The 57671-nt window shown below is 32.8% G+C and carries 44 protein-coding genes and 1 CRISPR repeat array (2 of these 45 cut by a window edge); of the genes, 26 read left to right on the top strand and 18 right to left on the bottom strand.

Annotated elements, in window-relative coordinates:
* From FLACHUCJ7_RS13655 to cas9, 8 genes are all read left to right on the top strand, one after another.
* On the top strand, nucleotides 1-1329 hold the final stretch of the coding sequence (locus FLACHUCJ7_RS13655; RefSeq protein ID WP_180909249.1) for a glycoside hydrolase family 3 N-terminal domain-containing protein. The gene continues 1329 nt to the left of window position 1, outside the view; 1329 of the gene's 2658 nt are visible here — the last part of the coding sequence; its start codon lies beyond the left edge, outside the window; its stop codon occupies nucleotides 1327-1329.
* 261 nt (nucleotides 1330-1590) lie between these two features.
* Nucleotides 1591-4920: a SusC/RagA family TonB-linked outer membrane protein gene (locus FLACHUCJ7_RS13650; protein ID WP_180909248.1), complete on the top strand. Its 3330-nt coding sequence runs from the start codon at nucleotides 1591-1593 to the stop codon at nucleotides 4918-4920.
* A gap of 30 nt (nucleotides 4921-4950) precedes the next feature.
* Nucleotides 4951-6540, top strand: coding sequence for a SusD/RagB family nutrient-binding outer membrane lipoprotein (locus FLACHUCJ7_RS13645; protein ID WP_180909247.1), 1590 nt, complete (start codon nucleotides 4951-4953; stop codon nucleotides 6538-6540).
* Between the two features lie 125 nt (nucleotides 6541-6665).
* The gene (locus FLACHUCJ7_RS13640) at nucleotides 6666-8357 is read left to right on the top strand and encodes a PNGase F N-terminal domain-containing protein (protein WP_180909246.1); all 1692 of its coding nucleotides are present in this window, start codon (nucleotides 6666-6668) and stop codon (nucleotides 8355-8357) included.
* A gap of 7 nt (nucleotides 8358-8364) precedes the next feature.
* Complete coding sequence (locus tag FLACHUCJ7_RS13635) at nucleotides 8365-9420, top strand: sialidase family protein (protein ID WP_078226681.1); 1056 nt, start codon at nucleotides 8365-8367, stop codon at nucleotides 9418-9420.
* A gap of 6 nt (nucleotides 9421-9426) precedes the next feature.
* Complete coding sequence (locus tag FLACHUCJ7_RS13630; protein ID WP_078226682.1) at nucleotides 9427-9759, top strand: L-rhamnose mutarotase; 333 nt, start codon at nucleotides 9427-9429, stop codon at nucleotides 9757-9759.
* Between the two features lie 12 nt (nucleotides 9760-9771).
* A complete protein-coding gene (locus FLACHUCJ7_RS13625; protein WP_180909245.1) occupies nucleotides 9772-10752 on the top strand; it encodes a M20/M25/M40 family metallo-hydrolase in 981 nt (326 codons plus the stop codon).
* 273 nt (nucleotides 10753-11025) lie between these two features.
* Nucleotides 11026-15603 carry a type II CRISPR RNA-guided endonuclease Cas9 gene (gene cas9, locus FLACHUCJ7_RS13620; protein ID WP_180909244.1) on the top strand — a complete coding sequence of 1526 codons (4578 nt, stop codon included), beginning with the start codon at nucleotides 11026-11028 and terminating at the stop codon, nucleotides 15601-15603.
* Nucleotides 15604-15697: 94 nt separating this feature from the next.
* Nucleotides 15698-19159: direct repeats of the CRISPR family, unit length 36 nt; unit sequence GTTGTGGTTTGATTAAAGATTAGAAAACACGATATT.
* 133 nt (nucleotides 19160-19292) lie between these two features.
* Here cas9 and cas2 read toward each other — a convergent pair.
* From cas2 to FLACHUCJ7_RS13590, 6 genes are all read right to left on the bottom strand, one after another.
* A complete protein-coding gene (cas2, locus tag FLACHUCJ7_RS13615) occupies nucleotides 19293-19622 on the bottom strand; it encodes a CRISPR-associated endonuclease Cas2 (RefSeq protein WP_031455830.1) in 330 nt (109 codons plus the stop codon).
* Nucleotides 19598-20512, bottom strand: a complete 915-nt coding sequence (gene cas1 / locus FLACHUCJ7_RS13610) for a type II CRISPR-associated endonuclease Cas1 (RefSeq protein ID WP_180909243.1) — start codon at nucleotides 20510-20512, stop codon at nucleotides 19598-19600. The genes cas2 and cas1 overlap by 25 nt, the downstream gene beginning before the upstream one ends.
* A 176-nt stretch (nucleotides 20513-20688) precedes the next feature.
* On the bottom strand, nucleotides 20689-22119 hold the full coding sequence (locus tag FLACHUCJ7_RS13605; RefSeq protein WP_180909337.1) for an FAD-dependent oxidoreductase: 1431 nt from the start codon (nucleotides 22117-22119) through the stop codon (nucleotides 20689-20691).
* Nucleotides 22120-22583: 464 nt separating this feature from the next.
* The gene (locus FLACHUCJ7_RS13600) at nucleotides 22584-23228 is read right to left on the bottom strand and encodes a response regulator transcription factor (protein WP_180909242.1); all 645 of its coding nucleotides are present in this window, start codon (nucleotides 23226-23228) and stop codon (nucleotides 22584-22586) included.
* Nucleotides 23218-24003 carry a sensor histidine kinase gene (locus FLACHUCJ7_RS13595; protein ID WP_031455834.1) on the bottom strand — a complete coding sequence of 262 codons (786 nt, stop codon included), beginning with the start codon at nucleotides 24001-24003 and terminating at the stop codon, nucleotides 23218-23220. Before FLACHUCJ7_RS13595 ends, FLACHUCJ7_RS13600 begins: the two co-directional genes overlap by 11 nt.
* Nucleotides 24004-24629: 626 nt before the next feature.
* Complete coding sequence (locus FLACHUCJ7_RS13590) at nucleotides 24630-25064, bottom strand: hypothetical protein (protein ID WP_031455836.1); 435 nt, start codon at nucleotides 25062-25064, stop codon at nucleotides 24630-24632.
* Nucleotides 25065-25334: 270 nt separating this feature from the next.
* On the opposite strand from FLACHUCJ7_RS13590, the gene FLACHUCJ7_RS13585 reads away from it, so the two are divergent.
* The 12 genes from FLACHUCJ7_RS13585 (at nucleotide 25335) to FLACHUCJ7_RS13530 (ending at nucleotide 36762) form a co-directional block, all read left to right on the top strand.
* Nucleotides 25335-26195: a hypothetical protein gene (locus FLACHUCJ7_RS13585; RefSeq protein WP_031455837.1), complete on the top strand. Its 861-nt coding sequence runs from the start codon at nucleotides 25335-25337 to the stop codon at nucleotides 26193-26195.
* Nucleotides 26196-26213: 18 nt separating this feature from the next.
* Nucleotides 26214-26618, top strand: coding sequence for a hypothetical protein (locus FLACHUCJ7_RS13580; protein ID WP_078226687.1), 405 nt, complete (start codon nucleotides 26214-26216; stop codon nucleotides 26616-26618).
* An 18-nt stretch (nucleotides 26619-26636) separates the two neighbouring features.
* A complete protein-coding gene (locus tag FLACHUCJ7_RS13575; RefSeq protein WP_078226688.1) occupies nucleotides 26637-27365 on the top strand; it encodes a hypothetical protein in 729 nt (242 codons plus the stop codon).
* 63 nt (nucleotides 27366-27428) lie between these two features.
* Nucleotides 27429-28061, top strand: a complete 633-nt coding sequence (locus FLACHUCJ7_RS13570; protein ID WP_180909241.1) for a hypothetical protein — start codon at nucleotides 27429-27431, stop codon at nucleotides 28059-28061.
* Entirely contained in the window at nucleotides 28058-28519 is a 462-nt protein-coding gene (locus FLACHUCJ7_RS13565) for a hypothetical protein (RefSeq protein ID WP_180909240.1), read from the top strand. The genes FLACHUCJ7_RS13570 and FLACHUCJ7_RS13565 overlap by 4 nt, the downstream gene beginning before the upstream one ends.
* 10 nt (nucleotides 28520-28529) lie before the next feature.
* Nucleotides 28530-30203: a S8 family serine peptidase gene (locus tag FLACHUCJ7_RS13560; RefSeq protein WP_180909239.1), complete on the top strand. Its 1674-nt coding sequence runs from the start codon at nucleotides 28530-28532 to the stop codon at nucleotides 30201-30203.
* A gap of 12 nt (nucleotides 30204-30215) precedes the next feature.
* Nucleotides 30216-31457 (top strand): peptidoglycan-binding domain-containing protein, encoded by a 1242-nt coding sequence (locus FLACHUCJ7_RS13555; protein WP_180909238.1) that lies wholly within the window; start codon nucleotides 30216-30218, stop codon nucleotides 31455-31457.
* A 112-nt stretch (nucleotides 31458-31569) separates the two neighbouring features.
* Nucleotides 31570-32088 (top strand): RNA polymerase sigma factor, encoded by a 519-nt coding sequence (locus tag FLACHUCJ7_RS13550; protein ID WP_078226693.1) that lies wholly within the window; start codon nucleotides 31570-31572, stop codon nucleotides 32086-32088.
* Between the two features lie 45 nt (nucleotides 32089-32133).
* Nucleotides 32134-32349, top strand: a complete 216-nt coding sequence (locus FLACHUCJ7_RS13545) for a hypothetical protein (RefSeq protein WP_031455845.1) — start codon at nucleotides 32134-32136, stop codon at nucleotides 32347-32349.
* A 6-nt stretch (nucleotides 32350-32355) separates the two neighbouring features.
* Nucleotides 32356-33198 carry a FecR family protein gene (locus tag FLACHUCJ7_RS13540; RefSeq protein ID WP_180909237.1) on the top strand — a complete coding sequence of 281 codons (843 nt, stop codon included), beginning with the start codon at nucleotides 32356-32358 and terminating at the stop codon, nucleotides 33196-33198.
* A gap of 101 nt (nucleotides 33199-33299) precedes the next feature.
* On the top strand, nucleotides 33300-35918 hold the full coding sequence (locus FLACHUCJ7_RS13535; RefSeq protein ID WP_180909236.1) for a TonB-dependent receptor: 2619 nt from the start codon (nucleotides 33300-33302) through the stop codon (nucleotides 35916-35918).
* A 4-nt stretch (nucleotides 35919-35922) separates the two neighbouring features.
* Nucleotides 35923-36762 (top strand): DUF4249 domain-containing protein, encoded by an 840-nt coding sequence (locus FLACHUCJ7_RS13530; RefSeq protein ID WP_180909235.1) that lies wholly within the window; start codon nucleotides 35923-35925, stop codon nucleotides 36760-36762.
* Between the two features lie 198 nt (nucleotides 36763-36960).
* Here FLACHUCJ7_RS13530 and FLACHUCJ7_RS13525 read toward each other — a convergent pair whose 3' ends face one another.
* From FLACHUCJ7_RS13525 to FLACHUCJ7_RS13510, 4 genes are all read right to left on the bottom strand, one after another.
* On the bottom strand, nucleotides 36961-37644 hold the full coding sequence (locus FLACHUCJ7_RS13525) for a DUF4397 domain-containing protein (protein WP_180909234.1): 684 nt from the start codon (nucleotides 37642-37644) through the stop codon (nucleotides 36961-36963).
* 457 nt (nucleotides 37645-38101) lie between these two features.
* Nucleotides 38102-38863, bottom strand: a complete 762-nt coding sequence (locus FLACHUCJ7_RS13520; RefSeq protein WP_180909233.1) for a LytR/AlgR family response regulator transcription factor — start codon at nucleotides 38861-38863, stop codon at nucleotides 38102-38104.
* Complete coding sequence (locus FLACHUCJ7_RS13515) at nucleotides 38844-39761, bottom strand: sensor histidine kinase (protein WP_219634095.1); 918 nt, start codon at nucleotides 39759-39761, stop codon at nucleotides 38844-38846. Before FLACHUCJ7_RS13515 ends, FLACHUCJ7_RS13520 begins: the two co-directional genes overlap by 20 nt.
* Nucleotides 39762-40059: 298 nt before the next feature.
* Complete coding sequence (locus tag FLACHUCJ7_RS13510; RefSeq protein ID WP_078226700.1) at nucleotides 40060-40635, bottom strand: porin family protein; 576 nt, start codon at nucleotides 40633-40635, stop codon at nucleotides 40060-40062.
* Nucleotides 40636-41073: 438 nt separating this feature from the next.
* On the opposite strand from FLACHUCJ7_RS13510, the gene FLACHUCJ7_RS13505 reads away from it, so the two are divergent.
* Together FLACHUCJ7_RS13505 and FLACHUCJ7_RS13500 are read left to right on the top strand one after the other, a co-directional pair.
* The gene (locus tag FLACHUCJ7_RS13505) at nucleotides 41074-41895 is read left to right on the top strand and encodes a phospholipase A (protein WP_180909231.1); all 822 of its coding nucleotides are present in this window, start codon (nucleotides 41074-41076) and stop codon (nucleotides 41893-41895) included.
* A 38-nt stretch (nucleotides 41896-41933) separates the two neighbouring features.
* Nucleotides 41934-42599, top strand: coding sequence for a M15 family metallopeptidase (locus FLACHUCJ7_RS13500; protein ID WP_078226702.1), 666 nt, complete (start codon nucleotides 41934-41936; stop codon nucleotides 42597-42599).
* On the opposite strand, the gene FLACHUCJ7_RS13495 is transcribed toward FLACHUCJ7_RS13500, so the two are convergent.
* The 8 genes from FLACHUCJ7_RS13495 to tsaD all read right to left on the bottom strand — a co-directional run bounded on the left by FLACHUCJ7_RS13495 (nucleotide 42600) and on the right by tsaD (nucleotide 49681).
* On the bottom strand, nucleotides 42600-43163 hold the full coding sequence (locus FLACHUCJ7_RS13495) for a hypothetical protein (RefSeq protein ID WP_180909230.1): 564 nt from the start codon (nucleotides 43161-43163) through the stop codon (nucleotides 42600-42602).
* A gap of 2 nt (nucleotides 43164-43165) precedes the next feature.
* A complete protein-coding gene (locus FLACHUCJ7_RS13490; RefSeq protein ID WP_180909229.1) occupies nucleotides 43166-44350 on the bottom strand; it encodes a THUMP-like domain-containing protein in 1185 nt (394 codons plus the stop codon).
* Between the two features lie 2 nt (nucleotides 44351-44352).
* On the bottom strand, nucleotides 44353-45444 hold the full coding sequence (locus FLACHUCJ7_RS13485) for an AI-2E family transporter (RefSeq protein ID WP_180909228.1): 1092 nt from the start codon (nucleotides 45442-45444) through the stop codon (nucleotides 44353-44355).
* 109 nt (nucleotides 45445-45553) lie between these two features.
* Nucleotides 45554-46516 carry a zinc metalloprotease gene (locus FLACHUCJ7_RS13480; RefSeq protein ID WP_180909227.1) on the bottom strand — a complete coding sequence of 321 codons (963 nt, stop codon included), beginning with the start codon at nucleotides 46514-46516 and terminating at the stop codon, nucleotides 45554-45556.
* 153 nt (nucleotides 46517-46669) lie between these two features.
* Nucleotides 46670-47167, bottom strand: coding sequence for a TrmH family RNA methyltransferase (locus FLACHUCJ7_RS13475; protein WP_180909226.1), 498 nt, complete (start codon nucleotides 47165-47167; stop codon nucleotides 46670-46672).
* Between the two features lie 10 nt (nucleotides 47168-47177).
* Nucleotides 47178-47816 (bottom strand): DUF4159 domain-containing protein, encoded by a 639-nt coding sequence (locus FLACHUCJ7_RS13470; protein ID WP_180909225.1) that lies wholly within the window; start codon nucleotides 47814-47816, stop codon nucleotides 47178-47180.
* A 126-nt stretch (nucleotides 47817-47942) separates the two neighbouring features.
* Nucleotides 47943-48656 (bottom strand): 16S rRNA (uracil(1498)-N(3))-methyltransferase, encoded by a 714-nt coding sequence (locus FLACHUCJ7_RS13465; RefSeq protein ID WP_180909224.1) that lies wholly within the window; start codon nucleotides 48654-48656, stop codon nucleotides 47943-47945.
* A 2-nt stretch (nucleotides 48657-48658) separates the two neighbouring features.
* The gene (tsaD, locus tag FLACHUCJ7_RS13460; protein ID WP_078226708.1) at nucleotides 48659-49681 is read right to left on the bottom strand and encodes a tRNA (adenosine(37)-N6)-threonylcarbamoyltransferase complex transferase subunit TsaD; all 1023 of its coding nucleotides are present in this window, start codon (nucleotides 49679-49681) and stop codon (nucleotides 48659-48661) included.
* Nucleotides 49682-49871: 190 nt separating this feature from the next.
* On the opposite strand from tsaD, the gene FLACHUCJ7_RS13455 reads away from it, so the two are divergent.
* From FLACHUCJ7_RS13455 to FLACHUCJ7_RS13440, 4 genes are all read left to right on the top strand, one after another.
* Nucleotides 49872-54377 carry a translocation/assembly module TamB domain-containing protein gene (locus FLACHUCJ7_RS13455; RefSeq protein ID WP_230408827.1) on the top strand — a complete coding sequence of 1502 codons (4506 nt, stop codon included), beginning with the start codon at nucleotides 49872-49874 and terminating at the stop codon, nucleotides 54375-54377.
* Between the two features lie 435 nt (nucleotides 54378-54812).
* A complete protein-coding gene (pfkA, locus tag FLACHUCJ7_RS13450; RefSeq protein WP_031455864.1) occupies nucleotides 54813-55799 on the top strand; it encodes a 6-phosphofructokinase in 987 nt (328 codons plus the stop codon).
* Nucleotides 55800-55872: 73 nt separating this feature from the next.
* Nucleotides 55873-56877, top strand: a complete 1005-nt coding sequence (gene gap, locus FLACHUCJ7_RS13445) for a type I glyceraldehyde-3-phosphate dehydrogenase (RefSeq protein ID WP_031455865.1) — start codon at nucleotides 55873-55875, stop codon at nucleotides 56875-56877.
* 128 nt (nucleotides 56878-57005) lie between these two features.
* Nucleotides 57006-57671, top strand: partial view of an N-acetylglucosamine kinase gene (locus FLACHUCJ7_RS13440; RefSeq protein WP_031455866.1) — the 5' portion only. It continues 186 nt past the right edge of the window; 666 of the gene's 852 nt are visible here — the first part of the coding sequence; its start codon is at nucleotides 57006-57008; its stop codon lies beyond the right edge, outside the window.

Raw genomic sequence — 57671 nt, 5'->3', positions numbered from 1 at the left:
TATGCTCCTAAAAACAGTGTTGGAATGACAGTTTTCGAAGGTGTGCAGCAATTGGTTGGAAAAACGGCTAATGTTGTTTATGAAGAAGGTGTACCGCTGATTGTAAAAGGACAAATCATTCCGTCTAAATATTTATTTACTCCGGATGAATCTCAAAACGGATTAAAAGGAGAATATTTCAATAACAGAAATGTAGAAGGAGCTCCAGTATTGACTCGTATTGACAATCAGTTAGAATTTGACTGGCCCTGGTCTCCGGGAACAGGTGTTACAGATGACGATTTCTCTATTCGTTGGACAGGTTACATTAAATCGGACAAATCATTTGATGGATGGTTAGGCTTAAGTTCTGATGACGGAATCAGAATGTGGATTGATGATCAATTGGTTATTGATAACTGGACAAAAGGAGCTACCAGTATCGTTACAACTCCAAAAAATATAGAAGCAGGAAAAAAATACAAAGTCCGCATTGAAATGTGGGAAGGCGGCTGGGGAGCCAGAGCGCACTTACGTTGGAATTTAGAAAAAGTAAACTTACAGCCGGCCATTGATGCTGCTAAAAAAGCTGATGTTGCGATTGTAGTTTTAGGAGAATCTAACGAATTGGTTGAAGAAAACAGAGATGTTGCAACTTTAGACTTACACGGAATGCAGCAGGAATTGATTGAAGCGATTCAAAAAACCGGAACTCCGGTTGTTTGTGTATTATTAAACGGACGTCCACTTTCTGTAAACTGGATTGCCGAAAATATTCCGGCAGTTTTAGAAGGATGGTTCCCGGGGGAATTAGGAGGAAGAGCTGTAGCAGATGTTTTATTTGGAGATTACAACCCAGGTGGAAGATTACCAATTACAGTTCCAAAATCAGTAGGGCAGTTACCTATATATTATAACCAAAAACCATCTGCAATACACAGATATGTTTCTGAAAGTGAAAATCCATTATACACATTCGGTTACGGTTTAAGTTATACCAAGTTTGAATATTCAAATTTTGCCATCAATACCAAAGAAATTAAAGCAGATGGAGAATTGAAAGTTAGCGTAAATGTTAAAAATATTGGGAATTATGATGGAGATGAAGTGGTGCAATTGTACATCAATGATGTTTACAGTAGCGTAACCACTCCAAGAAAAACATTAAAAGGTTTTAAAAGGTTATTCATCGAAAAAGGAGAAACAAAAAAGGTTGAGTTTACATTGACGGCTGATGAACTATCACTCTGGAACAGAGATATGAAGCGAGTGGTTGAGCCTGGCGATTTTGAGGTTATGATTGGAGGGAATTCTGTAGATTTACAAAAGTTAAGTTTTAAAGTTCTGTAGTAACCCATTGTTTGGTGTAGAATCGAAAAATATTTAGTGTTTTGGATGTTTTGGTTAGAATTCTTTTATCAATTTAACAAATAGCCAATTTTAATAATGTTTAATGCTGGAAAATGTAAGGATTTTGAAAGGAAATACGTTGTTTTTAGTTAAATTTTAACCAACACCTTTTGAAAGCTGTCATTTGTCGAAATAATGATTTAGTTAACAAAACAGATTCATAAATTTAACATCATATTAACTCAAAAAACAATTTAAACTATGAATCAAAACGTACTAAAATTACTGTTCTTGTTTTTCCTGTTCGGGTTTCAGAACCTTCAGGCTCAAACAGCGACAGTAACAGGAACAATCACTGATACTAATGGAATGCCAATTCCGGGAGTAAATGTGAATGTTAAAGGAACTAAAACCAATACATCGTCAGACTTTGATGGTAAATACAGCATCTCTGTTCCCAATCAATCAGCAATTTTGATATTTTCTTATGTAGGTTCTGCTACAAAAGAAGTTCCTGTTTCAGGACAGACGACTGTTAATGTAGCTTTAAGTGCAGACAGTCAGCAATTAGGAGAAGTTGTTGTAACTGCACTTGGCCAGTCAAAAGAGAAAAAGGCTTTAGGATACGCCACTAGTGTGATTAAGTCTGAGGCAATCGTTAAGACAGGTTCGCCTACTGTGGCTAATGCTCTGTATGGTAAAGCACCAGGGGTTCGTATTACTTCTACTCCAGGTGGAGCTGGAAATATCAATATTAATATTCGTGGTATCAACTCTATTACACAGAAAAATCAGCCTCTTATCATTATGGATGGTGTGCCAATTCGAGATGGGGCGGCTACAAATAATGATTATTGGGGTGATCAGCGTATTAGAAGTAATGGTCTGGCAGATATCAATCCGGAAGATATTGAGAGTATCTCCATTCTTAAAGGAGCTTCGGCGGCTGCATTGTATGGTTCTGAAGCTGTAAACGGGGTGGTATTAATTACATCTAAATCCGGTAAAGGAAAAAAAGGATTAGGTGTAGATTTCAGTACCAGTTACTCACAAAACCAAATTGCATATTTACCAAGATTTCAATATGAAAGAGGTCCGGGCTGGACAAATGCAAATTATTCTACGGGATACTTAGCTCCTGATGGTTTTGCCTACTATGATACAGATGGAGATAATATTAATGAGACTAGAGGGGTTTCAGCAAGTACTAATAACTTTGGTCCGTGGTTCGATGGTAAGCCTATTATGTCATGGGACGGTGTTATTCGTCCATATTCAGCTCAAAAAGACGGCTATAAAAATATGTTCCAAAATTCATGGGATGGCGTAACAAACATTGCACTTTCTAATAATACGGATAATAGCAGTATTCGTTTTTCTTACACACACAATGAATCAAAAGGGTTGAGTATGGGTAACATGAATAAAAAAAATACCCTTAACCTGAATGCATCGTTCAAAACAAGTGAAAAATTAAAAACAGATGTCATCGTGAGTTATATGAACCAGAATGTTCACAATCGTGCTGTTGGTACAGATCGATTGATAAACAACTTTACGGGTATGATAAGCCCGTTTGATAATGGTGATTGGTATAAGGCTAAATATCAAACCAGTTTAGGATACAAATATGTTACTGGTGGAAATAATAGTTTGACTCCGGATGAAAATATTATCCGTAATGGTTTCAAGGCAGATGTAGGTGATTATTTCTGGAATACGAATGCAAATCAGCAGGACGAAATTACAAACCGTTTGATTGCCAGTGTTACTGAAACCTATACTATTTACCCAGATTTGAAGCTGCGTGGTCGTGCTTCTACAGATTTAACTTCGATAAATGTAGAAACTAAAAATCCGGTTGAAAGACCTCTGGTTTACGGATTTGGTACCGGTTCTTTTCAAATAGATTCTAAAGATTATAATATTCTTTATGGGGATTTAATGTTAATTTATAACAAAAAAATTAATGATAAGTTTGACATTGGAGCTACAGTTGGTTATACAGCATCAAAAGAAACTGGTTTGAGTTTGTCACAATTTACAGATGGAGGGTTGAGTGTTGAAGGTTGGTATGATTTAAATTCTTCAGTAAACAATCTAAAAGTTAACCATAAAAGAGAAAAAGTTGTAAAAGACGCAGTATTTGGAACTCTGACTGGAAACTATAAAAACTATTTGTTCCTCGAAGGAACAATAAGAAGGGATCGCACTTCAACTATGAATCCTGATAATAATGCATTTACGTATCCTTCAGTCAATTCCTCTTTCATAGTATCTGATGCGTTTACATTACCGCAAGTAATCAGTTATGCAAAACTTCGTGCTTCCTGGGGAATTGTGGGTAACTATGCAGAGATGTACAGAGGTAACGTAGCCTTCAACCCAACAACATTAGGAAATCAGGGAACAGCTACTCCTGTATTAATTACAACTTCTATGGATAAGTATGGTAATGAAAGTTTAAAACCTGAGATGAAAAACGAATATGAGCTTGGTTTTGAAACTAAATTCTTTGGAAATAGGCTAGGACTAGATGTCTCTTACTACAATGCAAAAGTTAAGGATCAAATTTTAGATTTGACATTGGCATCTACAACAGGAGCTTCAGTAATAATAGCGAATGTTGGAGAATTAAGTAACCAAGGAGTTGAAATCGCTTTGACTGCTACTCCTGTAAAAACGACATCTTTCTCGTGGGACCTTACTTTGAACTGGTCGAAAAATGCAAACAAAGTTGTGAAATTAGCAAATGGTGCAAAAGAATTATTACATTTTGACTATGATGGTTCTGCCGCTCAGTTGAAATCAGTAGTAGGTGATCCAATTGGAGGTATTTATGCACATCCTGTTAAGACAGATACCAATGGTAATAAAATGGTTGATTCTGATGGATTTTATATGATTGATGGCGATAAATGGGAAAAATACGGTACGGCTATACCTAAAGGTATTGGAGGTTTATTGAACACATTCACTTATAAAAATTTCACTTTAGATGTTAATATTGATTATTCTTATGGAGGGTATTTGATGCCAACTGGAATTAATTGGATGACTTCAAGAGGATTGACAGAAGAAAGTTTGAATTACAGTACTAACGAACGTGGTGGTCTTACATATTTTGTAGATGCTAATGGTAAGGGTGTTCAGGTTCCTAATAGTGCTACAAGTGGACCAGGTGGTCAAACATTATATCGTGATGGTATGTTGATGAATGGTGTGACAGCAGATGGCGCAACAAATACAAATGTAATATCTCAGGCAGGTTACTATAACATGACTTATAACTGGGGAGGCCCTCAATACAGCAGCTCACGTTATGAATTGTATATCAAGGAAAACAACTATGTAAAATTGAGAGAAGTCTCATTAACTTATAGTTTACCAACAAACTGGGCTGCTAAAATTGGTGCTTCAAAATTAAATTTTTCAGCTTACGGACGTAATTTGTTCTTCATCTACAGATCAATTAAGGATATGGACCCAGAAGCAACTACTGCAGGTTCTAAATGGTATCAAAACATAAATAATGCAGGAACGAATCCGGCTACCAGAAGTATTGGATGTATGTTAAGAGCCTCTTTTTAATTTGATATTTCATAATTTAAAAAATATAACATGAGAAAATTATTATATATATCGCTAACAACTGCAGCTGTTTTTTTTAGCTCTTGCTCAAAAGACGATTTTGCAGATGCGTACCCAAATCCGTCTACGGTTGAAATAACTACTGTGTCTAAACAGTTTGCCGGATTCATGAAAATTAACTTTGAGGATGTAATTCCTTCTTACTGGAATTATTATACCGTTCTAAAATCTACTTCTCTTAGCTACACGCAGGCACATGGATTTATGAACTCATCCGGGCGCTATGTTTCAGGAGCTGCACCAGTTAACAGATGGGATAGGTTTTATAAGTTTATGGCTCAATATAGAGAGTTAGAAAAAGTAATGGCTTCTTTGCCTGCTGCTATGCAGACTGAAAACAGAATCTATACCATTACTTCAACTATTTATTTATACGATCATACTCAAAAAATGATTGATAACTATGGAGATATTCCTTTTTCTCAGGCAGGTAAAATTAGTTTAACGGGAGGTAATTATGGTGCTGCATTAGCAAAGTATGATAACCAAACAGAACTATATACCCTTATGTTGGATCAATTGAAAGCTTTTTCTACTGAATTGAATTCGATTACTTTGTCTGCTGGTGTGGCAACAGAATTCAAAAATCAGGATTTGATCAACAAAGGAGACCTGGTAAGCTGGAAAAACTATTGTAATTCCTTGCGCTTAAAAATCTTGAACAGAGTTTCTGCTGTTCCTGTTTTTGCAACAAGAGCAAATACTGAAATGGCTGAAATCATTGCTGCTGGAGAAATTGTAGATGAAAATTCCGAAAATATTGCTTTCAGGGTTTATAATCAGGATGGTGATTTAGATACTTCAGGTTTTATTAATGCTTTAGAAGATGATTTAAATAATCTTGCTCCAAAAGCAATGATTGATCACATGAATGCAAATAATGATCCTCGTAAACCCTGGCTGTTTGAAAAGGGATCACGTGTAGTAAACAACGTGGTGATAGTGGCTCCTACTTATGAAGGACTAGATCCGGCATTGGCATCCGGGGCTCAGACACAATCAATAACAGAAGGTAAAATTGCTGTTTACAATCGTTCGGTTCTCAGTAGAAATAAATGGTTGCCGGGAACATTAATAAATGCTCCTGAAGTAAACCTGATTCTTGCCGAGTACTATTCAAGAAATGGAAATGCCGCAACAGCTAAAACACATTTCGAAAAAGCTATCAGACAATCTGTAGAGTATTATGTAAGATTAGGAGATAAAGCAGATGTTTTGACCTGGAAACCAACTACAGAACCAACAACTGCTGAAATTGACGCTTATATTACTGCTATAAACTTTGCAGGAGCTACAACACCTGCAGCTCAATTGGAATTAATTGCTTTTCAAAAGTACATTCATTACAATATCATGCAGGCTGATGAATCCTGGGCTGAGCAAAGAAGATTGAAACTTCCGGCTCTTACATTCCGTGAGGATGAAACAAGCAGTATTAGAAAAACACCGCCAACACGCTGGACATATCCAACGTCAGAGAGTGTTTATAATCCGGATAATTATAATGCAGTAAAAGCAAATGATAATTTAAGTACCAAAATATTCTGGGATATAAAGTAAAATTCCAATAATAATGTGCAATTAAAGCACCTATAAGTTTAAACAGAGGTAAGATGTAATTCTTACCTCTGTTTTTTCCAGTTTAATATTTGTCAAAAATTAGATAATAAATGATTTGTAAATACATGATAAAATTTTTCAATACCATATTGTTGTTGTTTTCTTTAGTACTCGTTGCTCAAACCAAATCAGAGGTATATAAAATTAAGTATGATAAATTTGAAAACGGAAAAAAAACAGGCGAGAATATCGAAATCTATCTATACAATCAAATGGTTTTTTTATCAAAACCAACAGATAAAATACAACAATACATCGATTTAAAAAACAATTATAACGTTACCACCATCAAGGATGGAAATACTGTTTTCAAAAAAATAATTCCATTTGACAGCTTGCCTGTTCCTAAAAAAGAAAATGATACCCGTGTCATACTTGGATATAATTGTCAGCATGTTTCTTTTTCTTATTTTTCAAATAGAATTGATATCTGGTATACTGAAAAGGCTGCCGTAAAAGGAACTCCTAACAGTAATTATTTACCTAGTAAAAATGCACTTGTACTGGAAATGGTTTATAATGGAAATCAGACTTTGACAGCCAATTCGATAACTAAAGTTAAAAATTATGAGCCATTTATTAATTATGATGAGAAGACAGTAGTAGTTGATAAATCAGAATTTGAAGAAATTCTCATTAACTCCAGATATACTAAATTGCATATTTTTGAGAATGAAAATATAAACTTCGATCCTAATTCAATAATTCCAAACGAAAAAGACCTTCTTACAGACAAGGTTTATCATTTTTCTAAAGGAAGTGTAGTTTTGAAAAAGATAAAAATTACTCCTGAATTAAAAAATAGTAATGCCATTTTTGCAAAACTAACCAGTAAGTCTACTGGTGATGCATATGACAGAACCGGTTCAGTATTCATTATCCCAGCAAAAAAAGAGGAAAACAGTACTACGTTATTAGATGCTTACTTACATGGATTAGATAAATTACCAATTTATACAGATAATAAAAAAAACAAATATCAGGGAATTAAAAAAGAAAAAGACTATTCGCCGGCAATAGAAATACTAAGGTTTTTTACGCCATTTGGAGTTAATTATTTTAATGATAAACGAAAAATAAATAATTATAACTGGGCAAAAGACGTTGTTTATAAAGAAGATGTCACTTCTCTTATTCCTATTGATGAAGATGAAATCTGGATTGGTGTTTTTATTGGCAATTATGATGCTGGTGGTCATACCATAAGTCTGGAACTCAATGTTTATCCATCAATGAAAAATAACGAAGAGAAACCAAATAAGAAAAAGTATGTAGCACCTTTATTTTCAACAGTAAATACGATGGAAATGTCAGGTCAGAATTACGGAGGTCTTTTTGCGAATGATACTTTAAAAGTAAATTTTGAAATTAAAGAAAATCTACAAAATTTACAGCTTTTGTATACCACAACTGGTCATGGAGGCTGGGGAAATGGAGATGAGTTTGTACCAAGAATGAATAAAGTGTTTGTTGATGGTCAGGAGGTTTTTAAAATTATTCCGTGGCGAACTGATTGTGCAACCTATCGATTATCTAATCCGGCTTCGGGGAATTTCTCTGATGGTCTATCTTCCAGTGATTTAAGTAGGTCAAATTGGTGTCCGGGAACATTAACTCCTCCTTATATTATTCCGCTGAACAAACTGTCAAAGGGCAATCATATAATAGAAGTTGTTATAGAACAAGGCCCCAATGAAGGTCCGAGTACAAACCATTGGAATGTTTCAGGAGTTTTGGTGGGCGAATTGAAAGATTAATTGTGAAATGAAAATAATTTTAAAATTTAATTCTGTAATCCTGCTATTAGTACTAACTGTTTTTTCCTGCAGTTCATTACAAACTAATCCGGAAGCAGTTAATATCACTCAAAATTATATTGCAGAAAATCCTGTTACAACAGCGAGCCATGCCTCAACATTGGTTGAAATAGAGCCTAACGTTCTTTTGGCTGCCTGGTTTGGCGGAAAACATGAAGGTGCAAAAGATGTGAGTATTTATATTTCTTCTTATAGAGAAAAAAAATGGTCAGCGCCTAAAAAAATTATTGAGCCACTAATTAAAGATGGCGATACGTTGCCTTGCTGGAATCCGGTTTTATTTAAAAGTAAGGCTCAAAATTTATATTTGTTTTATAAAGTCGGCAAGAACCCGAGAGAATGGTTTGGTGCTATGATAGTTTCTAAAGATAACGGAAACACCTGGAGTGAGGCAAAATATCTTCCAAAAGGAATATTAGGGCCAATTCGAAATAAACCAATTGAAACTACCCCAGGAGTTATTTTATGCGGAAGCAGCACCGAGAGTATCGATGATAATAAATGGAGAGTATTTATAGAAACTTATAGAGAATCTACAGACAGCTGGACAATAACGGATATTAATGACAGGAAAAATTTCGACATTATCCAGCCCACTTTTTTAGTTCATTCGGCTAAAGAGATTCAGATTTTATCACGAAGCAGACACAATAAATTAATTTCAAGCTGGTCTAAAGATAATGGTAAAACCTGGCAGAAAACAGACAGTATCAACGTTGTTAATTCGAATTCAGGAATTGATGCAGTGACCTTATCCAATAAAGCATTTTTATTGGTTAATAATCCTTTAAAAATGGGTAAAGACTGGTTTAACGGTAGAAATGTACTGGATGTAGAATATTCTAAAGATGGCTTGTCTTGGAGCAAATTATTTGATTTAGAAAACCAAAAAGAAGGCGAATTCAGTTACCCGGCCATTATCCGGACCTCAGATAAAAAAGTACATGTTTTATATACTTATAATCGTAAATTTATTAAACACACAATTTTTGATTTAAAATAAAAAAAGATGCAAAAATTTTGCCTGGCTCTGGACTTAAAAAATGATCCGGATTTAATTGCCGAATATATAGAATTTCATAAAAACGTCTGGCCCGAAATACAGCAGAGCATTTTAGATTCCGGAATTATCAGTCTTGAAATTTATAATGTTGCCGACCGTTTGTTTATGATTATTGAGGCCAATTCTGATTTTTCATTCCAAGAAAAAGCAAAACGGGATGCAGAAAATCCAAAAGTTCAGGAATGGGAAACTTTGATGTGGCAATTTCAAAAAGCACTTCCTCAGGCAAAAACCGGAGAAAAATGGCTTTTAATGGATAAAATTTTTGAACTTAAGTAATTTATATAAACGATGCTATTTTTAAGAAACTTAAAATATCAACTCTTTTTCATTAGTGTATTATTTTTTAACAGCACTATAAATGCCCAGAACGGTATCAATGCCAAAACATTTTACAAACATGATAAATATCTTTCTTCAGATAAGTTAGAAGGACGTTTTCCGGGAACCAAAGGCAATAATGACGCTACTGCCTATATCAAAAAGTATTTTAAAAAATACGGGTTGAAAAAATTTGATAACAATTATTACCAGCCTTTTACACTTTTTGTGAAAGAAGGAATAAACAAGATGAAATCAGATAGTGTTTCGACTCAAAATGTTGTGGGATATCTTGAAGGTTCTGATGAAAAACTTAAGAACGAATATATAGTAATAGGAGCTCATTATGATCATTGGGGATGGGGAGGACAAAACTCAGGCAGTAAAAAGAAAGAAGCTTTTGCCATTCATAACGGAGCAGATGACAATGCTTCCGGAGTTTCGGCTTTGCTGTGTATACTGAAGGAATTATCAAATGCTAAAGTCAAGCCAAAAAGAAGTATCATTTTTATCTCTTTTAGCGGAGAAGAGGAAGGACTTTTAGGTTCTAAATATTTTGTGTCCCATTTACCGGTTCAAAAAGAGGCTGTAAAAGTAATGTTGAATATGGATATGGTGGGAAGGCTAAATGAAGAGAAGCAAATTTACATGGGAGGCGCAGGAACGTTTCCAGATGGAGTAGAATTGATGAAGAAATTAGGCGAAGCCAGTACCCTTAATCCGGTTGTACATGCGGGTGAAGTGGGAGGCTCTGATCATGTCTCGTTTTATAAAGCTGGTATATCTGCTGTGGGATTTCATACAGGAGGCCACCCGCAATATCATACACCCGAAGACGATATTGATTTAATAAATATTGAGGGAGGCGCTTTGGTGTCTCAATATATTTATAATGCATTAGTAGCAATTGCAAATGACCCGCAACAACTGTATTTTATTAATCAGGATTAGGGAATCTATAAGTATCTATATCCAGATTTATATAAATAAAAAGTCCCACCGAAGCTGGGCTAAAGGTTTTCATTCTATATAAAAAGTAAATCCCACGGAGTACGCGGGATTTTAGATTTCTACGGCATATAGCCTTATTGTGATAAGATTAAAGATTAGAAATTTTAATCAGTAACAAATATATAGAAAAAATAAATTGTTTTGAATGATGAAAACCATAATTGAGTTAATTTTTTTTGTGGTAGATTTCGTGCGTATTAAATTTTAAAAATTATGGCAAAGATTTTAGGATTAGATTTAGGCACAAATAGCGTAGGATGGGCGATTGTGGATAAGGAAGGGAATAATTTTTCTCTTGTAGATAAAGGGGTTAGAATATTTTCAGAAGGTGTGAATATTGAAGCCAAAACCAATAGCGAAAGTTCAAGAGCAGCAAAAAGGACAGAGTACAGAAGTGCTAGAAAATTAAAATATAGACGAAAGATTAGAAAAATAGAATTACTTAAGGTTTTATCTGATAATAATTTGTGTCCAAAATTATCTGATGAAGAACTTAATGATTGGCGATATAAAAAGATTTATCCACAAAATGATGAATTCAGAATTTGGCTAAGTACAGATAATCAAGAAGATGAAGAAGAAAGGAAAAAGCAAAACAAAAACCCGTATTCATATCGATATAAGTCAGCCAAAGAAACACTTAACTTAAATGATAAGGAAGACAGATATATTTTAGGAAGGGCTTTTTATCATATTGCCCAAAGACGTGGTTTTTTGAGTAATAGACTAGATAGTTCCGATAATTCAATTATTGAAGAAAAGAAAAATGAAATAACAGCTGTAATAAATGATGCAACTTCAATTGCGGAATTTTTAGAGTTATTTTCAGAATTTGTGTCAAGTTTTGATAAAGACGAAACTAGTAATAAACCATTGTTTACACTTTCAAGAGCTTTCAATTCAATTTTCAAAGAAAATTCAGCATTGGTCTATAATGATTTAAAAGAAAAGTTGCTCGAACGTTTAAATAAAAAAGAATTTCTTGGACCTGTTAAGAGAGCAATAAGTGATTTGTCTGAGAAAATTGAACAAGAAAAATGTTCGACTTTAGGCCAGTATTTTTACACGTTATATCAAAAAGGTAAAAAAATAAGAGGTGAATATACTCATAGAATTGATCATTATTTAACAGAATTCAATTATATCTGTGACAAGCAAAATGTTTTAGCTGAAGCAAAAGAAAAAATTGAAAAAGCAATATTTTTTCAAAGGCCTTTAAAATCCCAAAAAGGTTTAGTTGCCAAATGTCCATTGGAAAATATTAAAACATGTGTGCCAATTTCTCATCCAGATTTTGAAGAATTCAGAATGTTGAGTTATTTGAATAACGTAAAAATTAAATTGCCTACTGATGAGAAATTAAGATTACTAAATGAAGATGAAAGAGAACAAATTGGAACTTTATTTTTCAGAAAGTCCAAAGCCAATTTTGATTTCTCTGAAATTGCAAAAAAACTTACACCAAAAAGCTTAAAATTTGGATATTACAAAGACAAAAACGTTGCTGAATATGATGTATTATTCAATTATAATTTAGGAAGCAATGTTTCAGGTTGCTTAACAATTGCAAATTTAATAGATGTTTTCGGTACGAAATGGAAGGAATATTTGTTTTCAAATTTTGTAAAAAACACTAAAACAGAAAACAATGTAAAAGTTAAAAAGTCAATAGATGATATTATCGATGATATTTGGCATGTATTATTTCGTTTTGATAATGAAGAACTTTTGAAGCAATTTGCTATTGATAATCTTAATTGTAATGATAAAACGGCAATAAAGTTTTCTAAAATAAAACTGAAACAGGACTATGGTTCTTTGAGTCTAAAGGCGATTAGAAATATTCTACCTTACTTGAGACAAAATCTTATTTATTCACACGCTGTTTTCTTGGCTAATATGAAAAATATTTTGCCAACAGAAATTTGGAATGATGAAGAAAACAGAAATGTTATCAACCAAGAAATTAAGTCAATTATTGAAAATTATAAAGTATATAGTAATAAAATTGAGATAGTTAATGGATTGATTAAAAATGCAAAAAAAGAAAATGGTACATGGAGTTCTGATAATAAATTTGTTGCAGAAGCTTATAGAAACGGATTAGAAAAACAAGTTAAAGACTTTTTTGGAACAAAAAAATGGAATGAAACACCAGAAAACTATCAAAATGAAATTTTGTCGGAATGTTTTGAACTTTTTTCAAATCAAATGAAACTTAACTCTGGTCGAGGAGAATTCGTTAAAAAACAAACTATTGATGAAATATTAAAAACATTCTTGAGTGATAATTTTAATATCGATGAAGATAGTTTAAAAAAATTATATCATCCGTCAGCCATTGAAGTATATAAAAAAGCAAAACGGAGTGAAGAAGATGGGAAGAAATATTTAGGAAGCCCATTAATTTCATCTATAAAAAATCCAATGGCAATGAGATCGTTGCATCAATTGAAAAGAGTAGTTAATCAATTAATTAAAGATGATATGATTGATGAAGATACTTTTATTCATATCGAAATGCCAAGGGAATTAAACTCTGCCAACGAACGAGTTGCAATAAGGCAATGGAATGAAAATTTAAAAACCAGAAGAGATAAATATACTGAGGAAATTAAGTCAATTTTTAGAGGTGAAACCAACATTGAAGGTTGCAATGATGCAAATGCAAGTTACAACGATTATGAACCAACGGAAACAGATATTTTAAAATATCAACTTTGGATAGAACAACAAAAAGTTTGTCTTTATACTGGAAAAACTATTTGTTTATCTGATTTTATTGGAAATAATCCAAAATTTGATATTGAGCATACCATTCCAAGAAGTAGAAGTTTAGATAATTCACAGCTTAATAAAACATTATGTTGTGCTATTTATAATCGTCAAACTAAAAAAGACAAAATACCTTTTGAATGTTCTAATCACGATGAGATCTTACCAAGAATAAAACATTGGTATGCAAAGTACAAATCCATAGAAGAGCAAATAAAAGATTTGTCCAAAAAAGTAAAAGCAGCTTCTACTAAAGAAAAAAGAGATAAATACATTATTGACAGAACAAAATTGCGTTTTGAATACTCTTATTATTTCAAAAAATATAAATCATTCATTATGGAAGAAGTTCCAGAAGGATTTAAAAATAGCCAATCTGTAGATATTGGAATTATTAGTAAGTATGGTAATTTATTTTTAAAAACAGCATTCAATAAAGTATATCCAATTAAAGGAAAAACGACTTCCAATTTGCGACAAATGTGGGGGTTAGATGAAAAATCAAGAGATAATCACGCACATCATGCAAAAGATGCCGTTGTGGTAGCTTGTTGTACTAGAGATATTAATGATGCTTTGGCAAATTATTATCACGAATTAGAACAGTTTGAATATTATGGAAAACCAAAACCATCATTTTCACATAGAATTCCGTGGGAAGGTTTTCATAAAGATGTTGATGATTTTGACAATAATACTTTAATAAGTCATCACACACCAGATAATCTACCTGTTCAAAGTAAAAAGGCAATTCGTAAAAGAGGAATTATTCAAAGAAATGGAAAAGGCGAAATCAAATACAAACAAGGGGATACTGTCAGAGGAGCCTTGCATAAAGAAAGTTTTTATGGTGCAATTTTAAGAGAAGAAGTTGATAAAAAAACAGGTAAAACCGAAGAAGTTGTAAAATACGTAAAACGTCAAGCTATTGATTTATTTAAAGATACAGATTTAAAAAATATTGTTGATGATAAAATCAAAGAGATTGTCTCAAGTGGAAGAGAACAAGAAAAGCAAATAAAGAAAGAAATTGAAGACTTAGAAAAACAATTAAAAAATCTAAAAGAAGAAGAGGAACAACCTATAAAAGAAGAAATTCAAGCTCTTAAAAATAGGATTAAAAATGAATTGTATGTTTTACCAAATAAAAGTGGAAAACCAGTTCCAATAAACAAAATTCGTTATTACACTAGTGATGTAACTAATCCTTTATTCATAAAAAAACATCGAGATGTTTCAAGACATGAGCATAAACAATTTTATCATGCTAAGAATGATGGTAATTATTGTTATGCTATTTATGAAGGAGTTGATAAAAAAGGGAAAAAAGAAAGAGCTTTTGAGTTAATTAATTTTCTTGATGCGGGAAACTATTATAAATTAAAAAACAAGGATGATAGAGAAAGCGAGAATATTTCTTTAATTCCTGAAAAACATTTGGAGACAGGGTTTAATTTACTGAAGTCTAACAATAAACCTATAGTGTTGAAAAAAGGATTAAACGTTATTTTATATAAAAATCAAAAAGAAGAATTAGATTTTTTAGTCCCTAATAGCTTGATAGGTAGATTATATAAAATTACGGGTTTAGATGAAGATGGTATTAAATTAATTTACAATCTTTCAGCCAAAAGCACTACTGCAAATATATCTTACATGAATGAGGTTGTTAATGAACAAAAGCTCTATGAAGTTAAAGAGGATTTAGAATCATTAGATTTGTGGGATAATGTTTTTTCTGATTTCAAAAAACAAACAACAAAAAGACCTGATTTTTTTAAGAATTTGAATAATGTCCTGAATAAATATTATTTAGAAAATGAAATTTTTGATGCAAGAGGGAAAATAAAAGAAGTTAAATTAAAAGAAAGTGGTTTGACAACACCAAAAGGAGGAGATGTTATTGATAACTTTAAAGAATTTCCATATATAAAATTTAAAGTAAATAATTTCAATGCTTTAGTTGAAGGAATTGATTTTAATATATCTTCTACAGGGAAAATTGTAAGAATATAAATCTTGAGATTTAAGAGTTAAGTTCTTTGATATAACGTTTCATAGTGTTAAACCACAACTGAAAATCTGTTGACAGAAAATAATATAGATTTCAGTTGTGGTTTGATTAAAGATTAGAAAACACGATATTTTATTTCAAATTCTTCTGATAAAGTATGTGGTTGTGGTTTGATTAAAGATTAGAAAACACGATATTCTTTTCTTCAAATGAAATCATATTCCAAAGGTTGTGGTTTGATTAAAGATTAGAAAACACGATATTTATTCATGTTCTGAACCGTTCAAACAATCTGTTGTGGTTTGATTAAAGATTAGAAAACACGATATTTGCCTTTTATTTCAGAAACCACCTGTTGTAGTTGTGGTTTGATTAAAGATTAGAAAACACGATATTTGGGAGCTACAAAAGACACAACTAACCAATGTTGTGGTTTGATTAAAGATTAGAAAACACGATATTCATCTTCCTGGCTTAATGCGTAAGTGTAATGTTGTGGTTTGATTAAAGATTAGAAAACACGATATTTCTTTTAATAATTTTATTTTCATAACTATGTTGTGGTTTGATTAAAGATTAGAAAACACGATATTAAACAAATCAAACGCTAAATCTTCATCATGTTGTGGTTTGATTAAAGATTAGAAAACACGATATTATTTAGGAAATATCAATAACTATACTAACTGTTGTGGTTTGATTAAAGATTAGAAAACACGATATTGCTAACGCCTGTTTTTTCGTTACCGTAGTTGTTGTGGTTTGATTAAAGATTAGAAAACACGATATTTAATGGTATTTCGTCAGTATGCTTTATCCTGTTGTGGTTTGATTAAAGATTAGAAAACACGATATTAAAAGTTAGCTGTCCATAATGCTTTGAAAGGTTGTGGTTTGATTAAAGATTAGAAAACACGATATTTCTTGGATTGCTTAGATGGATAAACAGATGGTTGTGGTTTGATTAAAGATTAGAAAACACGATATTGTCTGTTTGTTTATGATAGAAAATACAGTAGTTGTGGTTTGATTAAAGATTAGAAAACACGATATTATAATAAGTCAATGCTCCTGATCCTGAATGTTGTGGTTTGATTAAAGATTAGAAAACACGATATTAAGAATCATGCGTGTCATTTAATTCACACAGTTGTGGTTTGATTAAAGATTAGAAAACACGATATTTTCTGAAACAATGTTTAGGTTGCGTGTCAAGTTGTGGTTTGATTAAAGATTAGAAAACACGATATTGACGATTTATTTAACGAACTTGATAATGTTGTTGTGGTTTGATTAAAGATTAGAAAACACGATATTCTTTAGCTTTTAATTCGCTCTCAATTCCTTGTTGTGGTTTGATTAAAGATTAGAAAACACGATATTATTTGAATTATCTTTATTGTGGAAGTTATGGTTGTGGTTTGATTAAAGATTAGAAAACACGATATTCAAAAGATAAAATATTAAAACAAATAGTAGTTGTGGTTTGATTAAAGATTAGAAAACACGATATTAAATGTGCTGAGTTATGAAAACAACTAAATGTTGTGGTTTGATTAAAGATTAGAAAACACGATATTATCGATGTAATGCTCGTTTTTTAATATTTTGTTGTGGTTTGATTAAAGATTAGAAAACACGATATTGGTAATTAATTTATATATTTGTACGTAAATGTTGTGGTTTGATTAAAGATTAGAAAACACGATATTTAAATGTTTAGATCCTTGCAAAGGAGATGGGTTGTGGTTTGATTAAAGATTAGAAAACACGATATTACTTGTTCGATATATCTTGTTCCTAAACGGGTTGTGGTTTGATTAAAGATTAGAAAACACGATATTCTTTTGAGCAGTTAGGAATGATTAGTAGTTGTTGTGGTTTGATTAAAGATTAGAAAACACGATATTTCTGTCATAATTGTTACCTTTTTTCCTGTTGTTGTGGTTTGATTAAAGATTAGAAAACACGATATTGTATGGTAAGTACGGGACAAAATATAACTGGTTGTGGTTTGATTAAAGATTAGAAAACACGATATTTGGAACGAACATTTTTTACATCAAGTAGCTGTTGTGGTTTGATTAAAGATTAGAAAACACGATATTTGGTAATTATGTTGAAATTTACGATAGAGAGTTGTGGTTTGATTAAAGATTAGAAAACACGATATTGAGTTCATCCAGTAAAAAAAAGACCCGTAGGTTGTGGTTTGATTAAAGATTAGAAAACACGATATTATTTTCTGTGTCAGTTACCGTTTCTAATGGTTGTGGTTTGATTAAAGATTAGAAAACACGATATTATTGTTACTTTTCGCCCGTCTGAATAATAAGTTGTGGTTTGATTAAAGATTAGAAAACACGATATTGGATTACTCTGATGCTTTAATGATGCGTATGTTGTGGTTTGATTAAAGATTAGAAAACACGATATTATTGTTACTTTTCGCCCGTCTGAATAATAAGTTGTGGTTTGATTAAAGATTAGAAAACACGATATTAACTTTTTTTCTTCAATAAACGTATATCCTGTTGTGGTTTGATTAAAGATTAGAAAACACGATATTTCATTGTCTAAATAATAATCAAAGCAAATGGTTGTGGTTTGATTAAAGATTAGAAAACACGATATTATTTGAAAAATGCTCTTTAAAGTCCTTAGTGTTGTGGTTTGATTAAAGATTAGAAAACACGATATTCTACACGCAGGCGTTTATTTTCGTTGTCAAGTTGTGGTTTGATTAAAGATTAGAAAACACGATATTACCCGGAACCCACCTCTAAAACAGTAGTGTGTTGTGGTTTGATTAAAGATTAGAAAACACGATATTTATTTGTAATGATTTTTGTATGGTTATCAGGTTGTGGTTTGATTAAAGATTAGAAAACACGATATTTCGTTGGGCTATCGTCATAAGCATCACGAAGTTGTGGTTTGATTAAAGATTAGAAAACACGATATTTACTTTGGTTGTGGTTTTGTTCATTTCTGTGTTGTGGTTTGATTAAAGATTAGAAAACACGATATTATGTAGCAGAGTCTTGGTAAAGCTCTTGCTGTTGTGGTTTGATTAAAGATTAGAAAACACGATATTTCATTGACGAGGTTTCAATGATGCGCCCTGGTTGTGGTTTGATTAAAGATTAGAAAACACGATATTTCCAGCAAGAGCTTTACCAAGACTCTGCTGTTGTGGTTTGATTAAAGATTAGAAAACACGATATTATATATTGCTATTTCTTTTAATAATTCGTGGTTGTGGTTTGATTAAAGATTAGAAAACACGATATTTAGCTTCATTAGGTAAAATTCTAGTTATTAGTTGTGGTTTGATTAAAGATTAGAAAACACGATATTCTGATTGTTCTGATTTTGCAACTTCCAACGGTTGTGGTTTGATTAAAGATTAGAAAACACGATATTAAGGAAATGCACGCTTATGTAAGAGATATGGTTGTGGTTTGATTAAAGATTAGAAAACACGATATTGAAAAACCTTTATCAATGAAAGATAAAAGGGTTGTGGTTTGATTAAAGATTAGAAAACACGATATTAGTTGGCTTGTTACCTTCTAGTAATCAAAAGATTAAATTTAAATATCGTATAAAAAAATGCTTCTTTTTTGGATTGATAACCCACGATTGAAGCATTTTTTTGTTTCTAAACAATAATTTAGTTCAGTTTGGGCTAAAACAATTCCAGTTGTGTAGGCTGAGGAGCAGATGGCACGGCTGCTTTTCCCCAGAAATTCAAAATATTACCAAATTGTTTATCGGTTATTCGGAGCACGCTTACTTTGCCTAAAGGCGGAAGCAGTTTGTGAATTCTCTTTTCATGAACATCGGCGCTTTCACTACTTGCGCAGTGACGTACATAAACAGAATACTGCATCATCGAAAAGCCGTCCTTCAATAAATTAGTTCTAAATCCGGACGCATTTCGTCTGTCTTTTTTTGTTTCTGTGGGTAGATCAAAAAAAACAAACAGCCACATTATTCGATATCCGTTAAGCTCCATAGTACAGGATATTTAATTTTTTTTCGATTTCCCGTGAAGCATTGTTGGAGAGAACTTGACGTTTTTTGTAATGCGATCATCAAAGGACTTTTCTCATCTTTAAAATAAACTGTTCTCGTTAATATTTGTAATAATTCAGATTTGATAGCAGTGTTTAGTTCCTGTTCACTAAAACGCTGCATAATTTCAAAGACTTTTTCGTCTACAATAGGACGAAAAGGCTCCATAATATCATCGGCAAGTGCAAAAGCATTGTATTTACTTTTATGGTGGATTCCTAATGTATTCAATAATCCGCTTCCGGAAAGAGCTCTTGCAGTTGCAGCTCTTAAAATGGCATAACCATAATTCAGGAAATTATTAGGATAGTCGCCATATCGTTCCCGTTTTATTCCGTCAAATTCTAAATTAGGCTGAGGGAAATATTTCCAATATTGCTGTGCAGCAACTCCTTCCATATTTGTAGAATCTCCACTTAAGACTTTACTGGCCAGAAACGAAAAACTATTTTTGGATTCGGTTATTTTTTCAAGTAACTGCCCCTGATTTTTAATTTTTTCAATTATGGTTTGCTGCCATAACTGTTTTTTTAAAGGTATGGAAGCTTCAATTTGATTTTTGAATATTTCCTGCTGAATATGATGGCTGTTCAGGTTTAAGAACATTCCGTTGGGAAGATGGTTTTTTCCGCAGATAATGATAGAAGTGTTATTGTCAACCAGTAAATTCATGGCCGGTATGCTGAGGTAGATCTCATTATGATCAAGAACGAGAAAGCCTATATCTTCAATGGGAATAGCGCTTTCCTTCATTTCTGATTTTAATACAAGCTGATTGTTTTTAGCTGTTATAGAAAATTTGTTTTCAATTAAAATGGTTCTCTTTAGCATAAATTTAACTTGAAATTATACATCCCCGTTATTGTCGTCTTCAACAGGTATCTTTAATTATTGTTTTAAATTTAGGCTTTAAGGTGATGTTGTTTTTACGGTTTTCCTTAATTCACGTGTTTTTAATTTTGACCTTATCTAAAAAGAGATAAGCTAATCTATCAGGTAAATACTTTTTACTCGTTATTTTTCTTGAACCATCTTCTGGGCGCATCACTTTCATGAAGTACAATTTCGGAATGTAAGAACTCTGCGGCATCGGCTGAATCTTGCACTTTTGAGGCACTGCGTGTCAGCATTTCGGATTCAAATCCGGTTAATACACTTTCCCTCAAACCGGTTTTTTTCCAGTGAGATAAAGATTTACATCCTTTTGCAATTTCCCGTGCAAGCGCAAGGGCGTCCAGCAACGCCTGATTCGCACCCTGGCCTTTAAAAGGACTCATAGGATGAGCAGCATCTCCAATCAGAGTGACTTGTCCTGAGTTCTCTAATAATTCCGGGGTGAGTAATTCGCGGTCATACACAGGATATCCCGAAATATAAGCTTCCTGGGTGGCTAATAAAATTTGAGGAATCGGTTTGTGCCACTGCGTTCTTCGGCAGGCTTCTTCCTTGAGTGCCTGAGGACCTTTAGCACTTAACTTTTTTGCCTCATCTTCGGGCATTGGAAAGCTAAGCTGCCACATTACAGAATCGCCTGTGTAAGGCATGACATAGATTCGTTCATTGCCATTAGCAGTTTGGAATACAGTAGCGGAATCTAATAAAGCACTATTCAGATTTTGGACAGTACTCAAAGGGCAAATTCCTAATATTACGATACAGCCCAAATAAGATAGGGGAGTAATATCTTCTCCAATAAGTAATTTACGGACCGAACTACGAATACCATCGGCTCCAACTACAAGATCTGCTTTGGCACTCTTCATCTTTCCATCGACCTGAAAGTTGAGATGAACATTACCATCACTATGTTTAAAATCTATTAACTGATGTCCCCATTGTATGTTATCGTTTCCACCAAGTTGCTCCAATAGTGCGAATCGCAAAGATTGTCTTGCGATATGAATATTACTACGTTTTGGGGGCATTCTCTCTTCTGACTGAAGCCACTTTCTGACTCCCCATTCACCGATAACTTTTCCTTCGGGATTATGAACCAGATGTCTGGTTGAAAATACTCCTTCTTTTAAAGAAATAATACCTAAGCCCTGAATTGCTTTACTGGCTTGCTGTAATGTTAGTCCATAACCCTGAGATCGGGCATTAAAGTCTTTATCGCGCTCATAAAGAGTAAAAGGGATTCCACGGTGTAAACAAGCAACAGCCAGGGCGATTCCGCCTATACCGCCGCCAATAATTGCCACGTGAGGATAATTCTCTTTATTTGCAACAGGAGGCATGTGGGCAGGAAGCAGCCCGGTTCCGGAACAGTTTACGCATGAATATAAGTTGCCTTTAGGCTGAACAGGAGCTGTACCTTTACCATTAGTTTTTTCAAATTCATCTAATGCGATTTGGTAATGGAGTCTTACTTTTTTAGTTAGCCTTCGACTTTTTTTTCCGCGTCCCTGGCATTCCGGACAAATAGTCCAGCTTTCCATTTCATTTTGCACTTTTTTTACTTCCACTTTTTACCGGATCTTGATTTACATAAGAAAAGAAACACAGATACTATTGATGCTGAGTTCAAGAGTCTAAATAATTATAACTCTTATTTCTAATAGATACATCTGTAAGTTATATTTCCATGTTTTTGCTTTTACAGGTGCGCAAAGTTACTATAAAAGATAGGTCTCTGCCGAAGCAGGAGTAAAGATTTTCATCTATGGATATATTTGACATCAGATTAAGACTGAAAAATATCCTAATCGTTTAACAACATAAAGCAATTATATAAAAAGAATTAATTATTTGAAATCTTCATTGATTATAGGTTGTTTTCTCTAAGATTTCAATTCTTTTGTATGACGCAATCTATTGGATTCCGTCGCAAATAAGTCAGTGTAATTCATAGGTTTTGACTTATGTATTGTACTCAACGGGTTAAGTGAGTGTATTAGAATCTCTAAACCAATACAATTTTGTGTTTCACTGCATATAGAACCAATCCAATTCGGGTTTTTATTTCTAGTTTATCAAATAAACATTCCCGGTATCCGTCGATTGTTTTTGGACTTAAACACATTTCTGAGGCAATCTCTTTATACGTTTTTTCGGTACAGGCATGTTTTATAAAAACAATTTCTTTTTCTTTCAGATTGATTTTTTTAGAGTCATCATTGGCTTTTTTTACCAGCATCCCCGAAACTAATTCTGTTAAATAAAAGCCTTTTTCAATAACTGAAATCATGGCTTCCTTAAATATTTCCGGAGAAGTATCTTTTAGTAAGTAACCTTTGGCACCATTTGTAATCATTTTGATGATTATTTCTTCATCATCATTGACAGAAAGTGCGATTACCTTCAAATCAGGTCTGTTTTCTTTAATCCATTTCATGGTGCTAACGCCATCCAAAACCGGCATATTGACATCCAATAAAATTAAATCGACATCTGCATTTTCATTATCTTGCAGGTAGGAAACGAAGACTTTGCCATTTTCGAATCGGTTTATTACCTCAAAATCCTTAAAACTATTGATTAAAAGTTCCAGTGATTGTGAAAAAAGCTGATGATCATCTACAATAATAATTTTGTTTTTAGGTTTCATTGTTTTGGGTTAAAGGATATTCTAAAATTACGGTTGTTCCTGATGAATTTGATTCCATTATTAAGATTGCTCCAATTAACTTGGCTCTTAATTTCATGTTGTTTAAGCCTAATCCCGAATTTATCTGACTGGTATCGTAGCCAATTCCAAAATCTTTTATTTTTAATCGAAAAACAGTATCAGTTGTATTAATGGCTACTTCAAATAAATCACTGTGAGAATGTTTAAGGCTGTTGTGCAGGGCTTCCTGAAAAATACGATAAATAAACAAATCATGTTCCTGATCAATCTGGGGAATTTCTCCCGTAACGGTATAATTGTATGGAATGTTTTTTAGTTTTTTTATACGCTCAAGATCTTGTTTTATGGCTTCAATAAAATTGCTGTGCAGTAGATTATCTTTATTGATGATCCGGGATAAAATCCGAATCTCATCCAGTGATTTGGCTAGTATTTCTTTAAGATCATTAAGCTCATTTACCAGGACAGGTTTTCCATTGTTAAGATACATATTGAGCTGCATAATACCCACAGAAACTATCTGACCTATATTGTCATGGAGTTCTTTACTAATTTCGCTGAGAGTCTGATCTTTAATTTCAATCCTGGTTTTAATTAACTCGGATTGAAAATACAATTCTGATTCCATTTTCTCTACCAGATAATTGTTTTTCTTTTTTAAAAAATAAAAGAATATCACAAGCAAAGTAATCAGTAAAGTTAAAAAAACAATACTTAACGAAATGACTAATAATTGTATTTCTTTTCGCTCCATAAGAATCCAATAATATAGCAGCTGTGGGCCAGGACATTTAAAATAAACACTACTAAGCTAAAAATAGATTCGTCATGTTTGATCAGGAACCAGTTTAAAGCAAGCATAAAGGGCAGAAATGGTACATGAAAAACTAAAATTCCTAATATGTACCAAAAAAAGACTGATTTTTTAAAATTTAATATTTTGTTTGAATTAAAAATTTCGACTAAGTATAAGCAGGATAATATCATAATTAACAGTACACCAATGGCAAAACTATAGGTATATGATTGGTTAATATCTTCTTTAAAATATAAGATATTCAGAAAAAATGAAAGGATAAACAGTATTAAACTGAGAAGTCCTATTATTCGATAATTTGTTTTGGACAAAACACTCCTTAAAAGTAAGATAAAAGCACAAAAACTGACCAGCATATAAAAATTAAAAACATAATAATTTAATATGCCTGTCCATGCCGTAAAATAATAACCTACTCTTTCTATTGCGGCAGAAAACCAAATCAAAATTACTAAAAATTTAGCTTTATTCGTAGGAAGTTTGTGCCAGGAAATTAGGCCGATAATTCCGGAAAATAAAGCTAAATAGACAGTATAAAATCTTAAAAATTCAAACATAATCTTCTAGTATGTTTTGCTGGGAGGATTTCCGATACTTCCGTAATTCATTGGTTCAATTCCTGGTATTTCTTCGATACCTATTTGACGAACCAAAGCAAAAGGTTGTATATCATCAGGTGCAGTTTTTCTGATTTTTGTTCCTGTAGGTGTTAAAAAAATGGTCATCCGGCCTGCTTTTTCTTCATATTTTCTTTCATCAGGATATACACCATAGTAAAAACGGATTCCGTTTACATCATATCCTTTTTTCTTGCCTTTAGCCTTAATATAATGAATATAATTTTCAAGCTCTTCTACAGAAAACCAAACATTATTGGCATCTTCTTTTGTAATGTATTTAGCAATTACCCGGGCACGGTATTTCATAAAATTCAAATGCAATTCCTTCGCGAATCTTTTTGTAATTAATTGAGTGGGTCTTTCTGGTTCTCTTTCCATGATTTTTTTAATAGTTAGGGGTTAATTAATTGTTGTTTAATATTTTAAATACGTTTGTTTGAGCAAAATTATTTTAAATTCTTACAAAAACAAAGGGGAAATTCACCCTTTTTTTGTAGGGTAAATTTATTTAAAAATTTGGGTTATAACACTGTTTTGTAGGAAAATAAATAAAATCAATTTTACATCGTTCATTTGGTGCACAAAATGGATAGGTGAAATCTGAAAAGCCTAGTTAAAAGAGTAAGAGTTAATTATAATACTAAAGTTATGAGTTTATATCACGAAGTTTTTGCAGGAGAATCATTCAGCGAAGACAATTATTTTGAAGCTGTACGATATGTTTTAGGACCGGAATATGCTAATTTGAATGAAAGTGAATTAGAAGATGTCCTTTTATCAAGAGTAGATCAAATGTCTGAAAGTGAAGCAGAAGGGTTTTGGTCAAGTTTAGGAAATGTAGCCAGCAGTATTGGTTCAGGAGTTTTGCGAGGTGTTTCGGCAGTGGCTCCAATAGTAGGAACTGCTGTTGGTACTTATTTTGGAGCACCTCAAATAGGCGGAGCGGTTGGTGGACTGGTTAGTAATCTGGCAGGAGCAGGAAGTGCTGCATTAGACAACAGTCGTCAGCAACAACGCAGACAAGGACCTCCGCAACAACAGCGAAGACCAGCTAATAATAACAGACGCAGACAAGCACCTTCGCCACTGGGGCAAGCGTGGGGAAATACAACCCGCTATTTGGCCGATGCTGGAAGAGCAGCTTTGCCGGCAATCCAGCAATATGTTCAGGATAACCCTGTTCAGCTCCGTCCGCAGGCGGCACAGGATATTGCCAGAGTACAAGGTTTGTACAACCAGTTGGGAGGCGTAATTAATAATCCTCAATTTCAGGCAGGACAGGCGCAGCAAAGTTTAGGTACTGCAAGTCCAAATGCACCTATTGAAAGCCATTCTTTTGCTGAACTAATTGAGACTGTTAATTATCTAACCGAGAATATTTTATATGAATATTACAACGGAGGACTAATTCCGACAGAAGACTATTATGTAGATCAATATGGACAATTTGTGGGTTCGAATACACCAAACAGAATCAATAGAATTGAAAATTCTATTGCAAGTTTATAAAACTTAAAAGTTATACAAATGGATGCTTATATAGAATATTTGAAAGAACATAATCCCGAGATGGCTAAATATTTTGAGCTTATGCAGCCCCTGATGGAAAAAAAAGAACCGGAAGAGAAAACAGAACCGCCAAAAGTTGATTTGGAACTTGAAGAAAGAATCAAGAAACTTAAAAAAATCAATCAGAAACTTTTCACAATAATCGAGGGATTGAAATTTCAGCTGGAGTTTGAGTTAAATCAGAACGATGATTTGGCAAAAGCCATTGGAGCCTGTTCTGAATGTTTCGGTGAAAATGACGATTGCCCGGAATGTTTTGGAATTGGAAAACCGGGTTACAGCATTCCTGATTTTATTCTGTTCAACAAATATATTCAGCCTGCCATCCAAAAATATAACAAACATTATTTCAATAAAAATTAACCATTAATATTTAAAATTATGAATTATTTCGAAAGTTATTTAGATGAAGATTTATTAAATGAAGATTATTTCAACGAAGACCTTTTAGGCGAAGATTTATTAGAAAGCTATGACGAAAGTTATGATGAAGCTGCCAAACGCAGAAGACCTTCAATAAAAGGAATAAGACCAAATGTGAGTTCAGCCGTAAAGCAAAGATCTAATTTTGGAAAAGCACTAAGCGGAAGAGCAAATGATTATGCTACCAAAAGTGAGTTAAAGAAATCATTAGACGCGATTTCAAGCCAGGTAAACGAATTGAAGAAAACCTCTTTGGCAACAAATAAAACATTGGTTGCATTAGATCAAAAACATACAGAACTTGCAAAGTTGGATGCCCGTAAAGGTGAAAATCAAACTAAGGTTTTAAAGAACATGCAAATGATGAGTATGATGGGGTCTTTATTGAATCAGCCAAAACTTAAACCTGAAAATTTAGAGATTATTGAAGTTCTTGATAAAGAAGGGAATGTAATTTCAAAAAATATAGCTGAAAAAAAAGATACAAATGCTATTTATGTTGATCAGACAATGTCTATGCTTTTACCAATGATGACAACTATGGGAGATTCTGGTTCCGGAAAATCAGACAATATGAACATGATGTTACCAATGGTAATGATTATGTCTCAGCAAAATCAGGGTAATACCAGCAATAACAATAATACGATGATGCCTCTTGTCATGATGATGATGATGAATAAATAAATGTAAAAAGGGCAATTGACACCCAATTGCCCTTTTATTCTATTAACCCTTAAAAATAAAAAGATGAATCCATTTAATATATTAGTTAATTACATAATAGCAAACAGCAGGGCAGCATTCTATAATGTTCCCGGTAATCAGGAAATAACGAATACAGCCTTGTTAACAGGTATGGTTTCTGAAAATCCATTGATGAGTTATTTAATTATCGACAACAAAGCTAAAATAGAAGGGGAGAAGTTTAGTACGGCAGTTGCTGTAACAACATCTGCAGGTACCGGCAGTAATCCTGGTACACCAGCACCGGATACTACTCCGGGGACAAACCCTGCAACGGATACAGGTGCACCCACAAATCCGTCAGGAACTTCTACCGAAACTCCAACCGGAACCCCAGCAACACAGGCAGAGGTTATAACATTAGAAGCGGTAAAAAATGAAATTTCAAATAGTAATCAAATTTTAAAAGATGAGATTACTAAAGGTTTAGAAGCCAACAAAGCAGAGTTTAATAAGATGATTGCAGAAAAATTAGAAACAAAAATTACGTTTTTAGAAAAGAACCATGTAGTAATAAATGAATCAATTCTGGAAATCAAAAAGAAACTGGAGGAAATTTCTAAAGGAAATCAGTCCCCTGAGGCTTCTGGAGGTACAAAAGACCAAAAAGGGCTGCCTAAAAATAATCAGAAATGAAAACGGTAGTTGATCACCCTGAAACCGTTGTATTAGACAGGATTGAGAAAACGACCACTGAAATTCTGAAAAAAATCAATTGTATTCGTCCCGGTTTGTTTTCCAGTAATCTGAAATTTTCAAAAAAAGCCGAGGAAGAAAAAAAAATATTATTTAAAGAATTAATTCCCAAAAAGGTTTTTTCAATTGATAAAACAATCGAACTGGTTAGTAAAATAGCAGCTGATACTAATTTTTTGAAACTGCAGCAAATAGATCAGGATTTTATTTCAGGATTAAAAAAAATTGATCTTAAAAATACACAATATATTAGCGAAATCAACAATTTCATCACTCAGGAAAACGAAATAAATGTAGTTTTCTTCTCTTTGGTTGAAGAAAATCTTTATTTCACGTATCTCAATTCTGAATTGTATGAGATAAAATATAAGTTAGACCAAATTAATCTAGAACCTTAAAAACAAACTAATGGATCCAAGACTCAAAGTTATATTATATGGTAATCCTGACGAAGAACTATCGTTGTTAATGCGTTTGGAAAAAGAAAAAGACTATCCTGATCATTGCAAAATTATTTCAGAATTTGGAGAAATTGTAAGCATCCAAACGCAACGTCGTTATTTATGTTCTATTTACAACAGTAAAAAAGTAAAAAGTCTGAAAGCTCCGAGTGTGATTCCTGCAAATGACGATGTTGAGCCTAATCCTGAAACCAGGGTTTTAGATAAAAAAAATGAGGTTTTAAGCGATACTGTCTCGAATGTGGTTTTTGGAATTATTGATTTTGGTTTCGATTTTAGCCATCCCGATTTTATTAATAACGGTAAAACACGCTTTGAAAAAATTTGGGTGCAGTCTGACAGATATGATGGTAATGAATTTGGATATGGAAGGATAATTAGCCAGGCACAGATCAATGAAGCTTTATTAGATGAGTTTCCTTTTAAGAAACTTGGTTATCATCCGGGAAAATCCGATTTGTTTGGTAACGGAACCCATGGTACGCATGTACTCGGAATTGCCTGTGGAAATGGCGCCGTTGCACCCCAAAGTTTTGCGCCAAATGCCTCGATTATAGCGGTAGATATGGGGACCAATTATGTAAACGGATCTAATTTGTCTTTGGGCGATTCTGTAAAAGGCTGCGATGGTTTATATTTTATTACAAAACAAGCCGGTGAACGGCCTCTTGTAATAAACATGAGTCTGGGAGGTCATGGCGATCATCATTTTGGATTAACCCTGTTTGAACAGGTCATCGACTATATCGTGACGCACAGAAAAGGAACAGCGATTGTACAAAGTACCGGAAATTATCATCAGGCGAATGCGCATACTTATGGTGATATTAAATTGAATCAGAAAGTCAAAATTCCGTGGATGTTCAAAAAGCATGATCGTACACCAAACGAAATGGAAATCTGGTACGACGGTGATGATATTTTAAGTGTGAATATTTATGATGACAATCAAAAAATATTGCTTTCGTCAACACCTTTTAAAGATGAATTAATTGTAAAAGATGATGATCAGGTTGGAATTTGTCTGCACAGATGTAAAGAACCTAATACCGGTAAAAATCAAATTAATATTCTCGTTAATGGAAAACTGAATTCTAAATTCTGGACGATTGAATTAATAGGCAGAACTGTCAACAACGGTCGCTACCATTGCTATATCGAGCGCGATGATGGCGGACAATCTATCTTTTTACCAGCTATTGTAAATAAAACGCATACAACAAACTCGATCTGTAATTCAAAATACAGTATTGTTGTAGGAGCCTACAATCAGAATGATGATGCAAAACCGATCCTTTCTTTTAGCAGTTCCGGACCAACCGCTGATGGGCGAATGAAGCCAGAACTTGTCGCCCCTGGGTTTAAGATAAAATCATCCTGCTCCTCTTCGAGCAGAGAAAACAGAGCGTCAAATAAGCTTACTTCTAAAAGCGGTAGCAGTATGGCAGCACCCTATGTTGCTTCTTTGGTAATGAAAATTCTGGAGAAAGAACCTAACCTGGATATTATTTCAATACGAAAAAAACTTTTTAGCGCCTGTGATACTGCTTCTTTCAAAGATAATAAATTAGAGATTTTTAGAGCCGGACATGGTTACATCAATCCAAACAGAATAACTTAAACCTGAAATACCATGGAAAATTTAATTTCAAATACCCCGATAATTAATTCTAATTTGCCAGCTGTAGTAACACAAGGTGGCATAAATAACAGTGTTGGATTGAATGGGGTAAACAATCCGTCAGATGTTTCGCAAATTCATGATTATCTCAAAATATTAGGATATCCCATAACCAATAGCGGCAGTATTACAAACAGTTTAACGGACAATACTGTTATTTCAATTTTGAATTTTCAGACCAACTATAAAATTGTAGTTACCGGTTTGATTAATCCAAATGATGAGACTTATAATGCATTGAAGCAGTTGAGCCTGTCGGGCATATCGCTGGCAGAAGGAGAAGATGAGTCGTTGCATCAGCCGTTTTTGACCAATTCGTTTTTATTTAGGAGAAATGCCGGAAATACCGATACACTAAATGTGATTTTTGAGGGAGATTCCTGGCTGGATTACCCTGTACCAAGAGTTCTTGACTTATATGACACCATTACTGACCGAAATCAAAGGCTTAATCTAAATTGCCTGCATTTGGCAAAATTTGGAGAAACAACTTCGCAGATGTATGCTGACAGAACTCATTTTGTACAATATGTCAGTGGTTACCGAATTGACCGGATTTATTTTAGTGGTGGCGGAAATGATGTTTTTCCACAGCTGGGCCGAATATTAAATGCCGGAGTTACTTCTTTTAATTCGAATTTCTTTACTGATCAGGCAAAATTAAGTGAACTTATAAACCTTCCTTCCGGAGATGTTTTGTATCAAAAATGTATTTTATATAAAAGATATTTAAATACAGCTACTTTTGATAATGCACTTTTTAATTCAGTCAATCTGGATTTAATTTTTAATACAATTAAGCGAAATTATCTTGGTTTTGGAAGTATTGTTAACGCACATGCTACTCCCAATACAATATTTTATATGCATACTTATGATTACCCTTTATACAAACTTGGTGTGAGACCTTCAATTATAGGAGTTGATTTGCCTTTAGGGCCCTGGATTAAACCGGTTTTTGATGCTTTAGCTATTACTGATGAAATTTTGAGATGCTATATCATTATTCGGTTATTGGATAAATTTTATTCGTTATTGTGGCAAATCAAAAATCATTTTACCCATCAGGGTTATCGTTTTCAAACCCGAATCATAGATTATCGCGGACTCTTAAATTCATCCCAGTACCGGCGAGATGAAATTCATCCCAACTCAACAGGAGCAAGGAGATTGTCGACCAGAGTTAATTTTTAAACAAAAACCCGATCACTTCGGGTTTTTTGCTTTTTAGGAAGGCTTTTTAAATATTTTGATTTAAAATTATAGGAATATTTGACTTTTTAAGACTAGTTATTATCTTTACCAGATGAACAAAAAGTTTATAGTTAGTTTAAAAAAAGGTAATGAAGCTGCTTTTAAGGAGGCTTATCTAAAGTATTACGACAAACTGATAAACATAGCAAAACGTTTTAATTTTACAGTTCTTACTCCCCAGGATTTTGTTCAGGAAACTTTTTTGAGGTTGTATAATAAAAGGGAGTTACTTAATGAAGATGTACTGTTTGATAAACAATTGTTCACCATCTGCAAGAACATTATCATCAATCATGTTAACCGTGAAAATAAAATAATTCAGCTTGACCCTTTGCAACTCGAAGTTGAACAAGAGGATACTGATAGCGGAATTTTTGAAGAAAGACAGGAAAAACTACAAATTTTCATTAATCAGCTTCCGGAGCAGCAGCAAAAAATATTTACGCTACATAAACTCGAAAACCTTAGCTATAAGGAGATTGCGGAAATTACAGACCTTTCTGAAAAGACAATTGCCAATCATATTTATCTCGCCAGTAAATTTATTCGAAAAAAAGTCGAAAACCATTAGGAACTTTTTTGTTCTCGTTTGTTATATATAAAAACGAGAACAAAAATGCATATTGAAGCGTATAAAACGAATGTCAGAACAAAGAAAGACGCAGGTCTGCTTGTAGCCCTTTTACAATTCATCATTTCTGATTGTATTATCAATTTTGATTTCAAAAACCGCGAAAGAATTCTTAGGATCGAAACCAACAGAGAGATTCAGGAAATGGTGTATGGTGTTTTTTCTAAACAAGGATTTTATTGTAAAAAACTTAACCCATAAAAGATCATGGATAAAGAAAAACTCGACAAAGAATTTGAAAAATTATGGAATGAAACTCCTATTTCACATTCAGACAGCGAAAAAGAAGCTTCGTGGGAAGAATTTCAGTCTAAAACCTTTGATGCTAAAAGACCAAAGTTTAAAATTTGGCGCTATGCAGCAGCGGCAGCGGTTATCATTTTTATGCTGACAGGAACCGGTATTTATTTTAACAGAAGCCCGTTACAGGATGCTTTTTACCTTACTTCAAATACAATTGAAAATAATACTTCAATAATAAAAATGGTAGCCTTGCCGGATAGTTCGAGGGTAGAACTGAGCCCGGATTCTAAAATTGTTTATGCCAATAATTTTGAAACCAACAGAAAGATTATAGTTGAGGGAGAAGTTTATTTTAAAGTTAAAAAAGATAAAAAACATCCTTTTCAGGTTTTCTGCAATGAAACTACAACGACTGTGTTAGGTACTAGTTTTACGGTTCAGGAAAATGTACAAAAAGGAGTGACCGTTGCTCTTTATGAAGGAAGTGTACAAATGAATGTAAAAGACCAGAATAAAGTATGGATACTTAAACCGGGAGAAAAGTTTGTCTACGGAAACAATACTGCTGAAGTAGCCGAATTTAACAGATTTACGGATTTTGAAAATGAAAAACTGAGTGCTGTCAGTAATTACATAATGGAGAACTATGGTTACAAAATGACTATTCCACGTGAGTATGATAATCAGCGAATTACAGTTCGAATCAATAAAAAAGAAGATTTAAAAACAATTGTTCAATTAATAGCAGAAATGTATAACCTAAACTTTGAAATAAATGCAAATTTAAAACAGATTACTTTTCGATAGAAAAGAAAAGGATGCACTAGCCGCGAAACTAAACATCCTCCTCATAGTCAGGGTAGTATAGAACTATCCCATTTAATAATAATTCAAAAATACAAAATTTCATGAAGCATATAATTTCAGCATGCTTTTTTTTATTCAGTCTGTCTATGTTCTCTCAAAACGTAACGGTAACTGTAGATCAAAATATGACATTAAAAGAAGTGTTTACGCAAATTGAGAACCAAACGGATTTTAAATTTGCTTTTACGGATCAGATAAATACAAATCAAAAGTATTTTAATCAAAAAAGCACTTATAAAAATATCGAAATAAAAGCACTTATCAATGAACTGAATAAGAACACTTTGATTCAGTTTTCTATCGCTGGAAATAATATTTTCGTAAAGCAAAAAAGTGCTAAAGCAACTACAGCAAAAAAAAAAAACAAGCTAACCGGTCAGGTTTTAGATGAGAACAAAGAGCCTGTTATTGGTGCCAATATTTTTATCAAAGAACTGGAAAGAGGTGTTACGACTGACGCAGACGGAAAGTTTTCAATAGAATTGAATAAAGGGACTTATACTATTATCGTCAGTTATGTTGGTTTTAAAAATGGAGAAAAACTGATAACAATTTCTGATGATGAAAGAATAAACTTTGTTATGGATGCCGATAGTCAGCAGCTGGAACAGGTAATTATTACCAACACCAAAGCAGTTGATGTGAGAAATACTCAGATGAGTGTTAATAGGCTTACCATGGAAGATATTAAGAAGATTCCGGCTGCAATGGGCGAGCCGGATCCCTTAAAATCTCTATTGACATTGCCAGGTGTTACCAATGCAGGCGAAGCTTCGTCTGGCTTTAATGTTCGCGGTGGAGCAGCAGATCAGAACCTGATTTTACTGGACGGCGCTCCCGTTTTTGGAGATTCGCATATGTTTGGTTTTTTCTCTGTTTTTAATGCCGACATGATGAGTGGTTTAGATTTATACAAAGGAGGTATTCCTTCTAAATTTGGAGGAAGGGTTTCTTCAGTCCTTGATGTAAACCAACAAACAGGAGATCTTGAAAATTATAAGGTAAATGGGGGAATAGGCTTAATTTCAAGTCGCCTTTTGGTACAGGGACCTATAAAAAAAGGCAAAGGTTCTTTTATAATAGGCGGGCGAACTTCTTATGTAAATTTGTTTTTAAAATTAGGTGATGTTAATGCAGGTATTGGTTTTTATGATCTTAACGCTAAATTTAATTATCGTTTTGATGACAACAACACGGTTAGTTTTTCAGGTTATTTAGGACATGATGTAATCCGTTTTAACGATCTGGTTGATATCAATTTTGGAAACACTATGGGGATTTTTAACTGGAAACATAAATTCTCAGATGACTTAAATACCAACTTATCCGTTTTCTACAGTGATTATAAATTTAACCTTAATCTGGATTTTCAGAAATTCAAATGGAAGAATACTGTTCAAACGTATGGTTTAAAATACAATTGGAATCAGTCCGTTACTCAAAATTTTAAACTGAACTATGGACTTGAGGGTACTTATTATAATTTTAATCCAGGAACAGTACAGCCTACCAGTTCAGATTCACAGTATAATTACCAACAATTGGATAGAAAATATTCTTTAGAATCTGCTGCTTACTTAGACTTTGAACATCAGATTACCGAGAAATTAAATCTGCGATACGGACTTCGTTACAGTTTGTTCTATCGTTTAGGAAGCGAGGAAATAAGTATTTATGAAGATGGACAATCAGTAGTATACAATCCAAAATACAATATTTATCAGGAAGGTACTCCAACAGGAACCATATCTTATAAAAGTGGCGAAATCATAAGTAAATTTGACAATTTTGAACCAAGAGCTGCATTATCATACACTTTTAGCGATGATGCATCTGTAAAAGCAAGTTATAACAGAATGGCACAATACATTCATATGTTATCTAACACGCAATCGCCTTTGCCAATGAATCTCTGGACACCCAGCGGTCCTTTTATGAAACCGCAATTACTGGATCAATATGCGATAGGATATTTTCAAAATATAAAAGATCGTGATTATTCTTTTGAAGGTGAATTGTTTTATAAAAAAATACAAAATCGTATTGATTATGTAGAAGGTGCCAATTTATTGGCAAACAATAATATAGAACAGGTAATCCTGAGTGGTAAAGCCAGATCGTATGGTATGGAATTATTATTTAGAAAAAACACTGGTCGCTTTAACGGCTGGGTTTCTTATACTTTGTCAAGAGCAGAGCAAAAAACTCCGGGAAGAACACCTGAAGAACCAGGAATTGCAAACGGTAACTGGTATTTGTCAGGATATGACAAATTACATAGTTTAAGTGTTGTAGGCACATATGAATACAGTCCAAAATGGTCTTATAATGCTAATTTTTCTTTGCAATCGGGACAGCCTGTGACCTATGCTAATGGATATTATGATTTTGGCGGGTTAAACGTACCGAATTTTTCATTACGAAACGGAAACCGGCTTCCTCTTTACCATCACTTAGATTTAGCCGCGACTTATACGCCCAAACCAGATAAAAAGAAGGGATGGCAAAGCTATTGGGTATTTAGCATTTACAATATCTATAATAGAAAAAATGCTGCATCGATAACATTTTCAACAAATGAAGATACAGGACAAAATGAAACCAAAAAATTATCAATTTACGGATTAGTTCCAGGCGTTTCTTATAATTTTAAATTTTAACAATATGAATAAAGCAGCAAAAAATAATTTTAAAAGTAAAGTACTAATCTTATGCAGTCTTCTTTTTATTTTATTGTTATCCTCTTGTGAGGAGGTTGTAAATCTTGATCTTGAAACTGGGGAAGCTAAAATAGTAATTGATGCTGAAATCCTTTGGAATAAAGATACGGACGGAAAGGTACAAACCATAAAAATAAGTAAAATGGCTCCTTATTATAATAGCAGCACACCAAAAGTTTCGGGAGCGCAGGTACGTGTTGAAAACAGTGAAGGTGCTGTTTTTACTTTTACAGAAACAGAAACGGGCTTTTATGTTTGTAACGATTTCGTTCCGGTACTAAATATGGATTATACTCTTTTTGTTGAGGCTGAAGGAAAAAGTTTTACAGCCGTAGAAAAAATGACTCCTGTAACACCAATTAACAGAATAGAACAAGAATACAGACCAGACATATCAGGTCCGGATTTATTGGTGCTTTCTATCTTTTATGACGATCCTGCTGATCAGCAAAATTTTTATCTGTCTTATTTTACAACCGATTTTTTAAAAATTCCTTACACTTTAATGTCAAATGATGATTTGTATAACGGAAATGAAATAAAAGACGAATTCTCAGATACAGATTTAAAACCGGGCAAAACGGTTCAAATTGTTCATCGTGGAATTTCGAAAAGCTTTTATAATTATATGAATTTAATTTTTGAAGCATCAAGTGCAAATCCTTTTGGTACCACACCTGGTAATATTAGAGGAAATATTGTCAACACTAACGATACAAAAGATTTTGCATTAGGCTATTTTAGGCTTTGTGAAGCTAATAGTGTTTCGTATACAATGAAATAAGATTTGTATTTCTATTGTATTTGGTATTAAATATTTTAAACAATTAGATTTAATCCTTTCCGATACTATTGTAAACCGATTTAAATTTGATTCTTAAAGCTTATGTTCTTTATATATCTGTACAATAAAAACAATTTGATTTAAAACGACGCCCTCTAAATTGATAATTTAGAGGGGCGTCTTATAATATATTTTACCTTAATTATGTAAAATCTGTTCTATTGCATATCCTGATGCAGAAGACCCAGCTATAAAAACAGTATATACTTTTCCTGAAGCAAAATTTGTAGGCTGCAGCGTTGCCAGATTTTCAGTTCCGCCGTTTCCACGAACCTGAATACTTAATGAGCCCGCATTAATTTCAGAGTAATTACTTTGACTGTAGCGTCTAATATTTAAAGCAAGGTTGTTGCCCTGCCCATCAATAAAATCAATATTTGAGGGAGCTCCACTACTTAAATGAATAAATTTTACTTTGGCTTTTCCACTAGGGGGAGCACTAATATTATCTTCATAAAGTCTTACCTCAGAATCTGATCTTGATTCTCCGGTCAGGTATACCGTATATCTTTTATCATCATCCAGATCAAGTTCTTCGGTAGCATACAAATTATTATCATTTTCATCTCTGAACTGGCTCACCAAATTGTTTCCCGAAGCGACATCATGATAGGACACAGAATGATCTAAATAATCCAGATCACCAATGTAAGGGATATTGGCCATGACAAATTTTTGAGAGCCTGAGTTGGGAGCAGCATTAACTACTTTAAGACGTGCAGAACCGAAGGGATCTACATCATTATTGTCACAAGAAGATAAAGATAGCAGTGCTGTTATTACTAAGGCCTTTACATAAATCATTTTAAAGATTGTTTTCATAATTTTAATTTTGGGTTTTACTTCGTTTTTCATCTTTTACCTTAAATGGTAGTTTTGTTATTTGGGTTTTTATAGAGCTTTTAAAGACATCTAAGACTGTTTTTTATCTTTCCTTAAAGCCATATTCTGGTTCCGGATCATAGAAGGTTCATGAATCACCTTTTTAGAAAATTTTATTTTGAATCATTATATTTAGTTTTAATAAGATATTATACTGCGAAAGTAAGAGAGCAATTTCTTATAAAGCTTAAAAAATAAAGTCAAACGGACAATTTTGCGGGTGAACCGTTATAGAAATTATACGTGAGGATTTTGATTAAAGGAAACGAAGAAAATGATACATTAGAAGTATTGAGGTTGCTTAAGTTTTAGCTTTATGCCTCCTCCTTGAGTGTTTGAGTATTTATTTTAAAGGAAAACTCAAAAGTTGATTTATAAGCGAGTATTTTTACTAAGATCAGTTTCCTAACCATGCTAATACCTTTGACCTTTTTTCCCTACTGACAAAAATATCTTTGTGAAAAGGTAATGAAAGGTTTATTTTTAGCTTTCGCGGAAAATAATCTGTTACATCTGCTATTGCATTACGGTTTACAAGGACTTGCCTGTTCATTCTGAAGAAAAATTGGTTGGTTCTCTTTTCCATATCTTCAAGGCTTTCAGTCAGGGTGTAACTTTTTCCATTATGTGCGAGCATAACCGTTGTTTCGGTTTCGACATAAAACAAAGCAATTTTATCTAAGGAAAAAGGAAGGAGACGATCTCTGTATTTTACCAGTATAGAGGTGCTAACAGGCTGCTCGAGATTTGAAATTATCTCCATTGCTTTCTGATATTGTTCAGCAATCTGACTGCTCATTAATTGCTGCATGCTGTGAAATTTAGCCAGGGCGGCTTTCAATTCGGCTGCACTAAAAGGCTTCAGAATATATTCGATTCCATTGGCCTTAAAAGCATCAAGTGCATATTCATTAAAAGCAGTACAAAAAATTACAGGAACATTAAGTGGTACAGTTTTTATAATTTCAAAACTCAGACCGTCTCCTAACTGAATATCGCTAAAGATAAGATCTGGCTGCGGATTTGTTCTGAAGTAAACAATTGCTTCTTTTACAGATCCCAATAAGGCTACGATTTCGATCTCGTCACTACAGTTTTTCAGACTGGATGCCAGATCTTCTGCTACCAGTGATTCATCTTCAATAAGTATGATTTTCATCGGTATTTATTTTAAAGCTTACAGAAAAAGTAACGCCGTCATTGTTGATTATAATTTCATTTCCAGAACAGATGAAGCAGCGCTCAGCCAGATTTGTCAGTCCACTTTTTAAAGATGTTTCACCGGATTGCTTTAGGTTCATTGTATTCGATACTGATATATATTGCTCTTTTTGCTCAATTTTAATTTTTAAAGGCTGTTGTTTTGTAAACCGATTGTGCTTGATAGCATTTTCTGCCAAGGGCTGAAGAGAAAAAGTAGGAACACTGAATTTGAGCATATTGGGATCATTAATTTTGATATTCCATTCTAATGCTTCGCCAAAACGCATTTTCTGCATTTCAAGATAGTTTTGACAAAAATCCAGTTCTTCCCGCAAAGTTGTAACCATACTGTCATTGAGTGTAACCGCAGCTCTTAGAAAACCGGCCAGCTGTATAAGATAATGCTCTCCAAGAGCGAGATCTTTTTTGTATAGCGCTTTTAGTGTATTGAGCGAATTAAATAAAAAATGTGGATGTATCTGCTGTTTTAAAAGTAGATTCTCAGCTTCTGCAGTGCGAAGCTGTAATTTTGAATTTTCAAGTTCAGTTTGTGTTTTAGCTAATCTTAAAATGGCAAAATCCTGCAGTAAAAGTACGAGAAAAGCAATAAAAAAAGCTTCCATTAAAAAGGTCATAATAAGCTCGATATCGTAAGGACTCCAGACAATATTAGCCATGTAAGCGAAAAACGTCCATAATAACATTTGAAGTATTATGGATGTACAAAAACTTGTTCCATAACGCCAAATCCTGAATTTAATAATATCATTTGGAAATTTTACGGCACAGAATTCCAAAATGGCGGAGAGTGAAAATGTTACTGTAAAAATGTAAAAAACACTTTTTAAGGTCATGAACAGTATGAGAATAGCCGAATTCTTAAAAATGAACAGAAAAAATAATGCAATCAACGATATTAAAACCGTCAAAAAAATGTTCATTTTATAAATTTCCCTCAATATTAAAGGAGAGAAAGATTTTGCGATATTATTCATTACTGTTGTAAGTGTGGATTTATTCTGTTTTTGTATTCTAATGGAGGAAAAGTACAAAAAATAGCAATACTGCTCTTATAATTTTAATTAACAAATAATACCGCCTGCAACAGGTGGTACTATTTGTCTTTTAGCTATAAAATGAAATTGATTTGCTTTAAAAAATGTAAAAAAGACTGACTTGTGACATATGATTTTGAAAATCAGTTTTTACAGAGGTTGATTTTATTTTGCTTACATCGGTCAATCCCATGTAGTATCTGGCTCCAATACCTAAACCATTCGAAAATTGATACCCAATTCCTCCGACCATACCGGCATCAATTTTTTCTGCGAAATCATCATTGGTTATTTCTTTAAAATCTTCAGAAGCTAAAATTCCTACTTGAGGACCTGCTTCAAAATATAACCCGAAGTCTGTTTTATATTTTACGACAATTGGCACTGAGATATAAGATAGTTTTAGGTCTTTGTCATCAGAGAATTTGCTTTTTAACTTTGCACCTTGTGTAGAGTATAAAAACTCTTCCTGTACCGACCAGTTTTTATTAATATCAAAGGCTATAATCGCCCCGGCATGAAATCCGGGAAGACCTTCTGTGTCAAAATCAGCATTGTAAAAATCACTGTAATTGCCACCAGCTTTAAGACCAAAATGTAGTCTGTCGAAAAAACTTTGGCTAAAAGAACTTGTGGATACCAGAACAATGCAGAGCAAAAATAAATTTTTCATGATTTACTATTTTAAATGTTATCAGGCAACATGCCTTTTTAATTTGATAGTACAAACGTAAAAGTCATTAGTGAGTGAACGCTAAAAAAAATAGTTGAAACGGACAAAATTTAAGGGGAAACGGTCTTGCTTATTTAAGAGTAGTGATGTCTTTTTCTAAAAGGTAAAAAAAAAACGGTATTATACAGCAGGCCATAAAAATGGTATATTAGTACAGTGCGGAATTTTTTTTCACCTGATAAAATACAAAAAGAGAGAGCGTAGAGATTAGAGATTTCAATAAAAATGGATATAAGTTCTAATTTTTTAAATGATGTTTTATGGTCAGGGAATTGTAATAAATTTATTGGGTTAACTTTCTTATTTATTGAGTTAATATGATTTTTTGAATGCCGTAAATTAGTATAAATCCAAAAATAACTACAATTTACATAAAGAATGTACTTTAAATACGTATTAATTTTCGTTGCTTTGTTTTCAATCAAGGCGAACACTCAAATTTTAGAACACGGAAAAGATTTTCGCGCAGCAGATTCACTTTTAAAAGAACCTGGTTTCTCTGTTCACAGAGATAATTATTTTTTAACAGGAATACCAATAAATGCTGATATTGATCGCAACTCTGCTGATGTAAAATATCAGGTTAGCTTTAAATTACGATTGAATTCAAAACCTTTGTGGGGTGGTTTCTTTCCTTATTTAATGTACACTCAAAAAGCTTTTTGGGATATTTACGCAAGTTCAAAACCATTTTCAGAAATCAATTTTAATCCAGGTGTAGCCATTGTTCGTCCATTTTATTTAAAAGGAGGAAGGCTGACCTATGGCGCAATCTCATTAGAACATGAATCAAACGGCAGGGATTCTATTTATTCCAGAACATGGAATATGCTGGCTTTTTCGTTAAAATCTCAGGTTTCGCCAAGATGGACAGTTGGCATTAGAGGATGGTTTCCTCTTGTTGATAAGGAAGATAATCCTGGACTAACTAAGTATGTAGGTTATGGTGAAGCAAGCGCAACCTACCAACTACAACCGGGACGATGGAGTGCAGACATCCTTTTTAGAAAAGGAAGCGGCCTTATCAATTACGGGTCCCTGCAGACACAGGTAAACTGGAGACCCTACAAAGATGAGAATTATTACCTCACACTCCAGTGGTTTGTAGGATATACGGAAAGTTTAATTGATTACCGGGAACATAAAAGTATGGTGCGTTTAGGATTTAAGATTAAACCTGAGAATATGGGCATTTTTTAAATTTTGTTTATATTTACCTAAACACAGTAATCTTCATTATGAAAGTAAAATCACCATTAACTACAGTTACAAATTTGTTTTTTTTTCTGATATCTTTTTTTTGGACTTCTTCTTCCATAGCTCAAAATGAAGTGTATACATCTGAAACTACAATTGCCGATAGTACTTTTGTTAATTTAAAAGAGTACAGTAAAGATTTTATCTACGATATGAAATATGCGACCGAGGATAATTTTTTAAAAGCTAAAGTTTATGATTGTGCCGAATGTTTTTTGCGTTTAAAAACAGTTAAGGCTTTGATAGCAGCTAATAAAAAGTTTATGAAAAAAGGCTATAGAATAAAACTGTATGACTGTTACAGACCTTTGTCTATTCAAAAAAAAATGTGGGAAATTGTTTCCAATCCTGAATATGTAGCAGATCCAAAAAAAGGCTCCATTCATAATAGAGGAGGAGCCGTTGATATTTCTATAGTTGATGCCGGAGGTAAGGAAGTTGACATGGGAACTCCCTTTGATTTCTTTGGAATTCAGGCGAGTCATAACTATACTAAACTTTCAAAAAAAGTAATTTCTAATAGAAAATTCCTTAGAAAAATAATGGCTGAAAATGGCTTTAATTCTTTTGATTCAGAATGGTGGCATTATAATTTAAAAACAGGTTTGAAAGACAAGGTTTCCAGTCAAAAATGGAATTGCGATTAATTATTCAATACATCTGATGTTTTCCATAAAATAAGTATCCGGATGATATACTTTTCCGTTCATTTCAGACGTTAATTCACTTCGTACAATATAATCCTGAGTGTCGGTTAAATATTTGATTCTCATAATGGTAACAGGTGATTTCTTCAATTCTTCATAATTATCTTTCATAAACACAAAAATTCCTGAATTTATCCTGTTGTTAAACTCTTTATCACGAATAAGTGTTCCGCAGTTTTCCTGATTAATGTGCAATAGGGTTACAATTTTGCCATTTTGCAATTGTAAAAATACTTTCGAGTTTTTGTCAAAACAATCCGCTTTTATAAAATCTTTGCTTTTTTGAATTAATTGAAGATTTAATGTTGGCAAGGCATCAGTTTTTGCCAAAGAAAAAAAGATATAATTTGATGTTCCGCCAAAGTTTTTTTCACTGATTAAATACTCATTTGTAACTTTATAAGTACCAATTGAATCCATTACATTCGTAGCATATTCACAAGGTTTTTGGGCAAATGTGGAGAAAGTTAGCAGAAAAAAAGTTAGTGTAATTAAGTGTTTCATTTTTAAGTTATTTTTCTGCAAATTAAAACTATTTTGCTATTATTTTTATCAGTTGTAAAAAAACAATATGAATTTCCTCCATTTTTTATTTTCCACTTTTTTCGAATGCTTTCTACTGTTTCAGGAAAATTCCGTGTAGTAATATTTGCCTGCTGATTTAAAAGTTCCGATTTCATGTCATTTTTGTTGTATGATAACACTTTTTCAATTTCAAAACTCCGTCCTGGAAAAGCAATTATTTCATCAGAAGTGTATAAATGAGAATGTTTATGAAGTTTATTTATTTGGAAGGAAGCACTAACTTCATCAAAACCTCCCGATTTCATAATTGCCGAATTGGGTTCGTACAGAAATTTTTGTGGTAAATGATATGATGCATATTCTAATTTGTCCAAAACAAACTCAAAAGTTTCAATGTTTGCTTTTAAAATATTAGCAGTTTTTATGGTTACTTCGCCAGTATAATGATTATGAATTTCAAAAAGCAATTCTTTTACTTCGTTTTCCAAAGCAATAATATGGATGTTTTTTACGAATTTTAATTCTGATAAACCTGCTGAAATATCTAATAAAGGAGCTGTTTTAATTAATATTGAATCTGTTTTTTCAAAATAAAAATCCAATGATTCCGGAACATTTGGCAAGCAGTCTTTTAGCATAAACACTTTACCTTTAGCATCATTTCTACGGGAAGGATCTATATAAATCCAATCCCATTTAAAGTCTGGTTCAGACTCATTTAAGATATTTGCAGAATCGTTGGCGTAGCAAAAACAATTTTTTATACCTAGTTGCGTGAAATTATGTTTTACAATTGCTGATAAATCTTCGTTGATTTCGCAATGTGTAACGACTTTAAATTGTTTAGAAAAATAATAATCATCAACGCCAAAACCACCTGTAAGATCTATCAGCGTATTTCCTGAAATTAATGAAGCTTTATAAGAAGCAGTTTTCTCTGAAGAAGTTTGTTCTACAGAAACTTTACCCGGATAAATTATGTTTTCTGTAGAAAACCATGTGGGTAATTTTTCCTTAGCTTTTGTTTTGGCTTCAATTTGATTCAAAATTAAAATCCAGTCAACCTCTGGAAAAGGATTTTTCTGAAGTGCTAATTTTGAAATGGATGCACCACTATTTTTAGATATAAATTCCTGAATGTTTTTGTTTAAAATCGAATAGTTCAATGCTAAATTCTTTCTGTTAATACGGTCACAATTTTGTTATCAGGAAAAAATTCCTTCAAAATTACTTTTACCATTGTAAAAACCGGAATGGCGATAATCATTCCTACAATTCCAAAAGTAATTCCGCTGATTATCGTAATCAGAAATATTTCCAGCGGATGCGAATTTACACTTTTTGAAGAAATTATAGGCTGACTAATATTGTTATCAATAGCCTGGACGATCAGGAATCCTATGATGACATAAATAGTTGTTGGTAAAATTTCAGATTGAAAATCAGCACCAATCAAACTAATCAAGGTTAGAATTCCGGCTAATATTGTTCCGATAATTGGTCCTATGTACGGAATGATATTTAAAATAGCACATAAAAAGGCAATTACAAAGGCGTTTTTATTTCCAAAAATGATTAATACAATCAAATACAAAATAAACACAACTGTTAATTGTAATAATAACCCAATAAAATAGCGTGTTAAAAAGTGATTTATTTTTGTAATTGAGTTTATAATTTTATCTTCATTATTATCAGGCAAAATTTTTCTGGCCTTTGCTTTAAAATCATCCTGATCCTTTACAAAGAAAAAAGTAATAAAAAATACCGAAACTAATCCCATTCCCATATCGGCAACAAATCCTAAGATAGAGTTTATAAACCGCGTAAAATAACTAAAATTAAACATTGATGTTATTTTTGATTCTTTAAGCATTTGATTTATATCTACATGTTTGATATTAAAATAGGTTTCTATGCTTCTTTCAGTTTCAATAAATTGTGATTGCAGCTGATTGGAGTCTAACAATGCTAAATTGTTGGCTTGTGAAATGATTAACGGAACAAACAAAAAGATAAAACCAACCATCATTAAAATAAAAAAAAGGATAGCAGTTGTAGCAGCTAGGGAATTGCCAAACTTTAATTTGGTTTTTAAAAACTGAACCATAGGATTTGCGATCAAACATAATATAAGTGAGATGCACAGATATACAATTACGGTTTGTATTTCATACAAAAAATATAAGACAGCTCCAATAATCAAAATAGTTGTTAAAGCTCTTAAGATTCCATTTGAAATAATCTTTGATGTTATCATGTTTTGAATTTTGACCATAAATATAGGAAAAGCTTTTTAGATTATTTGCTGCAAACAAAAAAAGCGAGATTGTTATATCTCGCTTTGATGTTTTATGATGTATGCTTTTTTAGATTCCAAAAGAAGCTCTTGGCCCTCCGGAAACAAATATAGCAGCCATTCTGTTTTTTTGGCCTGTTGAGAACATATACATGGCATTGTCATTAGTATAATCCATGTAATTCATTGTCATTTCTACAGGAGTTCCAGGACATGTACTGTAATGCGGGTAAGCCGGAACACCATAGTTTTCTTCGTTATGAACAGGAGTATCTGATACCAAATCACTTCCACAAGTTGCATCTCCCCAAATATGACGTAAATTCATCCAGTGACCTACTTCGTGAGTTCCAGTTCTTCCTAAATTAAAAGGAGCATTGGCAGCACCTGATAATCCAAAATATCTGTAATCAATCACAACACCATCAGTTGATGATGGTCCACCCGGAAATTGCGCATATCCCAAAATATCATCACCAATAACACATGACCATAAATTAAGTTTGGTTGTTGGCGAAGTTGGAGCCAATCCGCCCTGAGCAGTTTTTTTCATAGCATCGTTTGTTCCCCATTGGGTTTTGGTAGTCGATTTTCTAATCACCTGATCTAAAACAAATGTAATTCCAACATTTGCTTTTACACCAGAAAAAAGCGCAGGAACATTGTTGTAATCTGAATTTAAGGCATTAAAATCCTTGTTTAAAACATCAATTTGGGATTGAATTTGTGCTGTTGAAATATTCTGCGCAGCGGTTCTGTATAAAACATTCACTACAACAGGAATTTCGATTTTACCATTTACTAAACGGTTTGTCAGGATGCTTTTGTTTGTAAATGATTCAATTTCATTCATTCTGATAGCCAGCATTGGATCCGCTTTTAACTGTGCGTCTAAAACTTGTTGGGACGCGCATCCACGTCTGGTAGCAACACTTGAATTTAAATTTGAACTTGAATCTGATGATTCTGTTTGTTCATTTTGGCAAGAAAACAGCATAAGAGCTGTAATTGCGGAAAAAAAAATTTTTTTCATGATAAAGGGGTTTTTGTTATAAAATTACTTTTAGGTTAAATATTGACTCAATTTTATAACAAATATTGTAAACTACCAAATTTTTATAACAAATTATTAACCAGAAATTTACGAACCCTTATGTAGTCTAGTTCTTATAAAAAGTTAAATTTTTTATTTGGAAGTTAATTCGTACAAAATTATACTTACAGCCTGAACAACATTCATACTGCTGTTTTTTCCAAACATATTAATGTGAACGATTTGATTTGAAATTTCTAAAAGCTTATCAGAGATTCCCTCAATTTCACTTCCTATCAAGAGTGCTATCTTTTTGTTTTCAGGAATTATGACTTCTTTTAGGGGTTTACTGTTACTCGTAATTTCTAACGCAATAATTTCAAAATTATTTTCGATTAAATAGTCAACTAATTCAGCTGTTTCTTCAATAACAATATGGGGCACGTGGAGATGAGTGCTTCTTGAAGTCTTGTTTATTTTTCTGGGAGTTAATGGAATATCTTTTCCTAAAAAGATGATATTTTCGACACCAAAAGCTTCACTGATCCTAAAAAGAGAACCAATATTTTGCTGAAAATAGATGTGATCACAAACAAGGGTTATTGGAAATGTTTTTCTTTCAAATTGATTTTCTTTGTGAGTAAGCTGCACTGTTTGGAAATTAATTGGTAAAAATATAGTTGATAATGTTGGCCCCCATTTTTAATGCCTTTTGACGTACTTCTGCCGGATCATTATTTACTTCCGGATCTTCCCAACCGTCACCAAGATCACATTCGTAAGTATAAAGTAAAACCAGTTTGTTTTCTACAAAAATGCCAAAGGCCTGAGGTCTTTTTGCATCATGCTCGTGAATTTTTGGTAACCCGTTCGGAAAAGGGAAGGGTTTTTGAAAAATAGGATGACTGGCAGGAATTTCAATCAGATTATTGTTAGGGAATATTTTTTTGATTTCTTTTCGAATATATTGATCCATTCCGTAATTATCATCAATGTGAAGAAAACCGCCACCATTTAAATAATTCCTGAGATTACTGATGTCAGAATCGCTGAAAACAACATTTCCATGTCCGGTCATGTGCACAAAAGGATACGAAAGTAAATCCGGACTGCCTGGTTCAACAGTTGATGGTTTTGCTTTTATCTGCGTTTGAATGTTCGAATTGCAAAACCGTATTAAGTTTGGCAACGAAGTAGGATTTGCATACCAATCACCGCCACCGCTGTATTTAAGCAAAGCAATTTCTTGTGAAAATGAAGAGATGGAAGCGAATAGAAACAAGAAAAATATTTTTTTCATAACTATTTATATTTTTTGTCATTTCGAAGAAGGAGAAATCACATTCAATATTCGACAAAGATTGAAGATTATAAATGCGGAGTTTCTAGTGTGATTTCTCCTTCGTCGAAATGACAAGTTGACGATTTAATTAATATTCTCATTAAAAAATACAACACTATGACAAGCAACCACGGCGGCAGTTTCAGTACGTAAACGAGTGTTTCCTAAAGTCACAGGCTGGAAATTATTTTCAAGAGCCAGTATAATTTCTTTTTCCGAAAAGTCTCCTTCGGGTCCAATTAATAAGGTAACATTTTCATTTGGTTTCAAGACTTCTTTCAATGATTTTTTAGCAGTCTCTTCACAATGAGCAATTAATTGCAGGCCTTCATTTTTTTGTTTAATAAATTCCTTAAATGAAATGGCTTCGTTTAGTTTTGGTAAAAAAGTTTCATTAGATTGTTTCATTGCTGATAAAATAATCTTTTCAAAACGCTCTTTATTAACCACTTTTCTCTCAGATCGATCGCAAAAAACGGGTGTGATTTCCTGTATACCAATCTCGGTTGCTTTTTCTAAAAACCATTCAAAACGATCATTCATTTTGGTTGGCGCTACGGCTAAGTGTAAACGGAATCTTGGTTTCGGAGATTTTTTTATAGAAAGCACTTCCACAATGCATTTATTATCTGAGGCAAGCGTTATTTCGGTTTCAAATAATAATCCCAAACCATTTGTAACGTGTAGAATATCGGAATCTTTTTTTCGTAAAACCTTTATAATATGACGGCTTTCTTCTTTATCAAAAGAAAAAGTTTCAGTCGTTTCGTCGATATTCGGATTGTAAAATAATTGCATAATTAAAATTGAATTCGTGCTTTTGAAACAACTGCTGAAGTTTCAAAACGCCCTGATAAATATTTCTGATAACCAACAATTCCTATCATTGCAGCATTATCTGTTGTATATTCAAATTTCGGAACAAAGGTTTTCCAGCCGTATTTACCTTCACTTTCCTTTAATCTGGTTCTGATTCCTGAATTTGCCGAAACACCTCCGCCAATAGCAATTTGCCTGATCCCTGTTTCTTTTACAGCTAATTTTAATTTATCCATTAAAATTTCTATAATAGTATGTTGAATAGAGGCGCAAATATCATTCATGTTTTCTTCAATGAAATTCGGATTTTCTATTTTTTTCTTTTGGATAAAATATAAAATAGCGGTTTTTAATCCCGAGAAACTAAAATCTAATCCCGGTACTTTTGGTTTTGTAAATGCAAATGCTTTCGGGTTACCTTCTTTTGCATATTTATCGATCAAAGGTCCTCCAGGGTAGGGAAGTCCAAGTATTTTGGCACTTTTATCAAAAGCTTCTCCAACAGCATCATCAGTAGTCTCACCAATGATTTCCATGTCAAAAAAACCGTTAACTTTTACAATTTGTGTATGTCCTCCGCTAATGGTTAGAGCTAAAAAAGGAAATTCAGGTTTGTCAAAGCCCTCTTCATCTATAAAGTGGGCTAAAATGTGTGCGTGCATATGATTTACAGCAATCAACGGAATTTTTAATGCCAGTGATAATGACTTACTAAAAGAACTTCCAACGAGTAATGAGCCCATTAAACCAGGACCTTGGGTAAAAGCAATGGCTGTTAATTGCTCTTTTTGTACATTTGCTTTACGTAATGCAGCATCAATTACAGGCACAATATTCTGTTGATGTGCTCTGGAAGCCAGCTCCGGAACTACACCGCCATATTGGTTGTGAATTAACTGATTCGCTACAACATTTGAGAGTACTTTGTCGTTATGTAAAACCGCGGCGGCAGTATCATCGCAGGAACTTTCGATGGCAAGAATAAAAACCTCTGAATTTTGCATATAAAGGCATAAATTTTGAATTATATTTGACAAATCAAATTTTTAATTTGCTTTGATTGTAAAGGAGGAGCCAAAATTAAAGAATTTTTATCAAAAACAGTCGTACTTTGTCTGTTCAAAATAAATTTAAAAGAAAACTAAAATAAAAGCAGCTATCAAAAAAGTAAAGAAAATAGTATCCAGAACCCTAATGGGGCTAGTTTTGCTTATACTGGTATCTGCTATTACTTTGTCTTTACCTGTGGTGCAAACCAAAATTGCACATTACATTGCTGAAACACTCAATACCGATTTTAAAACGAATATCAGTATCGATAAAGTGGCTATAAATGTTTTTGGAGGTGTTAAACTTAAAAAAGTATTGATTCTTGACCATCATAAAAAAACTTTAATTTATTCGGATATTATTACCACCGATATTTTAAGTGTAACCCGATTGATTGATGGTGATTTGATTTTTGGAGATGTTCGCTTAACAGGTTTGATTTTTAATTTGAAAACGTATAAAAATGAAGATGAAAATAATATCAATGTTTTTATAAGATTATTTGAATCAGGAAAACCAACTAAATCCAAAAAACACTTTTTGTTAACGGCCAGGAATGCCTATATTTCTCAGGGAGCATTTTCTGCAATTGATGAGAATAAAAAAACGCCAAAGATTATTGACTTTAAAAAACTGAATACTTATATCAGTGAATTTAAAATATATGGTTCTGAAATAAACACCAATATTCATAGATTTTCTTTTTTAGATCACAGAGGTCTTTATGTAACAAATCTGAGTTCAAAGTTTAGTTATTCCAAAAAACAAATTAAACTCGAAAATTTAGCGATAACAACCAAAAGATCCAATATTTACGGTAAGGCGATTTTAAATTATAAAGTTAAAGATTTTTTAGAATTCACTGATAAAGTAAGGTTTGATGTGGCATTAGATTCAGCTTCTTTAGCTTCAAACGATATACGTTATTTTTATAATGGATTAGGGAAAAATCAGCACTTTAAAATTAAAACTAAAATAGAAGGGCCCTTAAATAATCTTAATTTAAAAGGATTGAGATTAAGAGATACAAATGGCTCAAGAATAACAGGTAATATTAATTTCAGAAATCTTTTAGGAAACAAAACTCAAAAGTTTTCTATGAATGGTAAGTTTGATAAACTGATTTCGAGTTATGATAATTTAGTTGTTTTGCTGCCAGATGTTTTAGGAAAAAAACTTCCAAAGGAACTGCAAAGAATTGGTAAATTCAATATTGTGGGTACAGTAAAAGTATCGACAACAGATTTAGAATCCAAATTTAAAATGGCAACTGATTTAGGGAACGGTCAGATTCAATTAAATATGAATAATATTGATTTTATTGATAAAGCGTCCTATTCAGGAAATGTTATTTTGGATAATTTCAATGTGGGTGCCTTATTAAATAGAAAAGATATTGGTAAAACGACCTTAAATTTAGATGTTGACGGAGTTGGCTTTTCTAAGAAATATCTAAACACGATTATAAAAGGAGATATTGCCAAACTTGACTACAATAAATATACTTATAATAATATTGTAGTAAATGGTAATTTTAAATTGCCTTATTATAAAGGGCAGGTAGCTATTAATGACCCTAATTTGAACCTGACATTTGATGGTCTGGTTGATTTGAGTAAACGCGAAAACAAATACGACTTTCATATTAATGTAGAAAATTCGGATTTAAGAAAACTGAAACTGGTTAAGGATTCAATTTCCACATTTACTGGAGATGCTATTGTTCAGGTAACTGGTAATTCTATTCAAAATTTACAGGGAAATATATATATAAAAGATGCTGTCTATCAAAATCCGAAATCAACGTATGTTTTTGATGAAGTAACTGTGAACTCAAGTTTTGATTCGGATAAATTACGTACTATAACCGTCAATTCCACAGATGTTGTAAACGGGAAAATAGTAGGTAAATTTCAGTTTGATCAGTTAGATAAATTGGTAATGAATTCTGTTGGAAGTCTTTATACAAATTATAAACCTCATAAAGTCAAAAAAGGGCAGTTTTTGCGTTTCAATTTTCATGTTTACAATAAAGTAGTAGAAATGCTGTATCCGGATATTAAAATTGATTCAAGTACAGTTTTGCGCGGCAAGATAGATTCTGATAAACAGGAATTTAAGTTTAGATTTAATTCACAACAAATAACGGCTTCAAAAAATACATTTGATAATGTCCGAATCAATATTGATAATAAAAACCCATTGTATAATGCTTTTGTCGAATTGGATAGTATAAAGACACCTTACTATAAAGTTCGTGATTTCAGCCTGATTAATGTAACTTCTAAAGATACACTGTTTGTTCGTTCTGAGTTTAAAGGAGGAAACAAAGGAGAGGATTATTATAATTTGAACTTATATCATACTATAGATAAAAATAAAAATAATATAGTTGGAATTCATAAATCTGAAATGAAATTTAAAGACTACTTATGGTATTTAAATGAAGATGAAGAAGATAACAATCAGGTAGTTTTCGATAAAAACTTTAAAAACTTTACTATTGATAATATCATATTATCACATGAAAATCAAAAAATTGATTTGAATGGAGTTATAAAAGGATCTGATTATAAGGACGTTGTTTTAAATTTTGAAGATGTTGATATCAATAAAATTACTCCTTTAAATAATAAATTTGTTGTAAATGGTAATTTGAATGGAAATATAAATTATAAGCAGAATAAAAATGTCTACCAGCCTACAGCTTCTATTGAAATTGATCATTTAAATTTAAATAAAATAGATTTAGGAACTTTAAAGTTTGACATTTCGGGAGATGAAGCGTTTAAAAAGTTTACAATAAATTCATCTATTGAAAATAATTTTACTGAATCTTTTAAAGCAGAAGGCAGTTTTGCTATTCAGAATAAAGAAACCATGTTAGATTTAAAATTAAAACTCGATGGTTTTAATTTGGCTACTCTGGGAACAATCGGAGGAAATGTTTTGTCCAATATAAGAGGAACTGTTTCAGGAAATGCTGCAATTGCCGGTAATCTTAAAAAACCGGAAATTAATGGAAGACTTTATGTTGAAAAAGCAGGTATGACTGTTACTTATCTTAATACAGATTATGAACTAAACAATCGTACTGTAGTGGATTTAACAGATGAAAAATTCTTATTTAGAAACAATCAGTTAACGGATACCAAGTTTGGAACAAAAGGATTGTTAAACGGAAGTATTGAACATAAGAATTTTGGAGACTGGAAATTAGATTTAACCATAACTTCAAAACGATTATTGGCATTAGATACAAAAGACAGTGAAGATGCTGCTTATTTTGGAACGGCTTTTATTAATGGAACTGCAAGTATCAAAGGGCCAACAGAAGCCTTGTTTATTAAAGTTGATGCGAAATCTGGTAAAGATACACAGATAAAAATACCCATAAGTAATGTACAAAGTGTTGAAGAAAAAAGTTTTATCCACTTTGTAACGCCCAAGGAAAAATATAATTTAGCTAATGGTATTGTAGAGAAAACAAAAAACTATAATGGCCTGGAATTAGAATTTGATTTTGATATTACCCCCGATGCAGAAATAGAGGTAATTTTAGACAGGGATTCCGGACATGGTATGAAAGGTAAAGGATATGGATCGCTGCTGTTTAAAATCAATACCCTTGGTAAGTTTAATATGTGGGGAGATTTTCAGGCTTATGAAGGAACCTATAATTTTAAATATGGCGGATTAATAGATAAAAAATTCGCTGTTAGAAAAGGAGGTTCAATTATTTGGGAAGGTAACCCTATGAAAGCACAATTAAATTTAGAAGCTGTATATACAACTATAGCAAATCCTGCTGTTTTATTAGAGAATTCTTCATTTAATAAAAAGGTTACGGTAGAGGTTGTTATAGGCTTAAGAGGAGATTTAACTAGTCCGGAACCAAATTTTGATATTCAGTTTCCTTCTGTAAGTAATGTTTTAAAATCAGAAATACAATATAAACTGGATGACAAAGACATTCGTCAGACTCAGGCATTATATCTATTATCCACTGGTTCTTTCATGAGTACAGATGGTTTCAGTCAGGGAGATTTGTCAGGAACATTGTCTGAAACAGCTATGAGCTTATTGGGAGGAATAATTAAGTCAGATAATGATAAAATCAATGTTGGGTTTAATTATGTTTCTGCAGACAGACGTATTGGTCAAGAGGCTGATGGACGGGTTGTAGCAACTGTAACGTCGCAAATTAATGAACGTATTGCTATTAACGGAAAACTTGGAGTGCCGGTAGGAGGTGTAAATGAATCGGCAATTGTAGGTGATATTGAAGTACAATACAGGATTAATGAAGATGGAACTGCAAACCTGCGTTTATTTAATAAGGAAAATGATATTAGTTATGTAGGTCAGGGAATTGGTTACACACAAGGTGTTGGTATTAGTTACGAAGTAGATTTTGATACTTTTAGCGAGTTAGTCAATAAAATTTTCAAAAAATATAAATTAGAAAAAACTGGTAAAAATTCCAATGACTTGCAGGATTCTAATTTAAACCCAGATTATATTAATTTTGTAAACTCTAAAAAAGAAGCTGAAAAGGATAAAAAGAAGTCCGATAAAAAAGAAGAAAAGAAACAAGAACAACAACAAAATAACAACAATCAGGGACTAATACCAGACAATGACTTTTAAAAATATCATTATAAATTTAACCCATTGGGAAATTGATTACATTTGATTTGATGAAAAGACAGATCTGAAATGTAATTCGAGTATAAAACATTCTTAATAAAAAGTTGTCATCATGAGTGGAAGACTTTTAACAGAAATGGGTTTCGAATCTAAAATCAGCACATATTTTTATTCGTCAAAAGGTTGTGGTATAATATTTTAAACATCTTTTCTAAATCATTATAAAATACAAAATTTTGTAACACTTCATTTCTGGATTGTTAATTTTACATTTTTAATTAAAAAAGGATACTTTTATTATTTTAAATGAATTTTTTGGGATATAAAAACTTATTAACCGAAAACGTTTGAATTTGGTAATTTATACCAATTTATAATAATCATCTACTGAAAAGTGGTGAATGTTTGCTAATTTTACACTTTAATACTTAAATAATGCCAAAAACAATAAAAAAAGTAGGTGTTCTTACTTCAGGAGGAGACTCACCAGGAATGAATGCCGCAATACGATCAGTTGTTCGAACATGCGCCTATCATAATATAGAATGTTTGGGAATTTATAGAGGTTATCAGGGAATGATTGAAGGAGACTTCAAAGAAATGGGGCCTCGAAGTGTAAATAATATTGTAAACAAAGGTGGAACGATTTTAAAATCGGCACGTTCAATTGAATTCAGGACACCTGAAGGAAGAAAAAAAGCACACGACAATCTTGTAAAAGCCGGGGTTGATGCTTTGGTAGTTATAGGTGGAGACGGAAGTTTTACCGGGGGGTTAATTTTTAATTCTGAATACGGTTTTCCTGTTATGGGTATTCCGGGTACAATTGATAATGATATTTTTGGAACAAGTCATACTTTAGGTTACGATACTGCCTTAAATACAGTTGTAGATTGTATCGATAAAATTAGAGATACTGCAAGTTCACATAACCGATTGTTTTTTGTGGAAGTTATGGGTAGAGATGCAGGTCACATTGCTCTTAATGCCGGTATCGGTGCAGGTGCAGAAGAAATTCTTATCCCTGAGGAAGATTTAGGTCTTGAAAGACTTTTAGATTCTCTTCAAAAAAGTAAAGCTTCAGGAAAATCATCAAGTATAGTAGTAATCGCTGAGGGTGATAAAATTGGTAAAAATGTATTCGAATTAAAAGACTATGTTGAAGCTAATTTACCTGAATATGACGTGCGTGTATCTGTTTTGGGACACATGCAGCGTGGAGGTTCTCCTTCATGTTTCGACCGTGTTTTAGCAAGTCGTTTAGGAGTAAAAGCAGTAGAGTCATTAATAGATGGTAAATCAAATTACATGGTTGGTTTACAGCAGGATAAAGTAGCTCTGACTCCGTTGGAACAGGCGATTAAAGGAAAGTCTGAAATTGACAGAGAATTATTAAGAGTGTCAGATATAATGTCAACATAAAAAGAAACGAAGTTTATAGTGAGAAAATTAAACTTTTAATAGTTAAATAAAAACAAAAACAAAATCGAGTAAAATGTCAAAAGTAAAATTAGGAATAAACGGATTTGGACGTATTGGAAGAATCGTTTTCAGAGAATCTTTCAACAGAGATAATGTAGAAGTAGTTGCAATCAATGATTTATTAGATGTAGATCACTTAGCTTACTTATTAAAATATGATTCAGTTCACGGTCGTTTCGACGGAACTGTAGAAGTTAAAGAAGGAAAACTTTATGTAAACGGAAGAAACATCCGTATCACTGCAGAAAGAAATCCAGCGGACTTAAAATGGAATGAAGTTGATGTTGATGTAGTTGCTGAATGTACTGGTATTTTCACAACTATCGAAACTGCAAATGAGCACATTAAAGGTGGTGCTAAAAAAGTAATCATTTCTGCTCCTTCTGCAGATGCTCCAATGTTTGTAATGGGTGTGAACCACGAAACGGCAAAAGCTTCTGACTTAATTGTTTCTAATGCTTCTTGTACTACAAACTGTTTAGCTCCTTTAGCTAAAGTAATTAATGATAATTTCGGAATTGTTGAAGCTTTAATGACTACAGTTCACGCAACTACTTCAACTCAAATGACATCTGACGGACCTTCAAGAAAAGATTGGAGAGGTGGACGTGCAGCTGCAATCAATATCATTCCTTCTTCAACAGGTGCTGCAAAAGCGGTTGGAAAAGTTATTCCTGAATTAAACGGAAAATTAACAGGTATGGCTTTCCGTGTACCTACTGCTGACGTTTCTACAGTAGATTTAACTGTAAAAGTTGCTAAAGAAACTTCATATGAAGAAATTATGGCAGTTTTGAAAAAAGCTTCTGAAAATGAATTAAAAGGTATCTTAGGATATACTGAAGATGCAGTTGTTTCTCAGGATTTCATTTCTGATAAAAGAACTTCAATCATTGATGCGACTGCAGGAATTGGTTTAAATTCAACTTTCTTCAAATTGGTATCATGGTACGATAATGAGTACGGATACTCTAGTAAATTGATTGATTTATCTGTGCATATCGCAGGTTTAAAATAATATTTTATTAAATGATAAAATCCCGTTATTTCAAAGTAACGGGATTTTCTTATTTTGTTATGTCTTTAATTAATGTAAAAAATACACTTTTAATTGAAGTTAAACTAACTAAAAAAAACTAAACTAAAATGAAATTAATAGTTGATAGCGGTTCTACTAAGGCTGATTGGATAGCGATTGATGATAATGGTAAAGTATTGTTTACTACGCAAACTTTAGGATTGAACCCGGAAATTCTTGATGGTCCTGAAATTATTGAAAGAGTAAATGATCGTTTTGATATTTCTCAAAATCGAAAAGAAGCTACACATTTGTTCTTTTACGGTGCAGGTTGCGGAACTGAAAGAATGCAAACTGCATTAAAAGAGGTGTTTAGAGCGTATTTTGAAAATGCAATTGTAGAGGTTCATGAGGATACCTATGCAGCAGTTTATGCAACTACACCAAAAGGAGAAGAGGCAATTGTTAGTATTTTGGGTACTGGTTCTAATTGTAGTTATTTTGATGGGAAAATATTGCATCAAAAAGTGCAGTCATTAGGCTATATTGCAATGGATGACTGTAGTGGAAATGTTTTTGGAAAAGAATTGATCAGAAAATATTATTTCAATAAAATGCCTAAAGAACTGGCAGTTGAGTTTGAAAAAGAATACGATTTGGATCCTGATTTTATTAAAAATAAATTATATAAAGAGCCAAACCCAAATGCTTATTTAGCAACTTTTGCCAAGTTTTTGATTCAGCATAAAGAGTCTGAGTTTTGTAGAAAAATAATTTTCAAAGGGATGAAATCT

Origin of the sequence: Flavobacterium salmonis, assembly GCF_903819435.1 — a bacterium.
Classification (GTDB): domain Bacteria; phylum Bacteroidota; class Bacteroidia; order Flavobacteriales; family Flavobacteriaceae; genus Flavobacterium; species Flavobacterium chungangense.
The sequence above is the reverse complement of the archived record's forward strand: the minus strand, read 5'-3'. Positions and strand labels throughout refer to the sequence as shown.

Coding starts and splice junctions, on each gene's coding strand:
- FLACHUCJ7_RS13650 (WP_180909248.1), top strand. CDS start 1,591: ATGAATCAAAACGTACTAAAATTACTGTTCTTGTTTTTCCTGTTCGGG.
- FLACHUCJ7_RS13645 (WP_180909247.1), top strand. CDS start 4,951: ATGAGAAAATTATTATATATATCGCTAACAACTGCAGCTGTTTTTTTT.
- FLACHUCJ7_RS13640 (WP_180909246.1), top strand. CDS start 6,666: ATGATAAAATTTTTCAATACCATATTGTTGTTGTTTTCTTTAGTACTC.
- FLACHUCJ7_RS13635 (WP_078226681.1), top strand. CDS start 8,365: ATGAAAATAATTTTAAAATTTAATTCTGTAATCCTGCTATTAGTACTA.
- FLACHUCJ7_RS13630 (WP_078226682.1), top strand. CDS start 9,427: ATGCAAAAATTTTGCCTGGCTCTGGACTTAAAAAATGATCCGGATTTA.
- FLACHUCJ7_RS13625 (WP_180909245.1), top strand. CDS start 9,772: ATGCTATTTTTAAGAAACTTAAAATATCAACTCTTTTTCATTAGTGTA.
- cas9 (WP_180909244.1), top strand. CDS start 11,026: ATGGCAAAGATTTTAGGATTAGATTTAGGCACAAATAGCGTAGGATGG.
- cas2 (WP_031455830.1), bottom strand. CDS start 19,622: ATGGAGCTTAACGGATATCGAATAATGTGGCTGTTTGTTTTTTTTGAT.
- cas1 (WP_180909243.1), bottom strand. CDS start 20,512: ATGCTAAAGAGAACCATTTTAATTGAAAACAAATTTTCTATAACAGCT.
- FLACHUCJ7_RS13605 (WP_180909337.1), bottom strand. CDS start 22,119: ATGGAAAGCTGGACTATTTGTCCGGAATGCCAGGGACGCGGAAAAAAA.
- FLACHUCJ7_RS13600 (WP_180909242.1), bottom strand. CDS start 23,228: ATGAAACCTAAAAACAAAATTATTATTGTAGATGATCATCAGCTTTTT.
- FLACHUCJ7_RS13595 (WP_031455834.1), bottom strand. CDS start 24,003: ATGGAGCGAAAAGAAATACAATTATTAGTCATTTCGTTAAGTATTGTT.
- FLACHUCJ7_RS13590 (WP_031455836.1), bottom strand. CDS start 25,064: ATGGAAAGAGAACCAGAAAGACCCACTCAATTAATTACAAAAAGATTC.
- FLACHUCJ7_RS13585 (WP_031455837.1), top strand. CDS start 25,335: ATGAGTTTATATCACGAAGTTTTTGCAGGAGAATCATTCAGCGAAGAC.
- FLACHUCJ7_RS13580 (WP_078226687.1), top strand. CDS start 26,214: ATGGATGCTTATATAGAATATTTGAAAGAACATAATCCCGAGATGGCT.
- FLACHUCJ7_RS13575 (WP_078226688.1), top strand. CDS start 26,637: ATGAATTATTTCGAAAGTTATTTAGATGAAGATTTATTAAATGAAGAT.
- FLACHUCJ7_RS13570 (WP_180909241.1), top strand. CDS start 27,429: ATGAATCCATTTAATATATTAGTTAATTACATAATAGCAAACAGCAGG.
- FLACHUCJ7_RS13565 (WP_180909240.1), top strand. CDS start 28,058: ATGAAAACGGTAGTTGATCACCCTGAAACCGTTGTATTAGACAGGATT.
- FLACHUCJ7_RS13560 (WP_180909239.1), top strand. CDS start 28,530: ATGGATCCAAGACTCAAAGTTATATTATATGGTAATCCTGACGAAGAA.
- FLACHUCJ7_RS13555 (WP_180909238.1), top strand. CDS start 30,216: ATGGAAAATTTAATTTCAAATACCCCGATAATTAATTCTAATTTGCCA.
- FLACHUCJ7_RS13550 (WP_078226693.1), top strand. CDS start 31,570: ATGAACAAAAAGTTTATAGTTAGTTTAAAAAAAGGTAATGAAGCTGCT.
- FLACHUCJ7_RS13545 (WP_031455845.1), top strand. CDS start 32,134: ATGCATATTGAAGCGTATAAAACGAATGTCAGAACAAAGAAAGACGCA.
- FLACHUCJ7_RS13540 (WP_180909237.1), top strand. CDS start 32,356: ATGGATAAAGAAAAACTCGACAAAGAATTTGAAAAATTATGGAATGAA.
- FLACHUCJ7_RS13535 (WP_180909236.1), top strand. CDS start 33,300: ATGAAGCATATAATTTCAGCATGCTTTTTTTTATTCAGTCTGTCTATG.
- FLACHUCJ7_RS13530 (WP_180909235.1), top strand. CDS start 35,923: ATGAATAAAGCAGCAAAAAATAATTTTAAAAGTAAAGTACTAATCTTA.
- FLACHUCJ7_RS13525 (WP_180909234.1), bottom strand. CDS start 37,644: ATGAAAACAATCTTTAAAATGATTTATGTAAAGGCCTTAGTAATAACA.
- FLACHUCJ7_RS13520 (WP_180909233.1), bottom strand. CDS start 38,863: ATGAAAATCATACTTATTGAAGATGAATCACTGGTAGCAGAAGATCTG.
- FLACHUCJ7_RS13515 (WP_219634095.1), bottom strand. CDS start 39,761: ATGACCTTAAAAAGTGTTTTTTACATTTTTACAGTAACATTTTCACTC.
- FLACHUCJ7_RS13510 (WP_078226700.1), bottom strand. CDS start 40,635: ATGAAAAATTTATTTTTGCTCTGCATTGTTCTGGTATCCACAAGTTCT.
- FLACHUCJ7_RS13505 (WP_180909231.1), top strand. CDS start 41,074: ATGTACTTTAAATACGTATTAATTTTCGTTGCTTTGTTTTCAATCAAG.
- FLACHUCJ7_RS13500 (WP_078226702.1), top strand. CDS start 41,934: ATGAAAGTAAAATCACCATTAACTACAGTTACAAATTTGTTTTTTTTT.
- FLACHUCJ7_RS13495 (WP_180909230.1), bottom strand. CDS start 43,163: ATGAAACACTTAATTACACTAACTTTTTTTCTGCTAACTTTCTCCACA.
- FLACHUCJ7_RS13485 (WP_180909228.1), bottom strand. CDS start 45,444: ATGATAACATCAAAGATTATTTCAAATGGAATCTTAAGAGCTTTAACA.
- FLACHUCJ7_RS13480 (WP_180909227.1), bottom strand. CDS start 46,516: ATGAAAAAAATTTTTTTTTCCGCAATTACAGCTCTTATGCTGTTTTCT.
- FLACHUCJ7_RS13470 (WP_180909225.1), bottom strand. CDS start 47,816: ATGAAAAAAATATTTTTCTTGTTTCTATTCGCTTCCATCTCTTCATTT.
- FLACHUCJ7_RS13465 (WP_180909224.1), bottom strand. CDS start 48,656: ATGCAATTATTTTACAATCCGAATATCGACGAAACGACTGAAACTTTT.
- tsaD (WP_078226708.1), bottom strand. CDS start 49,681: ATGCAAAATTCAGAGGTTTTTATTCTTGCCATCGAAAGTTCCTGCGAT.
- FLACHUCJ7_RS13455 (WP_230408827.1), top strand. CDS start 49,872: ATGGGGCTAGTTTTGCTTATACTGGTATCTGCTATTACTTTGTCTTTA.
- pfkA (WP_031455864.1), top strand. CDS start 54,813: ATGCCAAAAACAATAAAAAAAGTAGGTGTTCTTACTTCAGGAGGAGAC.
- gap (WP_031455865.1), top strand. CDS start 55,873: ATGTCAAAAGTAAAATTAGGAATAAACGGATTTGGACGTATTGGAAGA.